At 72.8% G+C, this 56,202-nt stretch carries 55 protein-coding genes, 2 pseudogenes and 1 riboswitch (2 of these 58 only partly in view); of the genes and pseudogenes, 38 read left to right on the top strand and 19 right to left on the bottom strand.

All coding sequences use genetic code 11. From position 1 onward, the window contains the following. The 3 genes from ACX27O_RS10830 to ACX27O_RS10820 form a co-directional block, all read right to left on the bottom strand. On the bottom strand, positions 1–464 hold the 5' end (the start) of the coding sequence (locus tag ACX27O_RS10830) for a glycosyl hydrolase (protein ID WP_458939364.1). The gene continues 2,404 nt to the left of window position 1, outside the view; the window shows 464 of its 2,868 coding nt (coding positions 1–464); the start codon lies at positions 462–464; the stop codon falls past the left edge of the window. 157 nt (positions 465–621) lie between these two features. Beyond that, entirely contained in the window at positions 622–996 is a 375-nt protein-coding gene (locus tag ACX27O_RS10825; protein ID WP_030332951.1) for an MmcQ/YjbR family DNA-binding protein, read from the bottom strand. A 40-nt stretch (positions 997–1,036) separates the two neighbouring features. Beyond that, positions 1,037–1,732 carry a DUF1223 domain-containing protein gene (locus ACX27O_RS10820; RefSeq protein WP_210865943.1) on the bottom strand — a complete coding sequence of 232 codons (696 nt, stop codon included), beginning with the start codon at positions 1,730–1,732 and terminating at the stop codon, positions 1,037–1,039. A 167-nt stretch (positions 1,733–1,899) separates the two neighbouring features. Here ACX27O_RS10820 and ACX27O_RS10815 point away from each other — a divergent pair, with 167 nt between their 5' ends. The 3 genes from ACX27O_RS10815 to ACX27O_RS10805 are packed head-to-tail and all read left to right on the top strand — an operon-like array spanning position 1,900 to position 3,125. Continuing rightward, a complete protein-coding gene (locus tag ACX27O_RS10815) occupies positions 1,900–2,202 on the top strand; it encodes a GNAT family N-acetyltransferase (RefSeq protein ID WP_030332954.1) in 303 nt (100 codons plus the stop codon). Positions 2,203–2,234: 32 nt separating this feature from the next. Further along, on the top strand, positions 2,235–2,372 hold the full coding sequence (locus ACX27O_RS10810) for an SDR family oxidoreductase (protein WP_210862352.1): 138 nt from the start codon (positions 2,235–2,237) through the stop codon (positions 2,370–2,372). A gap of 36 nt (positions 2,373–2,408) precedes the next feature. Continuing rightward, positions 2,409–3,125: an isocitrate lyase/PEP mutase family protein gene (locus ACX27O_RS10805; RefSeq protein WP_210862351.1), complete on the top strand. Its 717-nt coding sequence runs from the start codon at positions 2,409–2,411 to the stop codon at positions 3,123–3,125. Positions 3,126–3,471: 346 nt separating this feature from the next. On the opposite strand, the gene ACX27O_RS10800 is transcribed toward ACX27O_RS10805, so the two are convergent. The 4 genes and pseudogenes from ACX27O_RS10800 to ACX27O_RS10785 form a co-directional block, all read right to left on the bottom strand. Beyond that, positions 3,472–4,725, bottom strand: coding sequence for a helix-hairpin-helix domain-containing protein (locus tag ACX27O_RS10800; protein ID WP_458939363.1), 1,254 nt, complete (start codon positions 4,723–4,725; stop codon positions 3,472–3,474). Between the two features lie 294 nt (positions 4,726–5,019). Continuing rightward, positions 5,020–6,369 (bottom strand): FAD-dependent oxidoreductase, encoded by a 1,350-nt coding sequence (locus tag ACX27O_RS10795; protein WP_210865947.1) that lies wholly within the window; start codon positions 6,367–6,369, stop codon positions 5,020–5,022. A 115-nt stretch (positions 6,370–6,484) separates the two neighbouring features. After that, positions 6,485–6,811: pseudogene (locus ACX27O_RS10790) on the bottom strand (TcmI family type II polyketide cyclase); the annotation flags it as partial. 92 nt (positions 6,812–6,903) lie between these two features. Beyond that, positions 6,904–7,701 carry an AfsR/SARP family transcriptional regulator gene (locus tag ACX27O_RS10785; RefSeq protein WP_030332963.1) on the bottom strand — a complete coding sequence of 266 codons (798 nt, stop codon included), beginning with the start codon at positions 7,699–7,701 and terminating at the stop codon, positions 6,904–6,906. Positions 7,702–8,123: 422 nt separating this feature from the next. Here ACX27O_RS10785 and ACX27O_RS10780 point away from each other — a divergent pair, with 422 nt between their 5' ends. The 11 genes from ACX27O_RS10780 (at position 8,124) to ACX27O_RS10730 (ending at position 18,867) form a co-directional block, all read left to right on the top strand. After that, positions 8,124–8,462 carry a TcmI family type II polyketide cyclase gene (locus ACX27O_RS10780; protein ID WP_279516156.1) on the top strand — a complete coding sequence of 113 codons (339 nt, stop codon included), beginning with the start codon at positions 8,124–8,126 and terminating at the stop codon, positions 8,460–8,462. Next, positions 8,459–10,213: an acetyl-CoA carboxylase carboxyltransferase subunit alpha gene (locus tag ACX27O_RS10775; RefSeq protein ID WP_210865949.1), complete on the top strand. Its 1,755-nt coding sequence runs from the start codon at positions 8,459–8,461 to the stop codon at positions 10,211–10,213. The genes ACX27O_RS10780 and ACX27O_RS10775 overlap by 4 nt, the downstream gene beginning before the upstream one ends. After that, complete coding sequence (gene accB, locus ACX27O_RS10770) at positions 10,210–10,743, top strand: acetyl-CoA carboxylase biotin carboxyl carrier protein (RefSeq protein ID WP_210865950.1); 534 nt, start codon at positions 10,210–10,212, stop codon at positions 10,741–10,743. The genes ACX27O_RS10775 and accB overlap by 4 nt, the downstream gene beginning before the upstream one ends. Before the next feature lie 19 nt (positions 10,744–10,762). After that, the gene (locus tag ACX27O_RS10765; protein WP_210865951.1) at positions 10,763–12,193 is read left to right on the top strand and encodes an acetyl-CoA carboxylase biotin carboxylase subunit; all 1,431 of its coding nucleotides are present in this window, start codon (positions 10,763–10,765) and stop codon (positions 12,191–12,193) included. Beyond that, the gene (locus ACX27O_RS10760; protein WP_210862849.1) at positions 12,190–12,942 is read left to right on the top strand and encodes an SRPBCC family protein; all 753 of its coding nucleotides are present in this window, start codon (positions 12,190–12,192) and stop codon (positions 12,940–12,942) included. Before ACX27O_RS10765 ends, ACX27O_RS10760 begins: the two co-directional genes overlap by 4 nt. Next, positions 12,935–13,339, top strand: coding sequence for a cupin domain-containing protein (locus ACX27O_RS10755; RefSeq protein WP_030332975.1), 405 nt, complete (start codon positions 12,935–12,937; stop codon positions 13,337–13,339). The genes ACX27O_RS10760 and ACX27O_RS10755 overlap by 8 nt, the downstream gene beginning before the upstream one ends. Next, a complete protein-coding gene (locus tag ACX27O_RS10750) occupies positions 13,336–14,610 on the top strand; it encodes a beta-ketoacyl-[acyl-carrier-protein] synthase family protein (protein WP_030332977.1) in 1,275 nt (424 codons plus the stop codon). The genes ACX27O_RS10755 and ACX27O_RS10750 overlap by 4 nt, the downstream gene beginning before the upstream one ends. Next, the gene (locus tag ACX27O_RS10745) at positions 14,607–15,854 is read left to right on the top strand and encodes a beta-ketoacyl synthase N-terminal-like domain-containing protein (RefSeq protein ID WP_458939362.1); all 1,248 of its coding nucleotides are present in this window, start codon (positions 14,607–14,609) and stop codon (positions 15,852–15,854) included. Before ACX27O_RS10750 ends, ACX27O_RS10745 begins: the two co-directional genes overlap by 4 nt. Next, positions 15,851–16,168, top strand: coding sequence for an antibiotic biosynthesis monooxygenase family protein (locus tag ACX27O_RS10740; protein ID WP_210865953.1), 318 nt, complete (start codon positions 15,851–15,853; stop codon positions 16,166–16,168). Before ACX27O_RS10745 ends, ACX27O_RS10740 begins: the two co-directional genes overlap by 4 nt. Positions 16,169–16,231: 63 nt before the next feature. Next, a complete protein-coding gene (locus ACX27O_RS10735) occupies positions 16,232–17,137 on the top strand; it encodes a M55 family metallopeptidase (protein ID WP_458939361.1) in 906 nt (301 codons plus the stop codon). Positions 17,138–17,517: 380 nt separating this feature from the next. Next, on the top strand, positions 17,518–18,867 hold the full coding sequence (locus ACX27O_RS10730) for a class I adenylate-forming enzyme family protein (RefSeq protein WP_458939360.1): 1,350 nt from the start codon (positions 17,518–17,520) through the stop codon (positions 18,865–18,867). Here the strand turns inward: ACX27O_RS10730 and ACX27O_RS10725 are convergent. Continuing rightward, the gene (locus ACX27O_RS10725; RefSeq protein WP_030332986.1) at positions 18,795–19,481 is read right to left on the bottom strand and encodes a 4'-phosphopantetheinyl transferase family protein; all 687 of its coding nucleotides are present in this window, start codon (positions 19,479–19,481) and stop codon (positions 18,795–18,797) included. The two genes, ACX27O_RS10730 and ACX27O_RS10725, sit on opposite strands and share 73 nt — an antisense overlap. A 15-nt stretch (positions 19,482–19,496) precedes the next feature. Between ACX27O_RS10725 and ACX27O_RS10720 the strand changes: the two genes are divergently transcribed. The 12 genes from ACX27O_RS10720 to ACX27O_RS10665 all read left to right on the top strand — a co-directional run bounded on the left by ACX27O_RS10720 (position 19,497) and on the right by ACX27O_RS10665 (position 30,745). After that, positions 19,497–19,763, top strand: coding sequence for an acyl carrier protein (locus ACX27O_RS10720; protein ID WP_030332988.1), 267 nt, complete (start codon positions 19,497–19,499; stop codon positions 19,761–19,763). After that, a complete protein-coding gene (locus tag ACX27O_RS10715) occupies positions 19,763–20,008 on the top strand; it encodes an acyl carrier protein (protein WP_210860253.1) in 246 nt (81 codons plus the stop codon). Before ACX27O_RS10720 ends, ACX27O_RS10715 begins: the two co-directional genes overlap by 1 nt. Continuing rightward, entirely contained in the window at positions 20,001–21,107 is a 1,107-nt protein-coding gene (locus ACX27O_RS10710) for a beta-ketoacyl-[acyl-carrier-protein] synthase family protein (protein WP_458939358.1), read from the top strand. Before ACX27O_RS10715 ends, ACX27O_RS10710 begins: the two co-directional genes overlap by 8 nt. Before the next feature lie 167 nt (positions 21,108–21,274). Continuing rightward, positions 21,275–21,721, top strand: coding sequence for a beta-ketoacyl synthase chain length factor (locus ACX27O_RS10705; RefSeq protein ID WP_051708548.1), 447 nt, complete (start codon positions 21,275–21,277; stop codon positions 21,719–21,721). Beyond that, on the top strand, positions 21,718–23,334 hold the full coding sequence (locus ACX27O_RS10700; protein WP_030332996.1) for a class I adenylate-forming enzyme family protein: 1,617 nt from the start codon (positions 21,718–21,720) through the stop codon (positions 23,332–23,334). The genes ACX27O_RS10705 and ACX27O_RS10700 overlap by 4 nt, the downstream gene beginning before the upstream one ends. After that, a complete protein-coding gene (locus ACX27O_RS10695; RefSeq protein WP_458939357.1) occupies positions 23,331–24,569 on the top strand; it encodes a beta-ketoacyl-[acyl-carrier-protein] synthase family protein in 1,239 nt (412 codons plus the stop codon). The genes ACX27O_RS10700 and ACX27O_RS10695 overlap by 4 nt, the downstream gene beginning before the upstream one ends. Positions 24,570–24,641: 72 nt before the next feature. Beyond that, positions 24,642–25,733 (top strand): 4-hydroxyphenylpyruvate dioxygenase, encoded by a 1,092-nt coding sequence (hppD, locus tag ACX27O_RS10690; RefSeq protein WP_036411597.1) that lies wholly within the window; start codon positions 24,642–24,644, stop codon positions 25,731–25,733. Then, on the top strand, positions 25,730–26,659 hold the full coding sequence (locus ACX27O_RS10685; RefSeq protein ID WP_030333001.1) for a phytanoyl-CoA dioxygenase family protein: 930 nt from the start codon (positions 25,730–25,732) through the stop codon (positions 26,657–26,659). Before hppD ends, ACX27O_RS10685 begins: the two co-directional genes overlap by 4 nt. A 1-nt stretch (position 26,660) precedes the next feature. Continuing rightward, positions 26,661–27,452: a DUF3050 domain-containing protein gene (locus ACX27O_RS10680; RefSeq protein WP_030333003.1), complete on the top strand. Its 792-nt coding sequence runs from the start codon at positions 26,661–26,663 to the stop codon at positions 27,450–27,452. Further along, complete coding sequence (locus ACX27O_RS10675) at positions 27,449–28,420, top strand: thiamine pyrophosphate-dependent dehydrogenase E1 component subunit alpha (RefSeq protein WP_030333005.1); 972 nt, start codon at positions 27,449–27,451, stop codon at positions 28,418–28,420. The genes ACX27O_RS10680 and ACX27O_RS10675 overlap by 4 nt, the downstream gene beginning before the upstream one ends. Position 28,421: 1 nt before the next feature. Next, a complete protein-coding gene (locus ACX27O_RS10670; RefSeq protein ID WP_358128657.1) occupies positions 28,422–29,390 on the top strand; it encodes an alpha-ketoacid dehydrogenase subunit beta in 969 nt (322 codons plus the stop codon). Then, positions 29,387–30,745 (top strand): ATP-grasp domain-containing protein, encoded by a 1,359-nt coding sequence (locus tag ACX27O_RS10665; RefSeq protein ID WP_030333009.1) that lies wholly within the window; start codon positions 29,387–29,389, stop codon positions 30,743–30,745. Before ACX27O_RS10670 ends, ACX27O_RS10665 begins: the two co-directional genes overlap by 4 nt. Before the next feature lie 140 nt (positions 30,746–30,885). Here the strand turns inward: ACX27O_RS10665 and ACX27O_RS10660 are convergent. From ACX27O_RS10660 to ACX27O_RS10640, 5 genes and pseudogenes are all read right to left on the bottom strand, one after another. Continuing rightward, positions 30,886–31,545 (bottom strand): annotated as a pseudogene (locus ACX27O_RS10660) (SGNH/GDSL hydrolase family protein); the annotation flags it as partial. 89 nt (positions 31,546–31,634) lie between these two features. Beyond that, a complete protein-coding gene (locus ACX27O_RS10655; RefSeq protein ID WP_458939356.1) occupies positions 31,635–32,042 on the bottom strand; it encodes an MmcQ/YjbR family DNA-binding protein in 408 nt (135 codons plus the stop codon). Between the two features lie 17 nt (positions 32,043–32,059). Then, complete coding sequence (locus ACX27O_RS10650) at positions 32,060–32,983, bottom strand: aminoglycoside phosphotransferase family protein (RefSeq protein ID WP_210863589.1); 924 nt, start codon at positions 32,981–32,983, stop codon at positions 32,060–32,062. Positions 32,984–33,024: 41 nt separating this feature from the next. Continuing rightward, complete coding sequence (locus tag ACX27O_RS10645) at positions 33,025–34,248, bottom strand: MFS transporter (protein WP_030333023.1); 1,224 nt, start codon at positions 34,246–34,248, stop codon at positions 33,025–33,027. Further along, a complete protein-coding gene (locus tag ACX27O_RS10640; RefSeq protein WP_210865967.1) occupies positions 34,245–35,804 on the bottom strand; it encodes an AMP-binding protein in 1,560 nt (519 codons plus the stop codon). The genes ACX27O_RS10645 and ACX27O_RS10640 overlap by 4 nt, the downstream gene beginning before the upstream one ends. A gap of 315 nt (positions 35,805–36,119) precedes the next feature. Here ACX27O_RS10640 and ACX27O_RS10635 point away from each other — a divergent pair, with 315 nt between their 5' ends. The 6 genes from ACX27O_RS10635 (at position 36,120) to ACX27O_RS10610 (ending at position 42,428) form a co-directional block, all read left to right on the top strand. Beyond that, entirely contained in the window at positions 36,120–37,397 is a 1,278-nt protein-coding gene (locus ACX27O_RS10635) for an SGNH/GDSL hydrolase family protein (RefSeq protein WP_458939473.1), read from the top strand. A gap of 66 nt (positions 37,398–37,463) precedes the next feature. Continuing rightward, positions 37,464–38,675, top strand: a complete 1,212-nt coding sequence (locus ACX27O_RS10630) for a cytochrome P450 (protein WP_030333030.1) — start codon at positions 37,464–37,466, stop codon at positions 38,673–38,675. Positions 38,676–38,682: 7 nt separating this feature from the next. Beyond that, positions 38,683–39,672: an alpha/beta hydrolase gene (locus tag ACX27O_RS10625; RefSeq protein WP_210865969.1), complete on the top strand. Its 990-nt coding sequence runs from the start codon at positions 38,683–38,685 to the stop codon at positions 39,670–39,672. Continuing rightward, positions 39,665–40,768 (top strand): alpha-hydroxy acid oxidase, encoded by a 1,104-nt coding sequence (locus ACX27O_RS10620; protein WP_458939355.1) that lies wholly within the window; start codon positions 39,665–39,667, stop codon positions 40,766–40,768. The genes ACX27O_RS10625 and ACX27O_RS10620 overlap by 8 nt, the downstream gene beginning before the upstream one ends. A 3-nt stretch (positions 40,769–40,771) precedes the next feature. Further along, a complete protein-coding gene (locus ACX27O_RS10615; protein WP_458939354.1) occupies positions 40,772–42,100 on the top strand; it encodes an aminotransferase-like domain-containing protein in 1,329 nt (442 codons plus the stop codon). A gap of 76 nt (positions 42,101–42,176) precedes the next feature. After that, positions 42,177–42,428: a hypothetical protein gene (locus ACX27O_RS10610; RefSeq protein WP_030333037.1), complete on the top strand. Its 252-nt coding sequence runs from the start codon at positions 42,177–42,179 to the stop codon at positions 42,426–42,428. 77 nt (positions 42,429–42,505) lie between these two features. Here ACX27O_RS10610 and ACX27O_RS10605 read toward each other — a convergent pair whose 3' ends face one another. Beyond that, positions 42,506–43,942, bottom strand: a complete 1,437-nt coding sequence (locus tag ACX27O_RS10605; RefSeq protein WP_030333038.1) for a glycine hydroxymethyltransferase — start codon at positions 43,940–43,942, stop codon at positions 42,506–42,508. 18 nt (positions 43,943–43,960) lie between these two features. Next, positions 43,961–44,050, bottom strand: a riboswitch (ZMP/ZTP riboswitch). 150 nt (positions 44,051–44,200) lie between these two features. Here ACX27O_RS10605 and ACX27O_RS10600 point away from each other — a divergent pair. Continuing rightward, complete coding sequence (locus ACX27O_RS10600; protein WP_357648463.1) at positions 44,201–45,007, top strand: SDR family NAD(P)-dependent oxidoreductase; 807 nt, start codon at positions 44,201–44,203, stop codon at positions 45,005–45,007. Positions 45,008–45,231: 224 nt separating this feature from the next. Here ACX27O_RS10600 and ACX27O_RS10595 read toward each other — a convergent pair whose 3' ends face one another. The 4 genes from ACX27O_RS10595 to ACX27O_RS10580 all read right to left on the bottom strand — a co-directional run bounded on the left by ACX27O_RS10595 (position 45,232) and on the right by ACX27O_RS10580 (position 50,083). Then, a complete protein-coding gene (locus ACX27O_RS10595; RefSeq protein WP_030337907.1) occupies positions 45,232–45,732 on the bottom strand; it encodes a hemerythrin domain-containing protein in 501 nt (166 codons plus the stop codon). 79 nt (positions 45,733–45,811) lie between these two features. Further along, entirely contained in the window at positions 45,812–46,657 is an 846-nt protein-coding gene (locus ACX27O_RS10590; protein ID WP_458939353.1) for an NAD(P)H-hydrate dehydratase, read from the bottom strand. Further along, on the bottom strand, positions 46,641–47,372 hold the full coding sequence (locus tag ACX27O_RS10585) for a histidine phosphatase family protein (RefSeq protein ID WP_210862553.1): 732 nt from the start codon (positions 47,370–47,372) through the stop codon (positions 46,641–46,643). Before ACX27O_RS10585 ends, ACX27O_RS10590 begins: the two co-directional genes overlap by 17 nt. A 98-nt stretch (positions 47,373–47,470) precedes the next feature. Continuing rightward, complete coding sequence (locus tag ACX27O_RS10580) at positions 47,471–50,083, bottom strand: hypothetical protein (protein ID WP_458939352.1); 2,613 nt, start codon at positions 50,081–50,083, stop codon at positions 47,471–47,473. Positions 50,084–50,251: 168 nt separating this feature from the next. Here ACX27O_RS10580 and ACX27O_RS10575 point away from each other — a divergent pair, with 168 nt between their 5' ends. Continuing rightward, on the top strand, positions 50,252–51,223 hold the full coding sequence (locus ACX27O_RS10575) for a DNA polymerase domain-containing protein (protein WP_458939351.1): 972 nt from the start codon (positions 50,252–50,254) through the stop codon (positions 51,221–51,223). Positions 51,224–51,233: 10 nt separating this feature from the next. Here ACX27O_RS10575 and ACX27O_RS10570 read toward each other — a convergent pair whose 3' ends face one another. After that, entirely contained in the window at positions 51,234–51,740 is a 507-nt protein-coding gene (locus ACX27O_RS10570) for an Lrp/AsnC family transcriptional regulator (RefSeq protein WP_030337902.1), read from the bottom strand. Between the two features lie 105 nt (positions 51,741–51,845). On the opposite strand from ACX27O_RS10570, the gene pdhA reads away from it, so the two are divergent. The 4 genes from pdhA to ACX27O_RS10550 form a co-directional block, all read left to right on the top strand. Next, positions 51,846–53,012 carry a pyruvate dehydrogenase (acetyl-transferring) E1 component subunit alpha gene (gene pdhA, locus ACX27O_RS10565; protein WP_374224306.1) on the top strand — a complete coding sequence of 389 codons (1,167 nt, stop codon included), beginning with the start codon at positions 51,846–51,848 and terminating at the stop codon, positions 53,010–53,012. Further along, complete coding sequence (locus tag ACX27O_RS10560; protein WP_210865900.1) at positions 53,009–54,013, top strand: alpha-ketoacid dehydrogenase subunit beta; 1,005 nt, start codon at positions 53,009–53,011, stop codon at positions 54,011–54,013. The genes pdhA and ACX27O_RS10560 overlap by 4 nt, the downstream gene beginning before the upstream one ends. Beyond that, positions 54,010–55,353, top strand: a complete 1,344-nt coding sequence (locus ACX27O_RS10555; RefSeq protein ID WP_458939350.1) for a dihydrolipoamide acetyltransferase family protein — start codon at positions 54,010–54,012, stop codon at positions 55,351–55,353. Before ACX27O_RS10560 ends, ACX27O_RS10555 begins: the two co-directional genes overlap by 4 nt. 134 nt (positions 55,354–55,487) lie before the next feature. After that, a protein-coding gene (locus tag ACX27O_RS10550) for a right-handed parallel beta-helix repeat-containing protein (RefSeq protein WP_458939472.1) crosses the window boundary here: on the top strand, positions 55,488–56,202 show its 5' end (the start). The gene runs 965 nt beyond the window's last position; 715 of the gene's 1,680 nt are visible here — the first part of the coding sequence; it begins with the start codon at positions 55,488–55,490; the stop codon falls past the right edge of the window.

Below are 56,202 nucleotides of genomic sequence, written 5' to 3'. Positions count from 1 at the left end.
CCGTCGACCTTGACCAGTGGCGCGGCGAGCCCGGCCACACCGACCCTGATGTCCTGCACGTACGGGTAGTGGAACTCGCCGACGCCGGTGGCGGTGCCGCTGATCGCGGGCGTGGAGTTGGCGGAGAAGCCGAGCCCGTCGCCGAAGGTGTCGTACGAGATCGGGTGGGCGTGCAGCGGCTCGCTGAAGGAACAGTCGGTGCGCTTCCACAGCAGCGAGGACCACCAGTCGTTGGTGGGTATCGGCCCGGACGGCGCGTTGGCGGTGGCGAACTGCCGGGGGTTGCTGGACATCGCCCCGCAGCCGCTGGGGAGCGGGCCGACCGGGGTGGTGGTGTAGCTGCCGGCGCCGACGGGGGCGGCTTCGGCCGCGTCGGTCACCGGGATGGCGAGGCCGCCGACGGCCAGGGCCAGCGCGGTGGCGGCGGCCAGGGCCCACCGGCGGTGGGGAACGGGAGGTTTCATCGTGCCTCCATCGCGCGCGCCGGTTGCGGCCCTCGCCGGGTCCAGCGCGTTGCGTCTGATTTGGGGGGAAGGTCGAGTGAGAGAGCGCTCTCTCGGTCACGGTAGTGGAGCATTGAGATCCACGTCAATGTGTCGAACGCGTTGCGTGCTGATGTCGCTATTTGCCGGCGCCCGCGGTGTCGCCCAGTAACGCGTCCGGCACGCGCATCCGCCACGCGTCCGTCACCAACTCGGTCAACCGGTCGACGTCGACCGCCGCCAGACGCAGCAACACCAGGGGTAGACCGTCGTAGCCGGGCGTGGTGAAGAAGACCTCGGGCTCCCCGAGCAGGAGCGCCTGCTTCTCGGCCTCGTCACCGACGAACAGCACCGCGATGTCGAGCCGGATCACCCGCGGCTTGCCCGGTCTGCGCTCCGGATAGGACCAGACGAAGCCCTTGTCGGCCACCCGGAAGTCGAAACCGTCGCTGGCGATCTCCACAGTGTGCGGCAGGGCCAGCGCCACCCGGCGTACGTCGTCAGCGTCAGCCACCGGACCCCCTCGCACCGCCCACCATCCGCACGTGCCGAGATTACTCGGTGGGCAGCGCGACGGCCGTCGCCCCGACGATGGCCCGTTCGCCGCTCTCCTGGACATAGCCGACCGCGCTGGCGTCGCGCGGATCGAGATCGGGCGGTGTCGCCAGCTCGACCTGCCCCCGCTCGGCGTCCAGGACCACCGACCTGAAGGCGCGGACGACGTTGTCCTGCCGCAGCGTCCGCCCGGCGTTCTCGCCCCGGGCGATGTCGCTGTCCAGGCCCCGCTGCACCACCGCCACGTTCAACACCGCGCCCGCCGGCGGCTGGTCGGTGCGGTAGTCCACCAGCACCCGGTCGCCGCCGAAGCCGGCGACGGAGAGCGTCAGCGCGGTGGTGGCCCTCGAGGACATGGCGGACATGATCGTGCTGGCCGCCCGGCGGCGGTCCGAACCGACGAACTCGACGCTGCCGTTGACGACCATCTGCGGGGTGTAGAGACCCCTGGTGCCGAACGCCCGGGCGTACGCCTCCTGACGCGCGGTGTACGCCGGGTCCGCGAACTGGTCGGGCCACCCCAGATTGTCCCAGTAGTCGACGTGGAACCCGAGGGCGAAGACGTTCTGTCCGTGCGCCCGGGCGTCGCGTTCGATCTCGCTCAGCAACTCCTCGGCCGGAGGGCAACTGTTGCAGCCCTGGGACGTGAACATCTCGACGACGGCGAAGCCGCCGTCCGTCGACGCGTTCGTCATGGTGGCGTGTCTCCTCCCACGGTGCTCCCGGCGGGCGTCGTGTCCCCGTTTCGGGGTGCTCCCGGCGGGCGTCGTGTTCCCGTTTCGGGCGCGACGATGCGCGTGACGTCGCCCTTCGCTGCCGGCCTCGCGGCGGGGGCCGTCGGCGCGGGTGGTTGGATGGCACTGTGCAGTTCACCGTGACAGACGCGCCGACGCGGGAGCGTTTCGAGGCGCGCGACGAGGCGGGCGCGGTCGCCGGGTTCGTCACCTACCAGCTGACCGGCTCGATCATCGCCTACACCCACACCGAGGTCGATCCGGCGTACGAGGGCAGGGGCGTCGGGTCGACGCTGGCGCGGGCGGTGCTGGACGACGCGCGGAGCAAGGGCCGGACCGTTGTGCCGATCTGTCCGTTCCTCGCCGACTGGCTGGTCAAGCACCCGGAGTACGAGGACATCGTGGTCCGCACCACCCGCAAGATCAAATAGAACGCGCGCAGCGCGTGCCGCCGGACCCGGAGATGCTCACGGGCCTGGTGTCCAGCCTCGCGATCCAACGGGTCAGCGGTCCCGCCGAGGCCATCGCGTTCCTGGCCAGCCCCGCGGCCTCGTACATCACCGGCGCCGTGCTTGACTCCAACGGCGGATACACCGCCTGAGCCCGCCCCTTCGCAGCCCCGCCGGGAGACCGAACGATGACCACCGCCACCTTCCGTGCCCTGCACCACGACCGTGCCGCCGGTGACCCGCTCGTCCTGCCAGGCCCCTGGGACGCGGCCAGTGCCCGGGTACTCGCCGACGCCGGTTACCCGGCGCTCGCGACCCCGAGCGCGGGTGTCGCCGCGTCGCTCGGCTACGAGGACGGCGCGACCCCGCCGGACGAGATGTTCGCGGCGGTCGCGCGCATCGTCCGCGCCGTCTCCGTCCCCGTGTCCGCCGACGTCGAGGGTGGTTACGGCCTGGCCCCTCGTGAGTTGGTCGGGCGACTGGTGGAGGCCGGTGCCGTCGGCTGCAACCTGGAGGACTCGGACGGGCACGGCACCCTGAAGGATCCGCGGCGGCACGCGGACTGGCTGGCCGAGGTGCGTGCGGAGGCGGGGGAGGAGCTCTTCATCAACGCGCGCGTCGACACGTTCCTGGTCGGGACGGGTGACCCCGTCGAGGCGATGGAACGCGCCCGCCTCTACGTGGCGGCCGGAGCCGACTGCGTCTACCCGATCCTGGCGCCGCCGCAGCTGCTCCCGCAGCTGCGGGACGGCATCTCCGGGCCGATCAACATGGTCGCCGGCCCGGACCGGGAGTCGGTGGCCGAGCTGGGCCGGCAGGGCGCGACCCGCATCACCTTCGGCCCGGCAATGCAGCGGTACGCGATGGCGTCGATCGGCGACCTCGCCGCCGAGCTGCGGGCCTGAGGCTCGACGCCACCCGCGCTCCGCCGGTCCGGCCCAGCCCGCCACCGCTCCGGCGCGGCTGCGCGACTCCTCACGCGCGGCCGTTCACGCGGCCGCTGCCGTTCGCAAGATCACGCAACATCCTGGATGTAGTCGCATCCGCCCGCGCCCGACACCCCTACATCCAGGATCGAGCACGATCTTGGGGTGGGCGACGTCGGTTGCCGGGGTCGGGCGGTTGGCGCGGTTTCCGCAATGCCGAGTCGATCACCGGTGCGGCCGGCGTCGGAGGGTGGTTCGGCAGCTACGGCCGAGCCCCCGGCGCGCCGTCCTGGTGGACGGCTGCCGGGGGCTCGAATGCAGACGATCAGGCCTGGTTGCCGTTCGGCAGCACGGCGGCCATCTCGTCGACGGCTCCGGCGAGCACCCGGGCCTGCTGCGGCCAGGTGGCCAGACCAGGTGCGGCGCGCAGGCCGGCGGCCCGGATCAGGTCGCGCAGCGCCGGCTCGTCCAACTCGCCGAGCTGGCCGTACGTGCGCACACCAGCGTCCTGCAACGCTGCCGCCATCTTCGGCCCGATCCCCTGGATCCGGCGGAAGTCGTCGGCCGGGCCCGTCGGGTCGGCGTCGACGCTGCTGACCGCCGTGTCGGAGGACGGCCGGACCGGCGGGGCCGCCGCGGTGGTCGGCCGGACCGGAGGCGTCGCCACCGCCGACCGCTCGGTCTCCTCACTGGCATCCGCCGGCCCGGCCACGGAGCCCGCGCTCACCGACTCGGCGTGCGTCGGCTCGGCGTGCAGGGAGTCGGCGTGCGTCGGCTCAGCAACCGAAGGGTCGGCCGGCACCGCTGCGGACGTCGGGTCGACCGCCGTGGCCTTGGTCGCCTCGTCGTCGGCCGGGTCGGCCGCAACCGGTGTGTCGTCGGCCGGGGTGGCCGCAACCGGTGTGTCGTCGGCCGGGGTGGCCGCAACCGGTGCGTCGTCGGCCGGGGTGGCCGCAACCGGTGCGTCGTCGGCCGGCGTCACATCGTTCGGCGTCGAGTCGATCGGCGCGTCGTCGGCTGGCGCGACTGCCGGCGCATCATCGGTCCGGGTCGCGTCGAGCGGCGTGTCGGCGGACGGGAGGTCGTCCGCGGGCTGGCGCGGAGCGACCACTGCCGCCGGGGCCGGCTGCTCGTCGGCGCTGACCGGCTCGGCGGCCGCTTGCACGGCCGGCTCCGGTCGCGGCTCAGCGGCGTCGGGCTGCTCGGCGGCAGGTACGGACGGCGGGTCCTCGGTCAGCGCCATGTCCGCCGGGTCGACGCCGCTCGGGGCGTCCGCTGGCACGGGCACCGGGGTGGGACCGTCCGGTTCGGTCGTCGCTGCCGGCGCGCTGACCGTGTCGACCGGTACCGGCTCGTCGGCGACGGCGGTGGGTGCCGGGTCGACGGCGGCCGCCGGCGCCGCCTCGTCGGTGGTGGCAGCCGGCGTGGGCGTGGAGATCACGGCCAGGCCGGCGACGGGGTCACCATCCACAATCGAATTGCCCGGTACGCCCCGCCGGCCGCGCAGCAGCCAACCGGCGGCCAGGCCCAGCAACAGTGCCAGTACCACTATCAGCGAGTGTCCGAAAGACCACGCCACGGCGAACCTCCCTCTCAGCTCGTTGGAAAAGTCACGAGAAAAACTCGCCGCAGCTTCGCACACGCGTATTGCCGACGACAGACAGGATCGGTCGTCAGCGTCGCGGGTGGGCCAGCCACCTCAGCCGGTGCCTGCCGGGTGACACAGAGTCGCCCGATCGCACCGGAACCGGGGCCGATGAGACCGGGGCGGGCGTGCGGCGGGCCACCCATCGGTCGGTCGGGTGGTGCGCGCCGGACACGACGAGACCCGGGCCCGGCGGGGAGGCCGAGCCCGGGTCGGGCAGAACCGGGTTCAGTCCCGGTCGCCCTCGTAGGTGTGGAAGTCGTCGACGAACCGGCGCCGCAGCCGTGGCACCCGGCTGGTCACTCCGAAGTAGCCACGCGCGCCGAGCAGCGCGAGCCGGCCCACCACCGGCCGGTACATCCGGTCGTCGCCGTTGGTGCCGCTGCGGTTCAACGATTCGGCGACCCGCGCGAAGCCGTACGGCGCCATCACCGCCTCGTAGTCGGCGACCGCCTGGACCAGGGTCTTGTCGCCGGCGGTGGCGCGGCTGAGCTGCTCGCAGAGCAGCCGGGCGTCGCGCAGCGCGGTGTTCGCGCCCACACCGCGACCAGGGGTCATGGTGTGGATGGCGTCACCGAGCATGGTGACGGTGCTGCTCTTCCAGGGCGGCACCGGCTCGGACGTGGACACTTTGATGGGCAGGGCGCTGGCCGGGTCCGCGTGGGTGAGCAGTTCCCGCAGGTGCGGGTGCCAGTTCGCGGTGAGGTCCAGGGCGACCTGCACCAACTCCTGGCCGCGGCGTTGCATGACGTCGGCCGGGAACCGGTTGGCCGCGCTCCAGATGATCAGATTGATGTTGTCGGTGGTGGTGTCGTGGGCCAGGCCGGGCCAGGTGCGCAGCAGGGCGGCGTCGGCCTCGCTGACGCCGGGCTTGATCGCCCGTTCGGCGTCCCACTTGAACTCCATGACGTGCAGCACGCCCATCATCCCGCCGACTCCGAAGATCAGCGAGATGCCCTGCTGGACCCGCTCCGGAATGAGACTGCGGGTGTGCGGGGTCAGCGGAACCCGGGTGGCGATGTTGATCGTCCCGGCGTCGCGGGTGACGGCGTGCGGCAGGTACTGGCGGCGTACGGCGGAATGGGTGCCGTCGGCCGCCACCAGCAGGTCGCCGGTGGCGGTGCTGCCGTCGGCGAAGTGCGCGGTGACAGTGCCGTCGTCGCGCTGCTCGTACCGGGTGAAGGTCTTGTCGAAGTGCACCACGTCCTCCAGGCCGGTCAGCAGCACCTGGCGCAGCACCATCCGGGCCACCGAGTGTTCGGTGCGCACCGGGTCGTCGCTCGGCCGCAGCGCGAACGACGCGGTCTGGCGCAGCCCCTGGGTGACCACGTTGAAGTAGTGCGGCGGACGGGCGCAGGTGGCCAGGAAGGTGGCGAACAGCTCCGGGGGCAGACACTCCCGCAGCGCCCGGCTACCGGTGGGGCCGATGCCGACCCGGTAGCCGAGCAGCCCCTCGGCGCGGTCGCGGTGTCGTTCGTAGACGGCGACAGTGATCCCGGCGCGGCGCAGGCCGTGCGCCAGGCACAACCCGCCCGTGCCCGCGCCGATGATCAGGACATGCGGCGGCGCGGCGGACATGTCAGCCGGCCGGGTGCGCGGCGGGTGTCTCGGTGCTGGCTGGGCGCGCCGTTGGCGCGTCGGTGCTGGCTGGGCGCGCCGTTGGCGCGGCGGTGCTGGCTGGGCGCGCCGTTGGCGCGGCGGTGGCGTCCCAGCGGTAGAAGCAGCCCGCGATCGCGTCCCGGGGCGAGCGCCAGGTCGGCAGGTACGGCGACGTGTGCGCGGAGAGTCGTTCGTTGACCTGCTGGAAGAGCGGGTGGTTGCGGGCCGCCGCGAGCGCGTCCGGGTCGACGTCGTCCGAGGTCTCCAGCAGGTGTACGCACAGGTCGTGCAGGCAGTACAGGGATCGGTGCGTGACACCGGTCAGGCTGGGGAGTTCGGTGGCGTCGGATTCGGCGAAGATCTGCGCGACCCGCCCCTCCGCTCCCGGGATGATCCGACTGACGATCAGTAGACGACTCATGGGACCCCTTCCGCCGGTGGCCTGCCCGACCCTCCGGGTCGGTGCCACGTGCTCTGTGCGCCCACCGTGCCGCAGCGCCTGTCACGTCACCGTCACGTCCGCCGACCGGCTGGTGACGGACGGTCGGTGACGGCGGCGCGGCTGGCCTGGCGGATCGGGGCGAGGGTGTCGTCGAGCAGGGCGCTCATGGCCGGGCTCGGTTCCAGCCGCAGTTCCCGGCGCAGCAGGTCCCGGTAGACGTAGAAGGCGTGCACGGCTTCGAACGCGTTGCCCTCGGCCAGGTGGATGCGCACCACCAGCCGGTGGGGCGTCTCCCGTAGCGGCTCGGCGGCCATCGCCTCCAGCGCGGCTTCGAGGGCCTCACCATGGCGTCCCGCGGCCAGGTGGTGCCCGGCCACCTGTTCCAGCATGTGCAGGCGGAGTTGGCGCAGGCGCTCCCGGTCCAGCAGCACCCAGTCGTCGTACCAGCCGGGGAGCAGGTCGTGCCGCCCGGCGGCGAGCGCCCCGGCCGCGGTGCGGGGGTCGTCGCCGTCGCGGACCCGGGCCGCGGTGCCGACCAGGTCGTCCACGTCGAGCCGGACCGCCGGGCCGAGGCGGACGGTGTCGCCGGCCACTGTCATCGGGCAGCACGGGTCCTGTCGGAGCCGCCACAGGGCGGTGCGCAGCGAGGACAGCGCCCGTTCCTCCGACGCGTCCGGCCAGAGCAGGCCGGCGAGCTGACTGCGGGTGGCACCGGGGCGGAGCCCGATCAGCGCTATCACCCGTTGCAGCCCGCGCGGCACCACGACCGGCACCGCCTCGCGGAGGAGTCGGAAGCCTCCGAGCAGGTGCAGGGACACGCCCTCCTCGGGCGGGTCTCCGGCGGTCGGCACGGACGGATCAGCGGCCACGGCGGCACCCCCTGCGGAACGCTCGTCCCGACTGTCTGCTGTGTCCCGGATCGGTTGCCCGCGACGCCACTGTCGACCCGCCGATCACGGCGCGGCCGGGCGCGGCCCCGCCCGCCGAGTCGCCGGGCTGACCAAGCTGAAGATTATCAATGATGGTCACGGTGGGTCAACGTCGCAGTGGTCGTTCTATTCGCGACAGTCAACCCGAGATCGGTTCTGAACTGCACAAACATTGGCGGGCTACGCGTGGCGGACACATAGCTGATGCACAGGTTGCGTCAACGCAGCGTCACCGTCATGCGTCGATGGCCGGCCCGGCGCGGTGACGCCGCCGTGACGAGGATCGGCGCATCGTGTCGGCAGTCGTCCAGCGCGTCCGGGGCCACCCGTCGCCGGCCGGACGCTGTGGGGGGAGGCCCAGCATGGACCGATCGCTGATCATCGCGAAGGTCGATCCGACCGCCGAGGAGCGGGTCGCCGAGATCTTCGCCGAGTCGGACAGTACGGAACTGCCGCGCCTGGTCGGCGTCCGGCACCGTTCGCTGTACCGACTGCACGACCTCTATGTGCACCTGCTCGAGACCGCGCAGCCGACGGAGGGTGCGGTGGAGGCCGCCCGTGGCCACCCCGAGTTCATCAGGGTCAGTGACCGGTTGCGTCCGTACGTGTCGCCGTACCTGCCGACGTGGCGCTCACCGCGCGACGCGATGGCCCGGTGCTTCTACCGGTTCGACGCCCCGGACACCGGGCGGCGGTCGTGACGGCCACCGCGCCGCGCGACGAGCAGCTCTGGTCCCGATGCGCCGGCTGCGCCAGCCTGCTCTACCGCAAACGGCTGCGGCGCAACCTCGACGTCTGCCCCGAGTGCGGGGAGCACGCCCGACTCGGCGCGCCGGAACGCCTGCGCCAACTGGTCGACCCGGGCTCGCTGCGCCCGCTGCCCGACCAGCTGCCGGAGGCCGACCCCATCGACTTCGTCGACGTGCTGCCGTACCGGCACCGGCTCACCGGCGCCCGGGCCAGCACCGGCCTGGCCGAGGGGGTCGTCTGTGCCACGGCCACCATCGGTGGGCACCCGGTGGCCCTGGCGGTGATGGACTTCCGCTTCCTCGGCGGCAGCCTGGGGTGCGCGGTGGGCGAGCTGATCACCCGGGCGGCCGAACGGGCGCTGGACGATCGCATCCCACTCGTCCTGGTCACCGCCTCCGGTGGGGCGCGGATGCAGGAGGGTGCGCTGTCGTTGATGCAGATGGCCTCCGTCAGCCAGGCCATCGCCGCGCTGCGCGAGGCGGGGCTGCTCACCGTGAGCGTCCTCACCGACCCGACCTACGGCGGGGTGGCCGCCTCGTTCGCCACCAACACCGATCTGGTGCTCGCCGAGAGCGGCGCGCGGATGGGCTTCGCCGGCCCCCGGGTGATCCGCCAGACCACCGGGCGGGCCCTGCCGGAGGGCTTCCAGACGGCCGACTTCCTGCTGCGACACGGCCAGGTCGACATGGTGGTGCAGCGCCGGTCGCTGCGCGGACGGCTGGTGGCGCTGCTCGCCGCGACCCGCGCCGGGCGTCCGGCGCGCACGCCCGTACCCCGGCAGGAGCTGGCGTCGCGCCACGAGCGCCTCGCCGACGACGGCGCGGCCCACCCGCGGCCGGCGGGCCCGCCCGTCGCCACCCCGACCCCCGCCGACCCCCCGGCGGTACGCGACGCGTGGGACACCGTCCGGATGGCCCGGCACCCCGGACGACCCACCACACTCGATTACCTGGACTCCGTCTTCGACGGGTTCGTGGAGCTGCACGGCGATCGGCTCGGCGCGGACTGCCCGGCCATCGTGGGTGGGGTGGCGCGGCTGGCCGGTCGGCACGTGATGGTCATCGGCCACCAGAAGGGGCACACCACCGCCGAGCTGGTCGCCCGCAACTTCGGCATGGCCAGCCCGGCCGGGCACCGCAAGGCGCTGCGGCTGATGCGCCTCGCGGCCCGGCTCGGTCTGCCGGTGGTCACCCTGGTGGACACCCCCGGGGCCGACCCCGGGGTGAGCGCCGAGGAGCAGGGCCAGGCCGCCGCCATCGCCGAGAACATCCTCACCCTCACCGTGCTGCCCACCCCCGTGCTCGCGGTGATCACCGGGGAGGGCGGCAGTGGCGGCGCGCTGGCACTGGCGGTGGCCGACCGGGTCCTGATGCTGGAGAACGCCGTCTACTCGGTGATCAGCCCCGAGGGGTGTGCGGCGATCCTCTGGCCGGACCGGTCCGCGGCGCCGCAGGCCGCCCGCGCGTTGCGACTGACCGCACCCGACCTGTGCCGGCTCGGGGTGGTCGACGAGGTCGTGTCGGAGCCGCCGACCGCCGCTCACGACGACCCGGCGGAGACCGCCCACCGGTTGCGCGCCGCCCTGCTGGCCAACCTCCTGCCGTTGCTGGACGTGCCCCCCGCCATGCTGGTCCGCCTGCGCCGGCAACGCTTCCGGCGGTTCGGCGCGTACCGCACCGGTGCCCGGGCGGTTCGGCGATGAGCGCCAGGGAGCCGGCGGTGTCGACTGTCGAGGCGTCCGACGACGTCGGGGCGGACGGCGAGGAGGCGCTGGCCGGGCTGCGCCGGCAGGCGCAGCACCTGATCGCCGAGCTGGCCGGGCCGGTGCGCCGGATCCGGCTGCGCAGCGGGCCGGCGGTGCTGGAGGTCGAGTGGCATCCCGAAGACGTGCCCCGTGCGCAGGTGCCCGCGGTACCGGCCCAGGCGGCGGCACCGACGCCCGTGCCGGGGCCCGGCGCCCCGCCCGCGGTGATCCGGCCGCCGGTGCCGGGACGCGCCGCGGTGCGGGCCCCGATCGTCGGCACCTTCTACCGGTCGCCGGAGCCCGGCGCGCGGCCGTTCGTCGCGGTCGGCGATCTGGTCCGGCCCGGTCAGCCGGTCGCCATCGTCGAGGCGATGAAGTTGATGAACGAGGTGACCGCCGACCGGGCCGGCCGGGTGGCAGCGATCCTCGTCGAGGACGGCCAGCCGGTCGAGTACGACCAGCCGCTCGTCGAACTGGACCCGGCATGACGACGCGGGGTGGTTGACCATGTTCGAGACCGTGCTGATCGCCAACCGGGGCGAGATCGCGCTGCGGGTGCTGCGCGCCTGCAAGGAACTCGGCGTGCGAACGGCGGTGGTCTACTCCGCGGCCGACGTCGACTCGCCGGCGGTCCGCCTCGCCGACCAGGCCGTCCGCATCGGACCCGCGTCGAGTCGGCGCAGCTACCTCAACGCCGCCGCCATCGTGGAGGCGGCCCGGCAGGTGGGCGCGCAGGCGGTGCACCCCGGCTACGGGTTCCTCTCCGAGGACGCCGACTTCGCCGAGATCTGCGCCGACAACGGGCTGACGTTCATCGGACCGCCGCCGGCGGTGATGACCGCGCTGGCCGACAAGTCCTCGGCCCGGGCCCTGATGAGCCGCGCCGGCCTGCCGCTGTCGCCGGGCAGCGTCGCGCCGGTGCCGACCGCCGCCGCGGCGGCCGAGGTGGCCGAGGCCGTCGGCTACCCGGTGATCGTGAAGGCCGCCGCCGGTGGCGGGGGCCGTGGGATGACAGTGGTGCGCACCCCGGGTGAGCTGCGCCGGGCGTACGCCCGCACGAGGGCCGCCGCGCAGGCCGCCTTCGGCGACGACCGGGTGTACGTCGAGCGGTACCTCACCGAGGCGCGCCACGTCGAGGTGCAGGTGCTCTGCGACGCCCACGGCAATGGCGTGCACCTGGGCACCCGGGACTGCTCGGTGCAACGGCGTCACCAGAAACTGGTCGAGGAGGCGCCCGCCCCGGCGCTGCCCGCCGCCGTCCTCGACACCATCGCCGAGACCGCACTGCGGGGTGCGCTCCAGGTCGGCTTCGTCGGCGCCGGCACGCTGGAGTTCCTGGTCGACACCGAGGAGAAGTTCCACTTCCTGGAGATCAACTGCCGGATCCAGGTGGAACATCCGGTCACCGAGATGGTCACCGGAATCGACCTGGTGCACGAGCAACTGCACATCGCCGCCGGGGTGCCGCTGCGCTGGCGTCAGGAGGAGATCCGCCTGCACGGCGTCGCGGTGGAGTGCCGGGTCAACACCGAGGACCCCGGACGCGACTTCGCCCCCACCCCCGGGCGGTTGGAGCGGTTCACGCCACCCGGCGGCCCGTTCACCAGGGTGGACACCCACGCCAGCGCCGGCTACCTGGTCGGCCCCTGGTACGACTCCCTGCTCGCCAAGGTGATCGTCTGGGCGCCCGACCGGGAGTTGGCCCTCAACCGGCTGGAACGTGCCCTGGACGAGTTCGATGTCGCCGGCCCGGGCGTGCACACCACCATCCCGTTCGTCCGGCGGGTGCTCGACGACGCCGCATTCCGCAAGGGCCGCTACACCACCGGCCTGGTCGACCGTCTGCTCGCCAAGCCGACAGGCCAGCCGACGGCCACCCCCGCACCGCGCACCGCGCCCGCCGCAGATCCCGACGCAACACACAGGAGGACCCGATGACCGTCACCCATGGTCGCCCGATGACCGCCGAGATCACCGACATCCTGGTGGCGCACTGCGGGCTGGACGCCGACGCCGCGGCCCGGGCGCCCGCGGCGTCCCTGGAGGAGCTGGGCATGGACTCACTCGCCCTGCTGGAGCTGTCCGCCGTGGTCGCCGACCGCTGGCAGGTGAGCATCCCCGAGCAGGCCGGGCAGTTGAGCATCCCGGCGGTCGCCGACCTGGTCGCCCGCCGCACCGACCCGCCCGGGCACACCGAGAACAGCGTGGTCATCGACGCGCCCCTCGGGCTGGTCTGGGAGGTCACCAACGACGTGGCGAACTGGACCGAGCTGTTCACCGAGTACGCCGTGGTGGACATCCTGCACCGTGAGGGTCACACGGTGCGGTTCCGGCTCACCATGTACCCCGACGAGAACGGGACGACCTGGAGCTGGGTCAGTGAACGCACCGCCGACCCGGTGAGCAGGCAGGTCCGGGCGCACCGGGTGGAGACCGGGCCGTTCGAGTACATGCGCATCCACTGGCGCTACACCGAGGAGGCCGGTGGCACCCGGATGACCTGGACGCAGGACTTCGCGATGAAGCCCACCGCGCCGGTCGACAACGCCGCGATGACCGAACGGATCAACACCAACAGCGTGATCCAACTCGCGGTGATCAAGGACCGGGTGGAGCGGATCGCCCGGCAGCGCGCCGACCAGGGCGTTTCGGTGGGCGACGGGTCGACGGAGGCCGACGATGAGTGACCTGAGCACCCGCCCGATCGCCGCCCGGGACGTCCCCGCCGACCGTCGGCGCGGCGGTGAGCTGCGGGTGCTGCTCGGCCCCCGCACCGTCGGCAGCACCTCGGGCTTCCTCGGGGTGGCCACCCTCGCGCCGGGGGAGCGGATCGCCGAGCACTACCACCCGTACAGCGAGGAGTTCCTCTACCTGGTGCGCGGCGCGATCACGGTGGACCTGGACGACCAACCGACGTTGCTGGCCGCCGGTGAAGGGCTGTTCGTTCCGGTCAATGTGCGGCACCGGCTGCGCAACACCGGCGTCGAACCGGCCGAGGTGGTCTTCCACCTGGGCCCGCTCGCCCCCCGCCCAGAGCTGGGCCACGTCGACACCGAACTGGTCGAACAGCGGGGCGGATCATGACTGGGCGCCGCACGGTGGTGACCGGGATCGGGGTGGTCGCCCCGGGCGGCGCCAGCCGGGACCGCTTCTGGAAGACCATCACCGAGGGGCGGACCGCCACCCGGCGGATCAGTTTCTTCGACCCGTCGGCGTTCCGGTCGCAGATCGCGGCGGAGTGCGACTTCGACCCGGTAGCGGCGGGGCTCAGCGAGACCGAGCGACGCCGGGCCGACCGGTACGTGCAGTTCGCGCTGGCCTGCTCCGCCGAGGCGGTGGCCGACGCCCAACTGGTGCTCACCGACGCGGAACGCGACCGGGCCGGGGTGGTGCTGGGCACCGCGGTGGGCGGCACGATGGCGTTGGAGCAGGAGTACGTCACAGTGAGCGAGCACGGCCGGCGCTGGCTGGTGGACGGGGCGCGCGGTGGCCCGTACCTCTATCAGGCGTTGGTGCCCAGCAGCCTCGCGGCGGACGTGGCCTGCCGGCACGGGTGGCACGGCCCGGCGCAGGTGGTGTCCACCGGTTGCACCTCCGGCATCGACGCCATCGGGTACGCCCATCAGATGATCGTGGACGGTGAGGCGGACGTGATGCTGGCCGGCGCGTCCGACTCGCCGATCTCGCCGGTCACCGTCGCCTCGTTCGACGCGATCAAGGCGACCAGCCCGGACAACGACGACCCGGCGCACGCCTCGCGCCCGTTCGACGCCGACCGGCACGGGTTCGTGCTGGCCGAGGGTGGGGCGGTGCTGGTGCTGGAGGAGGCCGGGCACGCCCGGCGGCGGGGGGCGCACATCTACTGCGAGGTGGCCGGCTACGCGAGCCGCAGCAACGGCTTCCACATGACCGGGCTGCGCCCGGACGGGTTGGAGATGGGCCTCGCCGTCACCGACGCGCTGCGGCAGGGTCGGATCCTGCCCGAGCAGGTCTCCTACATCAGCGCGCACGGCTCGGGCACCCGGCAGAACGACCGGCACGAGACGGCCGCGTTCAAGCGGGCGCTGGGCCAGGCCGCGTACCGGGTGCCGATCAGCTCGATCAAGTCGATGGTCGGGCACTCGCTCGGCGCGATCGGGTCGATCGAGATGGCCGCGTGCGCCCTCGCCATCGAGTTCGGTGTGGTGCCCCCGACGGCGAACTGGAGCACCCGGGACCCGGAGTGCGACCTGGACTACGTACCCAACGAGGCCCGGGAGGTCCCGGTGGACGTGGCCCTCTCGGTAGGCAGCGGGTTCGGCGGTTTCCAGTCGGCGATGGTGTTCCGTCGGATGGTCGGCGCGGTGGCGGCGTGACGTCCCGGGCGGTGGTGACCGGCATCGGGGTGGTCGCGCCCAGCGGCATCGGCGCGGACTCGCACTGGCGTACGGTGCTCGCCGGAACCCGCCGGACCGGGCCGATCACCCTGTTCGACCCGTCCGGCTACCCGACCCGCTTCGGTGGGGAGGTGCCCGGGTTCACCGCCGACTCGTACGCCGACAGCCGGCAGCTGGTGCAGACCGACAGGTGGACCCACCTCGGGTTCGCCGCCACCCGGCTGGCGTTGGCCGACGCGGGCCTGCCCGACCGGGCCCCGGACCCGTACGGCTACGCGGTGACCCTGGCCAGCTCGTCCGGCGGCAACCTGTTCGGTCAGCGGGAGCTGCAGCGCCTGTGGGGCGGCACGTCACGCACGGTCGGGGCGTACCAGTCGATCGCCTGGTTCTACGCGGCCAGCGTCGGGCAGCTCTCCATCCACCACCAGTTCAAGGGCCCGAGCGGGGTGCTGGTCGCCGAGTCGGCCGGTGGGCTGGACAGCCTGGCGCACGCCGCCCGTGCGGTACGCCGGGGCACCCCGGTGGTGATCGCCGGGGCCACCGAATGCCCGTTGAGCCCGTACGCGCTGGCCTGCCAGCTGCGCTCGGGGCTGCTCAGCGACGTCGCGGACCCGGAGCGGGCGTACCGGCCGTTCGACGCCACGGCCAGCGGCTATTTGCCGGCCGAGGGCGGAGCGGTGTTCGTGGTGGAGGAGCTGGGGCACGCCCTGGCCCGGGGTGCCCGGGTCTACGGCGAGGTGAGCGGGTGGGGGTCCACCCACGACGCCGCGCACACCACCGCCGACAGTGCCGGCAACCCGGCCCAGTACGCGCGCGCCATGCGCCTGGCCCTCGACCGGGCGGGTGTCGCCGCGGCCGGCATCGACGTGGTGCTGCCCGACGCGCTCGGGGTGCCCCGCTACGACCGCAGCGAGGCCGAGGCCCTGCGGGCCGTGTTCGCCGACCGGCCGCCGCCGGTGACCACCCATAAACCGCTGACCGGTCGGGCGTACCAGGGCGGTTCGGCGTTGGACGTGGCCACCGCGCTGCTCGCCTTCGCCCACGACACGCTGCCCGCGTCGGCCGGCCCGGACGAGGTGGCCGAGGGCTGCGAGCTGGACTTCCTCCGGGAGCACCGCCGGCCGCGCAGCCGGCTCGCGCTGGTGTGTGCGCGGGGCTTCGACGGATTCAACAGCGCGCTGGTCCTGCGCGGGGCCGCGCCGATGAGGGGAGAGCCGTCATGACCGAGCAGCGGGCCCGGGTGGTCTTCCTGGTACGGGTGCCGGTGCCGCGCACCGAGGCGTTCCTCGCCGCGTACGAACAGGTGCGGCACCTGGTCGCCGGTGGCGTGCCGGGGCACCTGGTCGACCAGGTGTGCCGTTCGTCGACCGACCCGGAGCAGTGGTTGATCACCAGTGAGTGGGCGACCCTGGCCGACTTCGAGAACTGGGAACGCAGCCCCGAACACCGGGACCTCGTCCGCCCGATGCGGGAGTGCTTCACCGACGCCCGTTCCCTGCGCTTCCACATCCACGCCCAAACCCCAGCCCTAACCTGACCGTCCGCGCCCCCACGGCTCGCCTCTCCGCGATCTTGCACTTGGTGTCGCGGCATAGGGGACATGCCACTCGTTTCGACAACCGAAAGTGCAAGATCGGCGCGGTGGGGCGGGGCGCGCGGGGGCGTAGGTTCGGGGTTTATGAAGGTGCTGGTCTCTGTGGACATGGAAGGCCTCTCGGGGGTTGTGCATCCCAGTGAGACGAACCCGGATCGGTACGACTATGAGCGCGGCCGGGCGTTGATGACGGCCGAGGCGAACGCGGCGATCGCCGGCGTTCTCGACGCTGAACCCGGCGCGGTGGTGTGGGTCGCCGACGCGCACGGAACGTTCCGGAACCTCCTGCCGGAGGACCTCGACCGGCGTGCCCACCTGGTGCGGGGCAGACCCCGCCCGCTGGGCATGCTCGCCGGGCTGGACGAGGGCACGGATGCCGTGCTGCTCATCGGCTATCACGCCCGGGCCGGTGCCGGGCCCGCCGTGCTGGCGCACACGATGAGCGACGCCATCCTCGACGTGCGAGTGGCCGGACGATCGCTGGGCGAGATCGGCCTCAACGTCGCCATGGCGGGGCACCTGGACGTGCCGGTGGTTCTGCTCAGCGGGGACGACACCGCCTGCGCGGAATTCAGTGAGCTGGTGCCCTCGGCGGTCACCGTCGCCGTCAAGCAGACAGTGGGCCAGGCCGCCGCGGTGGCGCTGCATCCGCAGGAGGCACGGGAGCGGCTGCGTCACGCCGCCGCCGACGCGATCGCCCGGCGCGCCTCGATTCCCCCGGTGGCGATGGCCGGGCCGTTGCACGTCGAGGTCGACCTCTACGGCCCGTACATGGTCGACCTCGCGGTGCTGGTGCCGGGTGTGGCCCGCGTCGGCGGCGGGCGGACGGTCGCCTTCCGCGCCGTTGACGTCGCCGAGGCCTACCGGCTCGTTCAGTTGCTGGTCCAACTCGCCAGCATCAAACCGGACTAGCGCGCGTACCCGCATCGCCGAGCGCGCCCACGGCGGCCGGGCAGCAGCCGGCGGGGCGCGACCCACCCTCGTCGGGCCAGCCGGCGACCGACGCCATCGGCCGTCCGGTTGAGGGCGCGCGACGGTTGTACGAGGCGTCATGCCTCGGTGACGCTGTGCCGGGTCACCCGCCCGATTCTGTCCGCCGAACGGGCTGTCGGCAATCCGGCTGGCCGCTGCTTTTGATCCATCCATTTGCATCTAGCAATGGCAATGGTGGCGTCGTATGGTTCCCCGCAGCACCCCGACAAGCGTACCTGATGGGCGGATTCGCCCTCTTTCATGCTGGGCGGTGAACGGCAGTGACGGCAGAAGATCCTACGGCGACAGACCCCGGCTGGGTGGACGAAGTCCTGTTCGCGGGCCGCCCGACCGACGTTTGTCTCCGACTGCCCGAGCCGATCGATCGGGCCACCCTGCACCGCCTGGTCACCGCCGCGCAGGACCGGCTCACCGCCGCCGGACTGCGCCCCGGTGGCGCCGCCGCGCTGCGTCTGCCCCCGTCCCTGGCGTACGTGGTCAACCTGTTGGCCACCTGGCGGGCCGGGGGTCAGGCGATCCTGCTCGACCACCGGCTCACCGACCACGAGGTGGACCGCGCGCTGCTCCGGTTGACCCCGCAGGTGGTGATCGCCCCGGTGCGCACCGGTGGCGGCGCGCTGAAGATCTTCGTCGACGTCACCGAGGGCGTCACCCGCTATGCCGACCGTCCGGCGGTCAGCGGTCACGCCGTGATCCAGCTCAGCTCCGGCTCCACCGGACCGTCCAAGGTGATCGGCCGCACCGCCGCCGACCTGGTCGCCGAGGTGCACCGCTACACCCGGATCGACGGGGTGGCGCTGCCCGGCGAGCGGATCATCCTGCTGCCCTCGATGGTGCACGTGCTCGGCCTGGTCGGTGGCCTGCTCTACGGGCTGCACGCCGGGGTCGAGCTGGTCCCGCCCCAACGCCTCAGCGGCGACGCCGTGCTGGCCGCCATCAGTGCCGGCACCACACCGGCCACCGTGCTGGGCGTGCCGTTCCACATCGGACTGCTCGCCTCCACCCGACCGGCCGGGCCCCTGCCGCAGCTGCGGCGGATGACCACCGGGGGTGAACTGGTGCCGGCCGCCGTCGCCCGGGCGTTCACCGACCGGTACGGGGTGCCCCTGGGCAACATGTACGGGATGACCGAGGTCGGGGTGATCGGCACCGACCTGCACGGCGCACACCGACCGTCGATCGCCCCCGCGCCCGGCATCGAGGTCCGGGAGCGCGGCGGTGAGCTGTGGGTGTCCTGCCCGGCGTCGCCGTACGTCGGGCTGAGCGACCCGACCCGCTGGGCCGACGGCTGGCTGCACACCCGCGACGCCGGCACCGTCGACGAGCACACCGGCCTGGTCACCGTGCGCGGTCGACTCGACTCGCAGGTCTCCGTGGGCGGGATGAAGGTCGACCTGACCGAGGTGGAGGCCACCGTCACCGAGCTGACCGGGGTGGCCGCCGCGGTGGTGGTCTGGGATGACGGCATCACCGCGTACGTCCAACCCGACGGCCCGCTGTCGGAGGAGACGCTGGACAAGCTCCTCGCCGAACGGTTGGCCGGCTACAAACGGCCCCGGACGCTGCACCTGCTCGATCAGTTGCCCCGCACCACCACCGGCAAGCTGGTCCGCTCGACCGACGCGCTGCGCTCGGCGGTCAGCCCGTGACCGGGCCCCTGCACCACCTCGACGTCGACCCGCGTGGCCGCGTACCCGGCGACCGCCAGGACCAGGCCCTCGCCCAGCGGCGGGTGACCGACCCGTACGGGCTCGACGCCGGGCACCAGCCGCAACGACAGCCCCGGCGTCGGCATCAACCGGCGCAGCCCGCCGTCGCGCAACCCCCGCCCGAGCGCCTTACCGACCGCTTCCTTCGCGGTCCACAACCGCAGGAAGTCCACCGTCCGGCCAGCCTCGGGCCGATCGCCCAACCAGGCCAGCTCGGCGGGCGGGAACCAGCGGTGGGCCAGCGCGAGCGCCGGCAGCGGGCGGATCCGTTCCACGTCCACCCCGACCGCGCCGCCCCGACGGGCGGCGACCACCACCAGCCCGGCGGTGCGGCTGACGCTGACCGCCAGCTCGACCGGTCCGGTCACCTCGTCGACCCGGACCACCGGCCGTCCCGCGCTGTCGTGCGTCAGCACCACGGCGGTCTCCGCGCGGCCGAGCAGCAGAGCACCCGCCCGCCGCAACAGCACAGCGGCCGGATCCGGCTGACCGCCGGTGTCCCGGCCGACCCACACGTAGGCGGTGTCCCGACCGGACACCGTCAGCTGGCCCACGCAGAGAGGGTATCCATGAGAGCCGAGGTCCGCGCCTTCGTCGTCGAGCAGCTCGCCGACATGAACTACGACGTCGAGGGGCTCGACGACGACACCACACTCGGCCCGTCCGGCGTCGACCTGGAATCTCTCGCCCTGGCCGACCTGTCCGTCCGAGTCGAGGACCGCTACGGCGTGACGTTCGCCGACGACGAGTCCGAGCAGCTGGCCCTGATGACTGTCGGCGAGTTCACCACAATGGTCGCCAAGCGTGTCGCCGAGGCCACGAGCGACCCGGTCTGATGAGCGGTCAGCCCGATCTGGGGCGAGCTGACCTGCTGAGCATGCTCGCCGAACTCACCGCGAAACCAGCCGCCGAGGTGTCCGACCGGATCGGCTCGATGGAGCTCGCCTGGCTGGTGCACCTCGTCGAGCAGCGCTACGAACGCCGACTCGACCTGGCCGACGACGAGCTGGCCGGCATCCGTACCGTCGACGACGCCCTGGCGGTGTTCCGGGCGTCGCTGACCGCCCCCACAGATGGTTGAGGCGCGCGTCGCCCAGCTCACCGGTGTGTACGCCGTCAGCGCCCTCGGTCGGGGCGCCGACGCGCAGCTTGCCGGCGTGCTGGCCGGTGTGCCGGCCTTCGGCCCGGTACGCCGGTTCGACACCGCCGCCCGTCGGGTCACCGTGGCGGCCACAGTGCCCGAGGTCGGCACGCTGCCCGACGAGCTGGCCGCCGCGATCGACGAGGCCTGCCGGGCGGCCGGCCTGGACCGCGAGGGCCGCACCGGGTGCGCCCTGCTGCTCGCCGTCCACGGCGGACCGGCCACCGGCCCGGCCCCGGCCGTGCTCGCCGGTCAGCTCGCCGCCCGATGTGGCCTTTCCGGGCGCACCCGGGTCTACACCAGCGCCTGCGTGTCGGCGAGCACGGCGGTGGCCGACGCCGCCGCTCAGATCACCCGCGGTGACGTCGAACGGGTGGTCGTCGCCGCCGGCTACCTGGTGGAGCCGGACCAGTTCGCGCTCTTCGACGCCGGTCGCGCCCTCGCGGTCGACGGGGCGGTCCGCCCGTTCAGCGCCGGCCGGCGGGGGCTGTTGCTCGGCGACGGCGTGGCCGCGGTCGTGCTGGAGTCGAGCAGCGGCCGACGACGCGGTGGCGCCGATCCGGTGGCCACCGTGGCCGGTTGGGGACGGGCCGGTGACGCGTTCCACCCCTGCCAGCCGGAGCCCGGCGGCACCGGGCTGGCCCGCGCGGTCGGCGGCGCGCTGCGCCGGGCCGGGCTGGCACCGCAGGCCGTCGGTTACGTCAACGCCAACGCCACCGGCACCGCGCAGAGCGACGCCGCCGAGGCGGCCGCACTGCGCCGGGCCCTCGGCGGGCGCGCCACCGAGGTCCCGGTCAGCTCCACGAAGTCGGTGCACGGGCACGCGTTGGAGGCGTCCGGGCTGCTCGAACTGGTGGTCACCGCCCTCGCGCTGCGCCACGGTGAGCTGCCGGTCAACGCCGGCTGGCGGGGCCCCGACGAGGCGTGCCCACTCAACGTCATCACCACCGCTCCACGCCGCACGACGGCAACCCACGCCCTCACCCTCAACGCCGCCTTCGGTGGCGCCAACACCGCGCTCCTGGTCGGCGTCGGATGACCGCCGCCAACTCCCCGCGATCGTGCACTTTCTGTCCCGACGAATCCGACCAAGCGCCCGAAACGACGACCGAAACTTCAAGATCGCCGGGGGAGAGGGAGAGGGCGAGGGCGGGGGCGGGGGAGCGGGCGAGGGCCTGGTGGCCGGAGGTCGGGGACGAGGGCGGCGTGGCGGGGGTGCCGGGGTTCGTGCACTCGGACTTCGCGCCGGTGGTGGTGGCCGTCGCCGAGCGGTGCCTACGGCGGGGGTACGGCACCCAGCAGGTGCCACCCGAGGTGCGCACGGGGATCGTGCTGGTCAGCGCCAGCGGCGACCTGGCCAGCGCCCGACACGTACGGGCGACCGTCGAGGCCGGCGGGCGGGTCGGCCCGCTGTTCTTCTTCCAGTCCGTGCCCAACAGCGTCGCCGGGCACATCGCCGCCCGGTGGGGCCTGCGCGGTCCGGTGGTCTGTCTCAGCCCGACCGGCGACCCGTACACCGACGGTGTCGCCGAGGCCGACCTGCTACGCGACGACGGTGACGCCGACGAGGTGTTGCTGATCCTGATCGAACAGGCACCCGACGGGCCGACCGAGGCGGTCGCGGTGCTGCTGGGGGGAGGAGCACGACCATGAGGAAACGGGGACTGCGCGGCGCACTGGCCGCCGACACCGAACTGGGGGCGGGCAACGTCCTGGCCCGGGTGCTGGCGCACGGCGCCGACCCGGACGGGCCCGGCCTGACCTTCGACACCGCCGTCGACGGGCACCCCGCCGAGACGCCACTGACGCTGGGGCAGCTCGACGAACGGGTCGCCGCCCGCGCCGCCTGGCTGCACGAACACGGGGTACGCCCCCGCGACCCGGTCGCCGTCTGGGCCACCGCCGCCGCCGACATGGTGCTCAGCTTCCTGGCGCTGGCCCGCCTCGGCGCGATCCCGGCGCTGATGAACGGCAAGCTCCGCCCGGAGATCGCCGCCGAGTACATCCGCCGCCTGCGCGGCGTCGGGGTGTTGGCCGACGACGCGCACACCGCGCTGCTGGCCGGGCACGACCTGGGCGTGCCGCTGCTCGGCACCCCCGCGCAGGCCGGCACGGGCGACCCGGCCGCCGCGCCGGCGCACTACCGGCACCACCCGGACGACCCGATCGTCATCACCCACACCTCCGGGACGACCGGGGTGCCCAAGGCGGTGCTGCACTCACACGCCAGCCTCTTCGCGGCCACCCGGCACCTGCTCACCATGCCGCAGGCGCAGGGCACCACCCGGATCCTCAACGCGTTGCCCGCACCGCACACCGCGACGGTGCTGATGGTCAACCAGGCGCTGGGCAACCGCGCGCAGATGTTCCTGCTGTCCGAGCAGGGCGGCGAGCAGGTGCTGGACGCGATCCAACGCTGGCGCCCCGACGGGGTGTTCGGCTTCTCGGTCACCTGGGCGGAACTGGCCCGCTTCGACCTGTCCGGGTACGACCTGGACTCGGTGCGGCTGTGGTTCAACACCGGCGACGCCTCGCACGAGCCGCACATCCGCCGCCTCGTGGCGGTCGGTTGGCACGACACCGTCACCCGTGACGGGGTGGCGAAGGTGCCCGGGTCGGTCTTCATCGACGGGCTGGGTTCCAGCGAGATGGGGCACTCGATGTTCCACATCACCCACCGCGCCGACACCGACCGGTACGGCCGGTGCATCGGCCGCCCGTACCAGTTCGCCACAGTCGCGGTGCTCGACGCCGACGGTGAGCCGGTGCCGGTCGGCGAGGTGGGTTTCCTGGGCATCGACTCGCCGTCGCTGTTCCGGGGCTACTGGAACGACTCGGTCACCACCTACCGCTTCCGCCAGCGCGGCTGGTACCTCACCGGTGACCTGGTCCGCGCCGACGCCGACGGCCGCTACTACCACCTGGACCGGGCGGTGGACTCGGTCGACGCGGGTGACGGGCGGCGCTTCTACACGGCGCTGTCCGAGGAGCGGATCCTCGCCGCCTGCCCGGACGTCACCGACTGCACAGTGGTGATCGTCGCCGAGGCCGGGGTGGTGGTCACCGACGTGCTGCTGGAGTTGGCCGCCGGTGCGGACGAGGCGCAGGACCGCACCGAGCGGGTCCGCGCCGCCCTCGGTGCCGACGTCGGCGCCACCCTGCGCCGGGTCGTGCCGGTGCGCTCCGCCGACATCCCGGTAACCGTGACCGGCAAGGTCCGCAAGGTGGTCCTGCGGGAGCGCTACCTCACCGAGGCGCGTTCGTGACCGCGCTGATCACCGGGATGGGACTGTTCACCCCGGTCGGGCGGGGGGTCGAGGAGACCTTCGACGCCCTGACCACCGGCCGGTCCGGGCTGACCTGTCCGGCCGAGGGGCACCCGGCGCGGGAGTCGCTGGATGTCGCCGGCGTGCTGCCCGACATCGACCCGCGTACCGTCGCGTCCGGGCCGGAGGCCCGGGTCCTGGACCGGATCGTCGTGCTCGCCCTGATCGCCGCCGCCGACGCCCTCGCCGACGCCCGCATCGAGGTGGGTCGCGACGTCGATCCCGACCGGATCGGTGTGATCGTCGGCGGGGTCGGCGGGATGGCCACCCTGGAGTCGCAGGTGCTGGCACGCGCGGCCCGGGGTCGGGCGGCGGTCAGCCCGTACCTGCTCACCGGGATCCTGCCGAACATGCCGGCGGCGCGGATCGCCATCGCCCACGGCATCCGGGGTTACAGCTCGTCGGTCGGCACCGCCTGCGCCTCCGGCGCCCAGGCGATCGCCGACGGGGTCCGGCTCATCGCGACCGGGGAAGCCGACGTGGTGCTGTGCGGGGCCAGCGAGGCACCGCTGTTCCCGACCTTCGCCGACACCTTCGGCAACGCGCGGGCGTTGGCGCGCGCCGGCACCGACCCGGGCCGGGCGAGCCGACCGTTCGACACCTCCCGCAGCGGTTTCGTCCTGTCCGAGGGCGCTGCGCTGCTGGTGCTGGAGCGCGCCGAGCACGCCGCGGCGCGCGGCGTCACCGGGTACGCCGAGGTGGCCGGGCACGGCGCGACGACTGACGCGTACCACCCGACCGCCCCCCGACCGGACGGTGCCGGCGCGGCGGCGTGCATCCGCCGGGCCCTGCGCAGCGCCGGTGTGCCGGCGGCGGTGGTCGGTTACGTCAACGCGCACGGCACCGGCACGAAGCTCGGTGACATCGCGGAGACCACCGCACTGGCGGACGTCTTCGGCGTCGGGGGCGTGCCGGTCAGCTCCACCAAGGCGCTCACCGGTCACCTGCTCGGCGCCTCCGGGGTGGTGGAGGCGGCGGCCACCGCTGTGGCGCTCGGTCGGGGGCTGCTGCCGCCGACGTACCACCTCGACGACCCGGACCCGGCCTGCCCGGCGGACCACATCCGTGGCGCGCCCCGCAAGGCCGACCCGGAGTACGCGGTCACCAACTCGTTCGGGTTCGGCGGCCAGAACGTGAGCCTGGTGCTGGCGCGCGTCGCCGAGCCGAGGGGGTGATCGAGGCGGCATCCCGGGCGGGCGCGCCCGGACGGCAACGCGGGGGGAACTGTGTGGGAGGGGTTTCAGGGCATGGACATCAGTGGTATCGACCACATCGAACTCTACGTGGGGGACGCCCGGCAGGCGGCCTTCTACTTCAGCACCGCCGTCGGCTTCGAGATCTGTGGCCAGGGTGGCCCGGAGACCGGGCTGGAAGGGCAGCGTTCACTGCTGCTCTGCCACGGCGACATCCGACTGCTGCTCACCTCCGGTCTGAGCGCAGAGCATCCGGCGGCCCGGTACGTGCAGCGCCACGGTGACGGCATCGCTGTCGTCGCGGTCGGGGTCGACGACGTGTCGGCCGCGTACGCCGAGCTGGTGGGTCGGGGCGCGACCGGCGTGACGCCGCCGACCACCCGCACCGGCGCGGACGCCGAGGTGGTGATCGCCGAGGTGGACGGCTTCGCCGACGTGCGGCACCGGCTGGTGCAGCGCCGGGGCGACAAGGCTGAGTTCCTGCCCGGCGCCATCACCCCGGCGGCCTCGGCGAACGACAACCACCCGCCGGTGCTCGCCGAGATCGACCACCTGGCGGTCTGCGTGCCGCCCGGTCAGCTCGACGAGACGGTCCGACACTTCGAGGCGCTGTTCGACTTCGCGCAGATCTTCGAGGAGCACATCGAGGTCGACGGGCAGGGGATGAACTCCAAGGTGGTGCAGAGCCCGTCCGGGCGGGTCACCGTGGTCCTGCTCGAACCGGACCGCACCCGGCGGCCGGGGCAGATCGACGCGTTCCTCGACCAGCACGCCGGTGGGGGAGTGCAGCACCTGGGGTTGCGCACCGAGGACATCGTCGCCGCCGTGGAGGCGCTGGGCCGGCGCGGGGTGCGCTTCGCCGGCACCCCGGCCAGCTACTACGACGCCCTGGAGGCGCGGGTCGGCCGGGTGGACGCCCCGCTGGACCGACTGCGCGAGCTGGGTGTGCTTGTCGACTCCGACCACGACGGCCAGCTGTTGCAGATCTTCGCCGAGTCGATGCACGTGCGCCGCACGCTCTTCCTGGAGCTGATCGAGCGGCGCGGCGCGCGGGGCTTCGGCAGCGGCAACATCAAGGCGCTCTACGAGGCCAAGGAGCGGGAACTGGCCGCCGTGGCGGCCACCCCACAGGGGGTGGGGGCATGACCGCTACGGAGTACGAGCCCACGCTGACCGCCGAGGAGCGGGAGCTGCTGCCGTCCGACGATGACGTGCGGCACTACGCCGAGCACGGCTGGTACCTGTCGAAGAAGATCTTCACCGACGACGAGGTGGACGCCCTCGCCGCCGCGGCGGCGCGCTACTACGACGGTGAGCGGGACCGCCGGCTTCCGGTACGCCCACCGAAGCTCGCCTACTGGGACCCGTCCAGGGGGCCGGTGCAGCGGCACAACGACTACGTCCACCACGAGCACGACGGGCTCGGCGCGATCCTGCGCAAACCGTTGATCGGCGCGGTCGCCGCCCGGCTGGCCCAGGCCGACGAGATCCGGGTCTTCCAGTCCACCCTGATCTACAAGCCGCCGATCGACGGGGAGCCCAGCAACATCGTGCCCTGGCACTTCGACAAGCACTACTGGGCGTCCTCGTCGTCGGAGAAGATGCTCACCGCGTTCATCCCCTTCCACGACTGCGGGGAGGAGATGGGCACCATCACCATGGTCGACGGCTCGCACCGGTGGAAGGAGATCGGCGCGGACGACACGGTGGTGCGACACTTCGCCGACCGGGACCGCAGCCAGCTGGAGGAGATGCTGGCCGAGAACGCCGCGTACAACGGCGCGGAGATCCGCAAGATCCCGATGGTGATCCCCAAGGGACACGTGAGTTTCCACCACTGCCGCACCTACCACGGCAGCGGCCCCAATGTCAGCGGTCGCCCCCGACAGGCGATCTCGCTGCACCTGCAGGACGGCGACAACGCCTGGCGGGAGTACCCGCTCTCCGACGGCACGCTCGCCGCGTACAACCACGACGTGCTGGTCCGCCGCACCCACGACGGGCGGCCGGACTACGCGGACCCCGACTACTGCCCGGTCATCTGGCGCCACCGCGCCCAGCAGGGAGGCTGACATGTCACGATACGACTGGGGTAGGACGCACCCGGGCATCGAGCGGTTGGAGCGGGCGGTGACCGACCGCCGCGACGCCGTGGTCAAGCACCCGCTCTACACCAACCTCGACACCCACCAGGCGCTCGTCACCTTCATGGAGCACCACGTCTTCGCGGTCTGGGACTTCATGTCCCTGCTGAAGTCCTTGCAGCGGCAGCTGACCTGCGTCAGCGTGCCGTGGATCCCCACCGGCCCGACCGGCAGTCGTCGCCTCATCAACGACATCGTCATGGTCGAGGAGAGCGACGAGCTGGGCGGCGGCTACATCAGCCACTTCGAGCTGTACGTGCGGGGCATGGCCGAGGCGGGCGCGGACACCACGGCGGTGAACGCCCTCATCGAGCTGCTGCGCGCCGGTCGTCCGGTCACCGAGGCGCTCACCGAGGCGGGGGTGCCCGCCGCGTCGGCGAGGTTCGCGGCGACCACCTGGCAGATCATCGAGTCGACCCCGGTGCACTGTCAGGCGGCGGCCTTCGCGTTCGGCCGGGAGGACCTGATCCCGGACATGTTCACCCAGGTCGTCTCGGTCAACGAGGTCAGCAACCGGCTGCACACGTTCGTCGACTACCTGGAACGCCACATCGAGGTCGACGGCGAACAGCACACCCCGATGGCCATGCAGATGCTCGCCGACCTGTGCGGCGACGACGACAGCAAGTGGCAGGAGTGCGCCGACACCGTCAACACCGCGCTGGCCGCTCGGGCCCGGCTCTGGGACGACATCCTCGCCGCCATCAAGGGGCCGGCGTGACCGACGCCGACAGGGTCCGGCTCTACCGCACGGTCCGGCTGATCCGCCGGTTCGAGGAACGGGCGGTGGAGCTGGTCCACGGCGGGCAGATCGTCGGCGGCATCCACCCGTACCTCGGCCAGGAGGGGGTCGCCGCCGGCGTCTGCGCGGCGCTGGGTGCCGACGACGTGCTCGCCGGCACCCACCGGGGGCACGGGCACGTGCTGGCGCGCGGCGCCGACCCGGCCCGGATGCTCGCCGAGCTGTGCGGCCGGGTCACCGGCCTCAACGCCGGCCGGGGCGGTTCGATGCACGCCGCCGACCTGAGCATCGGCGTGCTCGGCGCCAACGCGATCGTCGGCGCCTCCGGGGCGATCATCACCGGCGCGGTCTGGGCCCGGCGACGGCAGGGCCACGACACCGTCGGGGTGAGCTTCTTCGGCGACGGCGCGGTCAACGAGGGGATGCTGCTGGAGGCGTTCAACCTGGCGGCGCTCTGGCGGGTGCCGGTGCTGTTCGTCTGCGAGAACAACGGCTACGCCACCACCATGCCGGTCGCCGGCGCGGTGGCCGGCAGCATCGCCGGCCGGGCCGCCGCGTTCGACATCCCGGCCGTCGAGGTCGACGGCCAGGACCCCGAGACGGTACGCGCCGCCGCGGCCGCCGCCGTCGACCGGATGCGCGCCGGCGGTGGCCCCGAGCTGATCGAGGCCCGGACCTACCGTTTCGACGCCCACCACACCTTCGAACACGCGGTACGCCTCGACTACCGGCCGCCGGACGAGGTGACCCGGGGCCGGGCCCGGGACCCGGTGGACATTCAGGGCTCACGGCTTGCCGACGCCGACCGGGCAGCAGTGAACGCCGAGGTCGAGGCGACAGTCGACGCGGCGGTGCGGTTCGCCCTGGACAGCCCCGAACCCGACCCGGCCGACGCGTTGGCCTACCTGTACGCCAGTGGCCTGACCGTACGCACCGGAGGTGGGTGAGGTGCCGCGACTGTCGTACCGGCGGGCGTTGACCCGGGCGCTCGCCGACGAGTTGGCCCACGACGAGGCGGTGTTCCTGCTCGGCGAGGACATCCAGGTCGGCGCGTCGCTGGTGACCACCGGGCTGGCCAAGCGGTTCGGGACCGAACGGGTCCGCGACACCCCGCTGTCCGAGCAGGCGTTCACCAGCTTCGCCACCGGGGCGGCGCTGGCCGGGCTGCGGCCGGTGATCGAGTTTCAGATCCCGTCGCTGCTGTTCCTCGTCTTCGAGCAGATCGTCAACCACGCGCACAAGTTCCCGCTGATGACCGGTGGGCAGTGCCGTGTCCCCGTCACCTACCTGGTGCCCGGCTCCGGCTCGCGGACCGGGTGGGCCGGGCAGCACTCCGACCACCCGTACAGCCTCTTCGCGCACGTCGGCGTGGTCACCGTCGTGCCGGCCACCCCGGCCGACGCGTACGGGTTGCTGGTCACCGCGATCCGTCACGACGACCCGGTGGTGGTGTTCGCGCCGGCCCCCGCGATGGACGTGCGCGACGACGTCGACGACCTGGCGCCGGTGCCGTTGGGCCGGGGCCGGATCCACCGCAACGGCTGCGACGTCACAGTGGTCGCGATCGGGCACCTGGTGCACGACGCGCTCGCGGTCGCCGAGGAGATGGCCGATCAGGTCTCGGTGGAGGTGTTCGACCCGCGCACCCTGTACCCGTTCGACATCGACGGTCTCATCGAGTCGGTCACCCGCACCGGGCGACTCGTGGTGTTCGACGACGGCAACCGTTCCTGCGGCATGGCCGCCGAGATCATCGCCTCGGTGGTGGAGCGGGTCCGGCTGCTCGCCCCGCCGCGCCGGGTCACCCGACCGGACGGGGCGGTGCTGCCGTTCGCCCCGGCGCTGGACCGCGCCGTGCAACCCGGCCGGGACCACCTCGTCACCGCCATCCACCTGACCGTGAAGGACTCATCATGATCGACCCGAACTATCAGTGGCCGGCGGTCGGCCGGGCCTGGGCCGAGCTGCCGGAGCCGGCCCGTCGGGCCATGGTGGCCAGTGGGGCGGCGGCCTGGGAGCAGGTCTTCCACGGCCGGGCCACCTACAACAAGCAGTGGCGGTTGGCCCGGCCCCCGGTGCTCACCGCGGACGCCTGGCGGGAGCTCAACGAGGTCTGCGACCGGTTGGCGCAGCTCATCCTCGACGCCTGCCGTCGTCGCGCCGGTACCGCCGGGGAGCTGCGCCGGCTGCTCGGCGTACCGGCCGGGGAGACCCGGTTGCTGGACGAGGCCGAGCCGCTGACCGAGGCACTGCTGGCCGCGTACCGACCGGATGTGATCTTCTCCGGCGGGGTGCCGAAGTTCGTCGAGTACAACATCGACAGCAGCCTCGGCGGCGGGTTCGACGCCGACACCGTCATCCAGCGGTACGCGCGCCTCTACCAGGACCAGGGCATCCTCGACGAGCTGCCGGTGCGGGCCGCCCCGTCCCTGCTGGACCAGCGGTTCGTGGCGATCCGCGACGAGCTGCGGCTGCCCGAGGGCGCCCGGGTGGCGCTGCTGATGGACTTCGACGCCGACTACCCCGGCCTGGACGACCCGCAGACGTTCATCCGGATCCTCGACCCCCTCGCCGTACGGGCCCGGGACTTCGGCATCGACCTGGTCATCGCCCCGGTCTCCACCGCCACGGTGGACGCCGATCACCGCCTGGTCGTCGACGGCGCGCCGGTCGACGCGCTGTTCCGGCTCTTCGTGCCCAACCGGGTCACTCCGACCGCCGGCCTGGACGCGGTGGCCCGGGCCCTCGCCGCCGGCACGCTACCGATGTTCGTGTCGGCGGCGGCCTGGCTGCTCGGCAACAAGGTCACCTTCGCCTGGCTGTGGGAGGACGTGGCCGGGCTGCCCGCCGACGACCAGGCGCTGATCCGCCGGCACGTGCCGTACACGGTGCCGTTGACCGCCGCGGTGCTCGACCGGGCCATCGCCGAGCAGGCCACCTTGGTGGCGAAGCCGGCCGACGGTTCGGCCGGGCACGGGGTGCTGCTCGGTCCGGAGCTGAGCGCGACGGACTGGGCCGACGGTGTGCGGGCCGCCGTCGGCCAGGGCGGCGCGATCCTTCAGGAGTACCTGCCGACCGACCGGGTGTCGATGGACTTCGTCCAGATCGAGACCGGTGAGACGGTCACCGCCGACGTCCCGTACTCCCTGGCCCCGTACCTGTTCGGCCGCAAGGCCTCCGGCGGCCTGGCGCGGGTCGGCTACCCCGGCTGCGACGGAGTCCTCAACCTCGCCCACGGCGTCCTCCTGACCGGAGTCCTCCTGAAAACCTGACCCCCCTCCTCCCGGTGATCAAGAGGTTTCGGTCACGACACGCCGGGCTCGGTGACCGAAACCTCTTGATCACCGGTGACGGGCGCGGGTCCGGGGCGGTGGGGGGAGTGGGAGCGGGAATGGGAGAGGGAGAGGGAGAGGGAGAGGGCGCGGAGGGTTTCGGTTGTTGCTATGGCGTCGCTGCGGGCGCTGCCGTGGCGGCCGTCGGTGCTGTAGAGGGTGGGGTCGGCCGTCAGGGGATGGTCGGTCAGGTGGACGTGGACCGTGCCGAGGCGCTCGGCCAGGGTGGCCGTGTGGGCGGAGAGGCGGCGCATTCGTTCCCTGAGGCCGGCCCGCAGGTGCTCGGGCACCGCCGGGCTGTGCGAGACGTCGAACATGCCCACCGTGATCACGTCGGCGCCCACGTCGCGCAACGCGGTGATCATCGCGGTCAGCTCGACGTCCACCGCCGCCGCGTCGTACGCCGGGTGGAAGGCGTCGTTGCCCCCGCAGACGACCAGGGCCAGATCCGGTGCGAAGGCCAACGCCGGGGCGAGCTGGGTGGCCCGCACCTGGTGCGCGCGCAGCCCCCGTCGACCCAGATTCCGGTACGCCAACTCGGGGCGCACGGTGGTCAGCTCGGCGGCGACCCGGTCGACCCACTGCACGTCCGGGTAACCCGGGGTCGGCTCACACATGCCCTCCACGACGCTGTCGCCGAGCGCCACGAACCGCCGCCACGGGTGCCCGTGCAGCAGTTGGGCGGCCTCCCCGGGGCGCAGACAGTACGGGTCCGTCGATTCGGTGAGCGTCGATGGCATGCCGGCACGCTAACCGACCATTGGGCGGCCCGGCCAGCCTGACCTCGATCCGGTGACGCGGGCCCGCCAGTGGTGGGCGCAGCGGCAGCTCACCCGGGCCTGGTCGGCTCCTGGTCGGCGCGGTGGGCGGCGGCCAGCCGTTTCGGGACCCGCGCGTACCAGGCGTCGGTGATGACCTCGACCAGCTCGGACGGGCTGATTCGGTCGAGTCTGACCAGCACCGCCGGGTAGCCGTCGAAGTGCGGGATGGTCAGGTAGACCGACGGGTCGTCGGCGAGCAGGGCCTCCTTGACGCCGAGGTCGGCCACTCGGACGCCGAGCAGCGGGCCGTCGGGTGCGGCGGCCCCGAGCGCGTCGAGATCGGTCCGCCGCAGCGGTCGCTCCCAGACGAGCGGTTTGTCGCGCACCCGCCAGGCCGGCAGCCCATCGTACGAGGCCCGCTCGGTGGCCTCGGGCAGCGCGAGCGCGATCCGACGGACGTCGTCCCAACTGGCCATGGCCACACCGTACGGGTTCAGCGGGCCACCGTGTGTTCGGCGAGGAGTTCGCCGAGTACGTGCCCGGCCCGCTCGGCCTTGGCCGGGTCGTGATCGTCCAGGGTGATCAGCGCCTTCCACAGCGCCCAGCCCCGTCCGCGCGCCCAGGTGCCGTCGTCCAGACCGAGCGCCGCCCGGAAGGCCGCCCGGCTGGGGCCGCGCAGCAGGGTCCAGGCGATCACGGTGTCGCAGGCCGGGTCGCCCACACCGCAGCAGCCGAAGTCGATGACCGCGGCGAGCCGACCGTCGCGGACCAGCAGGTTGCCCTCCGCGACGTCGCCGTGGAACCAGAGCGCCGGGCCGGTCCAGGTGGCGTCGAGGGCGGCCTGCCAGATGCCGGTGACGACGTCGGCGGGCAGCCGGTCGCGGTGCGCCTCGATCGCCGCCCGGGTCTCGGTGTCGTAGGTGGACAGCGGGCCGCCCCGCCAGGCGCTGTGCGGGCCGGGCTGCGGGCCGTCGGTGGCGTCGATGCCACGCAGGGCGCGCAGGAAGGCGGCGAGGTCGGTGGCGAACCGGGTCAGGTCGTCGATCCGCTCAGCTGCGGCGGTCTGCCCGTCGATCCACCGGTAGACCGACCACGGGTACGGGTAACCGGCCCCGGGTCGGCCCTGAGCCAGCGGAACGGGGATCCGCACCGGTAGCTGTGGCCCGAGCACCGGCAGCCAGCGCTGTTCCTTGTCGACCTGCAGGGCGTACCCCGCGCCGCTGGGCAGCCGCACGGTCATCTCCGCGCCCAGGTGGAAGGTGCGGTTGTCCCAACCGTCGACAGCGACAGGGCGGACCGGAAGCGACGCCCACCGCGGGAACTGCTCGGCCACCAGTCGGCGGACCAGTGCCACGTCGATCCGGTCGGCCACGGCGACGTCGGTCACCGGGACGCCGGGTGTCGGTTGCGTGTTCATCAGCCCGAGCCTGCGGCAGCCGGCCAGCCCCCGCAACGCGTTTACCGGGTGGCGACGGGGGCGGGCCGCGCCGGGGTTTCCGGGCCGGACGCCCTGTTCACCAGCGGGTACGCGGTGATCACCAGGCACGCCGCCGCCATGGTCAGCAGGGCCGGGGTGAGCCCCAGAGCGTCCACCGACCAGCCGCCGAGCAGCGCGCCGACCGGCAGCCCGACGAACGCCAACGAGCCGGCGATGCCGATCACCCGGGTCTGCAACTCCGGCGGCACCCGCTCGTAGAGGGCCACCCCGAGCAGCGGGTTGACCGCCGCGATGCCGATCCCGGACAGGAACGTCACCACGAGCACGACCGGCAGTTCGTCGCTGATCGCGAGCGCCACCAGCCGGGGTGTGCCGGCGACCAGCGCACCGATCAGGAACGTCAGCCGCCGCGGCAGCCGGGGCCCGAGCGCGGTGAACACCAGGTTGCCCAGCAGCGCGCCCGCCGAGAACGCCGCCAGCACCAGGCCGAGACCGCTCGGCCCGGGTAGCTCGCGGGCGACCCAGACCGGGATGTAGACGGCCACGCTGGCGTTGGCCACCATGTTCAGCGCCGAGATGACGGCGAGCATGCCGAGCAGCGGCCGGTCCCGACCCAGGTAGCTGAACCCACCCCGTAGCGCGCTCAGGTAGCTCTCCGGCTGGGCCGGTGGGGTCGGGGCGGCCGGTGGGCGGACCAGGACACCGATGAGCAGCGCGCAGACGCCGAAGCTTGCCGCGTCGATGAGGATCGCCTCGGTCACCCCGAACACGGCGATCAGCAGACCGCCCACCGCGGCACCGAAGAGGGTCACCACCCGACTGAGCCCGTCGTAGGCGGAGGTCAGCCGGATCAGCGGCACCCCGGCGGCCTCCGCGACCGGCCGAAACATCACGTGTTTCACCCGGTCCCCGATGCCCCGCAGCGCGCCGGCCACCGCGACGAGCGCCACCAGCGGGACGAAACCCAACCACGGGGTCAACGCGACGACGACCATCGCCACCGCGCTGCCCGCGTCGCAGAGGATCGAGGTACGACGCAGGCCGATCCGGTCCGCCCAGGGCGTGCCCAACGCGCTGGACAGCAGGTACGGCAGGGTCTCGGCGAACGCGACGAGGCCCATCTTGGTGGGGCTGCCGGTGGTGACCAGCACCAGCCACGGGATGGTCACCACCGAGATGCGGGTGCCCAGGTTCGAGATCAGGTCGGCGCTGACCAGGACGACCAGTTGCCGGCGGGGGGTCACGCCCCGACCGCCGCCGCCCGACCGGCCGCGTGGCGGGCGCGCAACGCCCGCTTGTCCACCTTCATCGACCGGTTCACCGGCAACCGGTCGACGAACTCCACGGCGGCCGGTGCCCACATCTTGTTGAGTTCGGTGGTCACCAGGTCGATCAGCTCCGCCCCGGTGACCGTCGCGTCCGGCCCGAGCACCACGTACGCGTACGGCACCTCGCCGACCGTCTCGTCCGGTACGCCGATCACGGCGGCGGCGCGGACCTGCGGGTGCCCGACCAGCGCATCCTCGATGGGACGGCAGAAGATCGCCCAGTTCCGCCGATGCGTGACGATCATGTCGTGCGCCCGGTCGACCAGGTAGAGGTAGCCGTCGTCGTCGAGGTGGCCGATGTCGCGGGTCCGCACCCACCCGTCGACGAGCGTCTGTGCGGTCAGCTCCGGCTGGCCGTGGTAACCGGCGAAGCTCAGTCGGGTCCGCACCCACACCTCGCCGTCGCGGCCCGTCGGCAGCACCACCCCGTCGTCGTCGCGGATCTCGATGCGCACGTCGCCGTAGGGCCGCCCGCAGGAGCGCAGCCGCTCCGGGTGGTCCGGGTCGTCGGTCAGCCCGGGCAGCGCGGTGATCACGACCGCCTCGCTGAGGCCGTACACGATGCGCAGCACCGGGCCGAAGCGCGCGATGGCCTGGCGCAGCCGGGCGGGCGCGGCGGGCCCGGCGCCCACGTTGAACATGAACATGGCGGAGAAGTCCGCGCCGACCAGCGCCGGGTGGTCCAGCACCTCGTAGAGCATCGGCGGGGTGACGAAGGTCGAGTTGATCCGCTCCCGCTGCACGGTGTCCACGAAGGCCACCGGGTCCCAGTCGTCACGCAGGAACAGCACCCCGCCGGTGAACAGGTTGAACAGGGTGGTGATCTGGCCGCTGGCCAGCCACATCGGCGAGTGCGACAGGTGCCGCAGCAGCGGGAACCCGGCGGCGCGGAAGTCGGCGGCCAGGGTGAGGATCTGGGCGTAGAAGCTCTCCCGGTGGTGCACGAGCTTGGGACTTCCGGTGGTGCCACTGGTCTGCAGGAACGACTCGGGTGCCGGCACTGACGCCGGCAGCTCCGTCGCGTCGGCGTCGGCGGTGAGGTCGGGTCCGGCGCCGCCCGCGCCCAGGCAGCACACCGGCGTGCTGGGCAGCGCGGCGGCCAGTTCCGGGCCCAGGCTGGCCCGGTCCCGGGCGTCGTAGACCAGGGCGTCGGGGCGGGCCAACCTGATGAACTCGTCGACCTCCCGGCGCGCGGTCACCGGGGCGACCCACATCGTCCGGCAGCCGAGCAGGTGCAGGGCGAGTTGGAGCAGCGGACCCTCCACCGCGTTCGCGACGGTCACCAGCACCGCCGACCCGGGCCGTACGCCGTGCCGGGTCAACGTCGCGGCCATCGCCCGGACCCGGGCGGCGGCTTCGGTGTAGGTGAGTCGCCGATCGGCGCCGACCAGCGCCTCCCGATCGCCGAATCCGGCGAAGAGGTCCAACACAGTGTGCACGTACGTCGTGGTGTGCTCGGGTCCGTCAGTCATCCGGCAGCCCCCATCCGAGAAAAGCGGCGGTCCCCGGGCAGCTCCCGGTGACGACGCGACGGTGGCGCGCTTGGGCGACCGCACCGCCGCCGCCTGGAAGCCTAGGCCGGAAACGACTGGTCGGAACCGTGCCGAGTGGGCGATCCGGGCGGCCCGCCGGACATTTGATCGCGTCGATCAGGTTGATTGACGCCCGTCAACGGCGGCGGCTAGGTTTCTGGACCATCGTCCAGGCGGGCGCCGTCAGCGGACGGCCCTGGGCTGCCACACGATGGAGGTTCCATGGCAACGGCAACCCCGAAGAGATGGCCTGTCATCGCCGCCGCGGCCGTGCTGTTGGTCGCCGGCGCACCCGCCGTCGTCGCCAGCGCCGGCCCGTCCGGCACCACCGCCAGCCGATCCGACCGCGCCGAGTGGGCGGGCAGTTGGGCCACCGCTGTCACCCGGGGCAACTCGGTCGGTTTGACCAACACCGGCCTCAACAACCAGAGCGTCCGGATGATCGTGCACGTGTCGGTGGGCGGCCCGGCGCTGCGGGTCCGGTTGAGCAACCTCTACGGCGAGCAGGCGGTCCAGGTCGGCCGTGCCACCGTCGCCCGGCCCAACACCACGACCCCCGACGACCTCTCCGACATCGACGCGGCGTCGGTGCGCCCGCTGACCTTCACCGGCGCCACCACGGCGACCATGAACCGCGGCGCGGAACTGCTCAGCGACCCGTTGCCCTTCCCGGTCGCCGACGACAGCGACCTGGTGCTCACCGTGCACTTCCCGACGCCGACCGGCCCGACCACCTTCCACGGGCAGTCCCAGCAGGCCAACTTCATCGGCGCCGGCGACCTGACCGGGGCGGCCGAGGGCACCGGGTTCACCACCCGTCCCACCTGCTGCTGGTTCTTCCTCTCCGGCGTCGACGTGCAACGCAAGGGCAGCCCCGGCGCGCTCGTCGTGCTCAGCGACTCCATCGGTGACGGCAACGGCAGCACCGTCAACGCCAACCGGCGCTGGCCCGACCTGCTCGCCGACCGGCTGCTGGCGGACCGGCCGGACAAGCACACCCCGGGCGTGCTCAACCTGAGCCTGGCCGGCAACCGGCTCAACCACGAGGGCACCGAGCCGGGCGACGGCGACTACCCCGGCTACTACCAGCTCGGCCCGAACGCGGCGGCCAGGCTCAACGAGGACGTCTTCGGCCAGACCGGGGTGCGGACCGTCGTCACCCACCTGGGCATCAACGACATCTGGATGTCGAACGACACACCCGAGGCGATCATTGCCACCCTGCGTCAGATCAACCAGCAACTCCAGCAGCGCGGGCTGACCAGCCTGGTGGCCACGCTGACGCCGTACGAGGGGCACGGCGCGCCGGGCGTGTGGACGCCGCAGAAGGAGGCCACCCGGCAGGCGGTGAACGCGTACCTGCGCGGCAGCCGGGAGTTCGACGGGCTGCTCGACTTCGACCGGGTGCTGCGTGACCCGGCCCGGCCCAGCCAGTTGCTGGCCGCGTACGACTCGGGGGACCACATCCACCCGAACGACGCCGGCAACCAGGCACTGGCCAACGCGGTGCCGCTGCGGCTGCTCGACCTGTGACACCGGCCGGGGGCGGCGGGTGATCCCCGCCGCCCCGGCCATCGACATCCTGGGGAGGAGTTGGCCGTGGACGTGGCGGAGATACTGACCGGCCTGTACAGCGAACAGGGCAGACAGGACCCGTACCCGTGGTACGCGCAGCTGCACCAGCTCGGCCCAATCAGCGCGGTGCCGCCGCGCGCCGAGCACCGCACGGTGGCCGCGGTCGCCGTCGGCTACGACCTCGTCGACGAGTTGCTGCGCGATCCGCAGTGGACGAAACAGCCGCCGCCGGGCTGGGAGGAACAGGAGATCCTGCGCACCTTCCAGACCTCGATGATGTTCGTCAACCCGCCCGATCACACCCGGATGCGGCACGTCTTCTCCCGCACCTTCACGCCGCGCCGGCTCGGCGCGCTGGAACCGGTGATCCTGCGGGTGGTCGACGAGCTGCTGGACCGGATGGCGGACGCCGGCCCGGGCGTCGTCGACTTCGTGGCCGACTTCGCGTACCCGATCCCGGCCCTGGTGATGGCCGAGTTCATCGGCATCCCGGCCGCCGAGTTGCCGTGGTACCGCGAGCGGGTGGAGTGGATCGACGAGTTCCTGGACGTGGCGGGCAAGACCCCGCAGCGGCTGGCCGCGGCCAACACCGCCGCGCGGGAGTTGCGGGCCTTCTACCGGGAGTTGCTCGCACACCGCCGCCGGGCGCCCGGGGACGACCTGCTCAGCGGGTTGGTCGAGGCGCTCGACTCCGGGGAGGTGGAGCTGACCGAGGAGGAATTGATCAGCAACCTGATCGTGCTGTTCAACGCCAGCTTCGTCACCACCGTCTACATGTTCAGCAACGGGCTGCCGTTGCTGCTGGCGCAGCCGGAGACGGTCGCGGCGCTGCCCAGCGACGCCACACTGGCGCAGGGCTGCGTCGACGAGGTGTTGCGGTTGGCGAGCCCGGTGCACTTCCTGGCCCGCGCCGCGCCGGCCGACACCGTGCTGCACGGCGTGCCGGTCGCCACCGACGACAACGTGCTGATCATGATCGGGGCGGCCAACCGGGACCCGGCCCGCTTCCCGGCCCCGGACGCCTTCGACCCGACCCGTGCCGGCCCCCCGTCGCTGGCCTTCGGTGTCGGTCTGCACTTCTGCCTGGGCGCGGCGGTGTCGCGGTTGGAGGGTCGCCTCGCGCTGCCCCGGCTGTTCGCCCGGTTCCCCGCGCTGACCGTCACCGAGACGCCGACGTACAGCGGCAGCCTGTTCCTGCGCGGTATCGACAAGCTGCTGGTCAGCACCGGTGGATAGGAGCGACATGACGCTGCATCCGGAGGTGGCGGCGTACCGGGCGGCCCGCGCCGCAGCCGGCACCCCGCCGCTGTACACGCAGACCCTCGCCGAGGCGCGCGCCGCGGATCTGGCCGCGATCCGCGCCGGCGGCGGCCCGGTCGAGCCGGTGACCGAGGTACGCGACGAACGCATCCCCGGCCCCGCCGGGGAGCTGCCGCTGCGGGTGTACCGGCCGAGCGGTCCGGGTCCGCTGCCCACGGTGCTGTACTTCTTCGGCGGCGGCTGGACGCTCGGCAGCATCGACACCGCCGACGGCATCTGCCGGCGCCTGGCCAACGCCGTGCCCTGTCAGGTGATCACCGTCGGCTACCGCCTCGCCCCGGAGCACCCCTTTCCGGCGGCGGTGCACGACTGCCACGCCGCCACCTCGTGGATCGCCCGGCACGCCGACCGGCTGGGTGTGGACCCGACCCGGCTGGCGGTGGGTGGGGACAGCGCCGGCGGGAACCTGGCCGCGGCGGTCACCCTGCTCAGCCGGACGGACGGGCCCCCGCTCGCCGCGCAACTGCTGATCTACCCGAACACCGACCAGAGCGGCGACCCGGTCGGCGACGACGACCCGGCGCTGTTCAACAGGCATTCGGTTGCCTGGTACCGGAGGCACTACCTCTCCGACCCGGGGCACGCCCGGGATCCGCTGGCCTCGCCACTGCTCGCCGACGACCTGTCCGGGTTGCCGCCGGCGTTGGTGATCACCGCCGAACTGGACCCCCTGCGCGCCGAGGGGCAGCGGTACGCCGAGCGGCTGCGAGACGCCGGTGTGCCCACCCGACTGGCGCACTACCCGGGCATGATCCACGGGTTCTTCGCCATGCCGGGAACCTTCACCGACGGGCGGCGGGCGCAGGAAGACGCGGCCGCCTTTCTCCGGGAACGCTTCGGGCTGTCGGCCGGGCCGGAAGCCGCCCAGGTGGACGAGCCGGCCGTGACGGGCCCGGCGGTGGCCGATGGCTGAGCGGGTGCTGACCGACCTGCCGGCCGTCTCGCTCGCCGACTACGCCGAGCGGGCCCGGGCCGTGCTGGCGCCGGACGTGTGGGACTACCTGGCCGGCGGCAGCGCGGCCGAGGTGACCCTCGCCGCGAACCGGCACGCGCTGGACCGGGTCGCGGTGCTGCCCCGGGTGCTGCGTGGCGTGGACACCGTCGACCTCGGCGCCGGCCTGCTCGGCAGCCGGTACGCCATGCCGGTCGCCGTGGCGCCGATGGCGTACCAGCGGCTGGTGCACCCGGACGGGGAGCTGGGGCTCGCGGCGGCGGCCGGCGCGGCCGGAATCCCGTACCTGGCGAGCACGCTGGGCAGCACGCCGATCGAGCAGGTGGCCGGCGTGGGCGCGGACGTCTGGTTCCAGCTCTACTGGCTGCGCGACCGGGCTCTCGTCCGCGACCTGCTGGACCGGGTGGTCGCGGCCGGGTGCCGGGCACTGGTGGTCACCGTGGACGTCCCGGTGCTCGGCCGACGTCCCCGGGACCTGCGCAACGCGTTCCGGCTGCCGACCGAGGTGGTGGCCGCGAACCTCCCCGAGGGCCGGGACGCGCTGGCGCACTCCGGTGCCCCCGGGGTGTCCGCGATCGCCGCGCACACCGCCGCGTCGTTCGCGCCGGCGTTGCGGTGGGCGGACCTGGCGTGGCTGCGCGAGCAGATCGACCTGCCGCTGGTGGTCAAAGGGCTGCTGGATCCGCGGGACGCGACCGAGGCGGTACGGGTCGGCGCGAACGCGGTGGTCGTCTCCAACCACGGTGGGCGGCAACTGGACGGTGCACCGCCGAGCGTCACCATGCTGCCGGAGGTCGTCGACGCGGTCGGGGGCGGCTGCCAGGTGCTGCTGGACAGCGGCATCCGCAGCGGCACCGACGTGCTGCGGGCGCTGGCGTTGGGTGCGTCCGGGGTGCTGGTCGGCCGGCCGCTGCTCTGGGCGCTGGCCGTCGGCGGCGAACCGGCGGCCCGGGACGCGTTGGCGCTGCTCGCCGCCGAGCTGACCGACGCGCTGACCCTGGCCGGCTGCGCCGACCCGGTGGCGGCCGGCGAGCTGCGTACCCTCCGGGTGGGTTGAGCGGTGACCGCCACCGAACCTGTCGACCTGGCCGTCGCCGACCTGCACCCCGCGCTGGGCGATCCGGCGTTGACGTCGATGAACTTCCTCAACGAGGTGTCCGAGCGGTACCCGGCGGCGGTGTCCCTCGCGGCCGGCCGGCCGTACGAGGAGTTCTTCGACCTCGCGGCGGTGCACCGGCACCTGGACACCTTCCACCGGCACCTCGTCGACGACCTGGGGCACCGACCCGAGCAGGCCCGGCGGCTGCTGCTGCAGTACGGCCGGACCAAGGGCATCGTGCACCACCTGATCGCCCGTAACCTCGCCGTCGACGAGGGGATCACCGTCGACGGCGAGGACATCGTGGTGACCGTCGGCTGCCAGGAGGCCATGTTCCTGGTGCTGCGGGCGTTGCGGGCCGGGCCGACGGACGTGCTGCTGGCGGTCGCACCGACCTACGTCGGGCTGACCGGCGCGGCCCGGCTGGTGGACCTGCCGGTCTGGCCGGTGGCCGGTGGGCCGTCCGGGATCGACCTGGCCGACCTGGCCGCCCAGGTGCGCCGGGCCCGGGCGGCGGGGCTGCGGCCACGCGCCTGTTACCTGATGCCGGACTTCGCCAACCCGTCCGGGGTCAGCATCGACACCGCCCACCGGCGGCGGTTGCTGGACCTGGCCGGGCAGGAGGATCTGCTGCTGCTGGAGGACAACCCCTACGGCCTGTTCCCCGTCGACGACGGACCGCGCCCGCCCACCCTCAAGGCGTTGGACACCGGGCGGCGGGTCGTCTACCTCGGCTCGTTCGCCAAGACCGTGCTCCCCGGGGCGCGGGTCGGGTACGTGGTCGCCGACCAGCGGGTGGCCGGCCCGGACGGGCGGGTCGGTCCGTTCGCCGATCAACTCGCCATGATCAAGAGCATGGTCACTGTGAACACGTCGCCGATCGCGCAGGCGGTGATCGGTGGCCGGCTGCTGGAGCACGGTTGCAGTCTGGTGGCCGCGAACACCCGGGAGCGGTCCGCGTACACCAGGAACCTGCGCCACCTGGTGGCCGGCCTGGCCCGGCGGTTCCCGCCCGGGGCGGACGGCGCGGCGGCCGTGCGGTGGACAGTGCCGGCCGGCGGGTTCTTCGTGGTGGTGACAGTGCCGTTCCCGGTCGACGACGCGTTGCTGGACCGCTCGGCGCGCGACCACGGGGTGCTGTGGACGCCGATGGCGCACTTCTACGACGACACCGCGCCGGTCCACGCGTTGCGGTTGTCGGTCAGCGCGGTCACGCCGGAGCAGATCGACGTCGGGTTGGACCGGCTGGCGGCACTGATCACCGACGAGCGGGCCCGGCGGGCGGGTTGACGCACCGCGTTCACCTGATGGCAATGCGCGACGACCCGTGTGCCGCCGTCCTGGTTGGACGGACATAATAAGGCCCATGGTTGCCTGGGAGTACGCCCTGCTCGTCCGTCGCTATCAGGGACAGGGCCGCAATTTTCACGTCTCGTTCGTCTGGTACGCGCCGGACGGCTCACGCAAGGACATCACCGCGTACGGCGACACGGCCATCGCGCACCTCAACCGCGCCGGCCGGGAGGGGTGGGAGCTGGTCTCCGCCGCCGAGGACGTCAACAACGTCCAGGGCAGCACCGAAGTCCACCGCTACCACCTGAAGCGCCCCATCGTCTGAGGGTGTCGGCCCGCCGCCGGTGCCGCTCACCGTGAGTGAGCGGCACCGGCGGCGGTGCCGTCGGCGGGTGCCGCCGCTCAGGCCAGGTCGATGCCGGGGTAGAGCGGGTGGGTGGCCAGCAGGTCGGTGGCCTGACGGGCGACCTTGTCGGCCAGGCCCGGGTCCAGGGTGTACTTCGCCTTCGACGGGGTGCCGTCGGCGTTGGCGCCGGCGGTGGTCTGGGTCAGCACGGTGTGGATCAACTCGGCGGTCTGGTCCATCTCGGCGGTGCCGAGGCCCCGGGTGGTCAGCGCCGGGGTGCCGATCCGGATGCCGGACGTGTACCAGGCTCCGTTCGGGTCCTGCGGGACCGAGTTGCGGTTGGTGACGATGCCCGAGTCGAGCAGGGCCTGCTCGGCCTGCCGGCCGGTGAGCCCGTAACCGGACACGTCGATCAGCACCAGGTGGTTGTCGGTGCCACCGGTGACCAGCTTCGCGCCCCGGCGCAGCAGGCCCTCGGCGAGCGCCTGCGCGTTGTCCACGATCCGCCGGGCGTAGTCGGCGAAGTCGGGCCGGCGGGCCTCGGCGAGCGCGACCGCCTTGGCGGCCATCACGTGCGGAAGCGGGCCGCCGAGCACCATCGGGCAGCCCCGGTCCACCTGGTCGGCGAGCTCCGGCTGGCAGAGCACCATGCCGCCGCGCGGGCCACGCAACGACTTGTGCGTGGTGGTCGTGACGATGTGCGCGTGCGGCACCGGATCGAAGTCACCGGTGAAGACCTTGCCGGCCACCAGGCCCGCGAAGTGCGCCATGTCGACCATGAAGGTGGCGCCGACCGAGTCGGCGATCTCGCGCAGGATCCGGAAGTTCACCTTCCGGGGGTACGCCGAGTAGCCGCCCACCAGGATCAACGGCTTGAACTCCCGGGCGGCCTCGGCCACCCGGTCGTAGTCGATCAGGCCGGTCGCCGGGTCGGTGCCGTAGCTGCGCTGGTCGAACATCTTGCCGGAGATGTTCGGCCGGAAGCCGTGGGTGAGGTGGCCACCGGCGTCCAGCGACATGCCGAGCATCCGCTGGTTGCCCAGCTCGCGGCGCAGCGCGAACCAGTCGGCCTCGGTGAGGTCGTTGACCTGGCGGACCTGGGCCTTCTTCAGGGCGGGGGACTCCACCCGGTCGGCCAGCACCGCCCAGAAGGCGACCAGGTTGGCGTCGATGCCCGAGTGCGGCTGCACGTACGCGTGCGCGGCGCCGAACAGCTCCCGGGCGTGCTCGGCGGCGAGCGCCTCGACGGTGTCGACGTTCTGGCAGCCGGCGTAGAAACGGCGGCCGACGGTGCCCTCGGCGTACTTGTCGCTGAACCAGTTGCCCATCGCCAGCAGGGTCGCCGGGGAGGCGTAGTTCTCGCTGGCGATCAGCTTGAGTGACTCCCGCTGGTCGGTCAGCTCGGCGCCGATGGCGTCGGCGACCCGCGGCTCGACAGCCCGGATCACCTCAAGGGCGCTGCGGAATGCGGTGGACTCGGCGTTGCGGGACATGCGACCTCCTACAGACGTGCGGAAGGCCCAGGCGCTCGGCAGACGTCCTCATGACGGGGCCGCTCCCCGATGGTTATCCATCCCCACGCGCCAGTAACGGCCCGCGACGATCGTACCGGGCCGGGCCCGGTCGTTCGGGCCGCCCTCCGGGAGGCGACCCCCGCCGATGTGGTTGGGCGCTGCGTCGCGGGGCACACGGTAGGGGACCACCGCACCGTCACGGGTGCGGCCAGGGTTCGCACAGAAGGAGTCGAGAACATGACCACACCCACCTCCGACCGGCCGCTCGCCCTGGTGACCGGGGCCTCCAGCGGGATCGGGTACGAACTGGCGGCGCAGTTCGGTGAGCACGGCTTCGACCTGGTCATCGCCGCCGAGGACGAGGGCATCGAGTTGGCGGCGCAGAAGCTGCGCCGGGACGGCGGACCGCAGATCTGGTCGGTCCGCGTCGACCTGGCCCGCGAGCAGGGCGTGACGGAGTTGGTGGCCGCCGTCACCGCGACCGGACGACCGCTGGACGCGCTGGCGCTCAACGCCGGCCGGGGTGCCGGCGGCGCCTTCGTGGGCGGCACCGATCTCGCCGACGAGCTGGAGATCGTCGACCTCAACGTGCGCTCGACGGTGCACCTGGCGAAGCGACTGCTGCCGGGGATGGTCGAGCGGGGTGCGGGCCGGGTGCTCTTCACCTCGTCGATCGCCTCGACCATGCCGGGGCCGTTCCAGGCGGTCTACAACGCGTCGAAGTCGTTCGTGCAGTCCTTCGCCGAGGCGCTGCGCAACGAGTTGAAGGACACCGGCGTCACGGTGACCTCGCTGATGCCCGGACCAACCGACACGGAGTTCTTCGACCGCGCCGAGATGGAGGACACCCGGGTCGGCTCGGGTAAGAAGGACGACCCGGCGAAGGTCGCCGCCCAGGGCTTCGAGGCGATGATGAGGGGCGATCAGACGGTCACCGCCGGGTCGCTGCTGAACAAGGTGCAGACCGCCGCCGGCAAGATCATCCCGGACAAGCTCAAGTCCGAGCAGCACCGCCGGATGGCCGAGCCAGGATCAGGAAACTGACCCACCCCGCCCGCCCTGACCCGCCCGCCCCCCCGCCTCCGCGATCTTGCACTTTCTGTCGCGACAAAACCCACCAAACATCGCTAACCAGAAACAGAAACTGCAAGATCGCGTGGGCGTGGGCGTGGGCGTGGGCGTGGGGGTGGGCTTGTGCGGGCGGTGCACGACGAAGGGCCCGGCGTGAGCCGGGCCCTTCGTCGTGAGCTTCGTGGTGAGTGGCGGCCTCAGGCGGTCACCGCGTCCATCGCCTTCTTGATCGCCTTCGGCGCGGTGGGGGTACGCGGCGCGTCCGCCCGCAACGCGATCATCTTCTCGCCGATCTCCTGCAACTGCTTGCGGCCCAGCGCGTCGCGGACCTTGGGGAACCACTCCTGCTCTTCCTCCTCGACGTGGTGGGTGACGTTCTCGATCAGCACTGTCGTCTTGGCGGTGAACCGCTCGTCGTCGGCGTCCATGGCGGCCAGTTCGGCGCAGAGCACGTCGGCGACGTGGTGTTCCTCGTACGACTCGAGAATGTCGTCCTCCAGGTCGGGCAGCAGCCGGCGGACCTCCGGATACATCACCTCGTTCTCCAGATAGGTGTGCACCGTCAGCGCCTCCAGGATCTGGTCCACCAGCTTCTGCCGCTGGCTCGCCGGCCCCTCCTCGGCGTCCTGGAAGGCCTTGAACAGGCGGCGCATTTCCTTGTGGTCCTCTTTGAGCAGGACGATGGCATCGGTCGACACCGGTATGACCTCCCTGAAAAGTCTCCGCTGGTGGGTTTTCGGTACCCCCACGCCGACTGCGGAAACAGATGAAACCGTCTCAGACCATCGCCAGGGTGCGGGGGATCTCGTCGAGCAACTCCCGAGCCAGAAAGCCGATCCGGCCGTAGCGGGGAATCAGCCGCTGGCCGCTCACCGAGTGCGCGAACGAGCCCCAGCAGGCCGCCTGCGCAGGGTCGGCACCCCGGGACAGCAGCCCCGCCAGCAACCCGGCGAGCACGTCCCCGCTGCCGGAGGTGCCCAGCCCGGCGTCGCCGCTCTCCTCCCGCCAACCCCGCCCGTCCGGGGCGGCCACGTGCCCGTACAGCGACACGACCGCCTCGTACCGGTCCAGGTCGTCGCCCGGGTCCCGCCCGAGCAGGTGCCCCGCCTCGGTGACGTTGGGGGTGAGCACCACCGGTCGACCGGAGCCGACCAGCAGGTCCGGTGCGTGGCTGAGCGCGCCGAGGGCGTACGCGTCGAGCACCAGCGACGTGTCCGGGCGGGCCGCCTCCAGGACCAGGCCCAGCAGGCGGTTGGTCTCTTCGATGGCCTTCAGACCCGGGCCGAGCGTCACCACATCGGCCTGCGCGACCAGGTCGCCGAGTTGTCCGTCCCGGTCGGCGGCCACCGCGCCGTCGGCGGTCTCCGGCAGCCCGACCACCAGCGCCTCAGGCACCTGGATGCTCAGCGCGGCGGCGCTGGACTCGGCGGCGGCCAGCTGGAGCACCCCGGCGCCGGCGCGCAACGCGGCCACCCCGGCGAGCAGCACCGCGCCCGGCGTGAAGCGGGAACCGCCGACCACCAGCACGGTGCCCCGGCTCTCCTTCCCACCGACCGGCACCGGCAGCGCCCAGTCCCGCAGCAACGCCGGGGTGATCACCTTCACCTCAGACCGGCTCGGCATGGATCTCGTCCTCCCTGGTGGGCTGGGCGCCCTGCTGACGCAGGTGCGCGACATCGTTGAAGGCGGTGAGCGCCAGGCGGTCGTCGCCGTCCGCCGACCACTCGGTGATCGAACAGTTGGCGATGACGTCCTGCCGCGTGAGCGCCATCAGTTCGTCCTCGGTCAACCCCTCCACCAGATAACGAAGCAGGAAGACCAGCGCGTCGTGGCCGAAGAGCAGCACCCGGCAACCCTCGTGATCACGGCGCAGGTCGCCCAGCAGCGTCCGCAGCCGCAACGCCACGTCGGTCCAGGACTCCCCACCCGGCGGCCGGTAGTAGAACTTGCCCAACCGCTCCCGACGCTCGGCCTCGTCCGGGTAGCGCCGGCGCACCCCGTGCCCGGTCAACCCGTCGAGGATGCCCAGCTCCCGGTCGCGCAGCCGCTCGTCGCGGTGCACGGGAATGTCGGTGCCGTCCAGCGCCAGCCGCGAGGTCTGCACCGCGCGCAGGTAGGGCGACACCACCGCCACGTCCGGGCGCTTCGCGTCCGGCAGCTCGGCCAGCCATCGGCCGGTCGCCCGAGCCTGGTCCTCGCCGGTCGCGGAGAGCGGCACGTCCGCGTCGCGGTGGGTGAGGTCGATCAGCTCCGCGCCCGACGCCTCGGCCTGCGTCGCCGCGACGTTCGCGGTGCTCTCGCCGTGCCGGACGATCCAGAGGGTTGCCAGTTCCGCCATGCGGCCCCCCTACCCGGGCGCCGCCGACGGTAACCGTGTCCGGCTCGCCGACCCTCAGTCGAGGGCCGGTGGGGTAGGAGGGCCGGTGGGGCGGAGCCTCACGGCTGATATGCGATCTTCGGCACCCAGTTGGTCGTGTCGTAGGCGCTCGTGCCGTTCTGGTGTTGGTGGAAGCGCAGGGTGTCACCCGCGGCCACGCTCAGCTCGATCATCGGGAACGGGACCCGGTCCACCGGACCGACCTTCTGCCTACCGGTGGATGGCCAGACGTTCGTCCCGTTCCGGGTCAACCGGACCAGCACGCCGTCGGCCCCCGAGCCGTTGTCGGTGTAGAGGTCGCCCAGCGCCGAGGTGATCCGAACCCTGCCGGCACGCGGAGCGACCCAGGCCCGCACCGACTCACGGTTGCCGTCGGCGTGCTGCGAGACCGGCCCGATCTGTAGGTACGGCGCTGTGCCGTGCCACAGCTGTTGGGCGGCGTCCCACGTCATCGGGGTGCCGCCGGCACCCTCGTCGTACTCCTCGTACGACCACTGGGCCGCGCCCTGAACGCCGCCGAAGTCGCCGTTACCGGACCAGCTGACCCGGCTACCCCCGGTGTAGGTCAGGGTCGGGAGCCAGAGGGTGGTGTCATAGGCGGAGGTGACGTTCTGGTTGACGTGGAAGGCGATCCGGTCGCCGGCGGCCACCGTCATGTCCACGGGTTCGAAGGGCAGGGTGCTGGCTGGCTCGACCGCCGCGTAGCCGGTGGCCGGCCAGACGGGCAGCCCATTCTTGACGATCTTCACACGGACGCCGTCGGCGCCGGAGCCGCCGCCGGCACGAATGCCGTCGAGGTCGGCGCCGACGCGCACCGTGCCGGCTCGTGGCGCCGTCCAGACCCGCACCGAGTCGCGGTTGCCATCCGGATGCCAGCCGATGGAGTCCAGCAGTGAGAACGCCGAGGTGCCGTGCCAGCGCTGGTCGCTGTCCGACCACGTCATGTCGGTGTACGCGGTGCCGTCGTACTCCTGGTAGCGCACTCCGTTCTCACCCTGCTTCTTGCTGGCATCGGTGCTCAGGCTGACGGTGTTGCGGTCGAATCCGGCGGCGTTCAGGGTCACCTTCTGCCGGTACAACCAGCGCATGTGCTTCGGGAGGTCGACTCCGTCGTGCGGCCAGCGGAAGAAGTAGCCGTAGTAGACGTAGAACTGCTGGCCCACGACGCCATTGGTGGAACCGTCGACCCCGACGATGGTCTCGTAGGGCTGAAGGGTGGCCTTGCTGTTCGCGTTGCTGCTCAGGAGCCACGACGGGGTGTCGAAGCGTGCCGGGTCGTCGCCGAACGCAAGGAAGATGCCCTGGCCCTGGCCGCCGCTGCCACCGGTGAGCAGGTACTTGCCGAGGTAGGTGCTGTAGGCGGCGCCGGCGTGGGAGTCGTAGGAGTTCGTCGGGCTGGCAGCGACGACCTCGGTGGCCTGTCCGTGCATGCCGGGCTCGTTCCAGGCGCCTCCGTGGTATTTGGTCCACGGGCTGACCGTGCCGCGTTTGGCGGCGTCGATCACCTCGGCGACCGGGGCGCGGGCGACGACCGGCATGCCGAACTCGGTGAAGTACACGTGGAGGAAGCCGTCCTTGAGCACGAATGGCATTCCGCCGATGTTGTCGGTCGAACCGTCGGGTGCCTTTTTACGGGCGGCGAGTGTCTTGCCCAGCAGGGTGAAGTGCTCCCCGTTGTCGGTGGAGTACGCCAACCCGCCGGCCCACCACCCCGACGTCTGCGGGTCGGCGTTCTCGATGTGGCAGAACGCGAGTAGGTGACCCTCCTCGGTGCGGTACACGCTCGCGATCCACCACTGCCCGTCGAGGCCGTGCGGATTGCGGAACCGGTTGGCCGTCGTGTCGGCGTACACCCTTACCTGCGCGGGACGGGCGAGGTCCCCGCGGAACTTCTGCACCTGCCGGCCAAAATCCGAGGAGTGGTAGAAGTCGAACTGGCTGCCGTTGGGGACGACCGACAGGCTGGCATCCAGGGCGGTGCGCTCACCGATCCGGTCGAAGTCGGCGGGATTCATGACCAGTTCGGCCTGGTCGAGAGTGAACTTCGGCTCGTAGTCGTAACTGATCCGCGGATTCCACGAGAGCCCGTCGTGCAGCCCCGTCCCTGCCCGGTTCGCGTGGAACAGGAGCGTGTCGCCGGCGTTGACGGCGGTGGTGAAGACGTGTTGGGCCATGAAGGCGGGTCGCAGGTGCTGGAAGTCGGCCGACGGCCACACCTTGCTCGTCGTGCCGCCGCTACGCTTGCGGACGAAGGTCCGGACACCGTCGACGTTCGTGATGTCGGGGTCGATGTAGGTCTGGTGGTCCATGGTGCCGCGCACCGTGACCGCGCCACCCCGTGGCGCCGTCCAGGCGATGACCGCGTCATTGGTGTCCGGGTGAAGCCCGCTGCGGCTGATGACGCAGAACTCGCAGTTGCCCCGCCACCGGTCCCGCGTCGGCTCCCACACCATCGGTGTGTAGGCGACACCGTCCCACTGCAGATAGGACCACTGGTTCGCGCCCTGCGTGTTGGAAAATCCCAGAGCGAACTGGTAGTCGTCCGGCACGACGGTCGGCGCGGCCTCGGCGGGTGTCGGGCGCAGCGCAGGTGTGCCGACGAGGCTCGCGGCGGCGAGCACCAGCGCCAGCGCCAAGACCCCGTGACGCAGTGGGTTCCGAAGCATGATCACGTGGTCTCCAGCGGCTCGTGGACAGTCCGGCACACGCTAGAGGATCACCCCGCTCCGCGGTGGCCCATGCCCGGAGCGAGGGGGCGCACGCGGCGACAGGGTGTCGCCGCGAACCCGCGGGCCGTCAAGTGCGGCACCGACACCCCACCTCGTCGTACGGTGTGTGGCGTGGCCACGGCGGCGGAGGAGATCCAGGTTGGCGAGCGGCTGGTCCGCGTCTCCAGCCCCGACAAGCCCTACTTCCCGGAGCGTGGGCTGACCAAGCTGGACGTGGTCCGCTACTTCCTGGCGGTGGGTGACGGCATCCTGCGCGCGCTGCGGGATCGGCCGACCATGCTCGAACGCTGGCCCCGTGGGGTCTTCGAGGGCGCGACGATCGCCACCCGGCAGACCAACCGGGGCGACGCGTTCTACCAGAAGCGGCTGCCGGCGGGCGCTCCCGAGTGGGTGCGGACCGCGCACATCACCTTCCCCAGTGGCCGTACCGCCGACGAGGTGGCGCCGAGCGAGCTGGCGGTGGTCATCTGGGCCGCCAACCTGGGCACCCTGCGGTTCCACCCGTGGCCGGTCACCGCCGCCGACGTGGAACGCCCCGACCAGCTGCGCATCGACCTGGACCCGATGCCCGGCGTCGGCTTCGAGCAGGTGGTACCGGTGGCGCACGAGGTGCGGGCGTTCCTCGCCGAGCTGGGCATGACCGGCTACCCGAAGACGACCGGCGGCCGGGGCCTGCACGTCTACCTGTCGATCGAGCCGCGGTGGAGCTTCGGTGACTGCCGTCGGGCGGTGCTCGCGTTGGGCCGGGAGATGCAGCGCCGGCTGCCGGACCTGGTCACCACGACCTGGTGGCGCGAGCAGCGGGACCGGCCGGTCTTCGTCGACTACAACCAGATGGCCCGGGACCACACGGTGACCTCGGCGTACTCGATCCGGCCCACGCCGGCCGCGCTGGTCTCCGCGCCGCTGGACTGGTCGGAGCTGGACCGGGCCCGCCCGGAGGACTTCGACGTGCTCAGCATGCCGGCCCGGTTCGCCGAGCGCGGCGACCCGCACGCCGGCCTGGACGGTGACCGGCACTCGCTGGAGCCGTTGCTGGAGTTGGCCGACCGCGACGGGCTGGAGGCCCCGCCGGAGCGGTGAGCCCAGCCGGTCACGCCCAGGGACTGCCGGCCCCGTCGAACTCCTCGAAGACCAGCCAGGTGCGGGTGGACAGCACCCCGGGAATGCTCTGCACCCGGCCCAGCACCACGTCGCGCAGCGCGGCGTTGTCCGGTGCGCGCACCAGCGCGAGCACGTCGTGGTCACCGCCGAGCAGTGCGGCGTGCTCGATGTAGCGCACCCGGGCCAGCTCGGCCGACACCTCCCGCCAGGTGTTCTGCTCGATGGTCAGGGCGATGTACGCCGACGTGCCCAACCCGGCCGCCTCGGGCGCCACCTGGGCCCGGAACCCGGTGATCACCCCGTCGCGCAGCAACCGCTCCACCCGCGCGTACGCGTTGGTGCGGGAGATGTGGATGCGTTCGGCGAGGGTGCGCACCGACGTTCTACCGTCGCGGACCAGCTCGTCGAGGATCCGCCGGTCGACCTCGTCCAACGCGCGGGCCGATCGTCCCGATCCCGCGCCCCCGCTCGCTTCGTCGGCGGTCTCCTGGCTCACTGCTGGGCCCTCCGCATGCCAACCGTCCCGCCTTCTGTGTCGATCTTGAGTCAATCATCCACAAGCGGAAGCATAGGCTCACCACACGTCCCAGGAGGTTCCGCCGTGACGACCACTCCCCAGGCGGTCCGCAGGGCATCCCCGCGCGCCCGTCGAACGGTCACCCCGCCCGACCCGGCCCGCTCGTTGCTGCCGGACGCCGAGCCGGTCCGCCTGCTCGCCCAGGACGGCACGCCGCTGCCCGCCCGCGCCGACTACCCCGAACCAGCCGCCGAGGTGCTGCACGAGCTGTACCGCCGGATGGTGCTCGGCCGGCGCTTCGACACCCAGGCGACCGCCCTGACCAAGCAGGGCCGGCTCGCCGTCTACCCGTCCTCGCGAGGCCAGGAGGCGTGCCAGGTCGGCGCGGTCCTCGCGGTCCGCGACACCGACTGGGTCTTCCCCACGTACCGCGAGTCGATGGCGCTGGTTGCCCGGGGCATCGACCCGGTCGAGGTGCTCACCCTGCTGCGCGGCGACTGGCACTGCGGCTACGACCCGACCGAGGTACGCACCGCACCGCAGTGCACCCCGCTCGCCACCCAGTGCGTGCACGCCGCCGGGCTGGCCCACGGTGAGGCGTACCAGGGTCGCGACACCGTGGCGCTGGCCTTCATCGGCGACGGCGCCACCAGCGAGGGCGACTTCCACGAGGGGGTCAACTTCGCCGCCGTGTTCAAGGCGCCGGTGGTCTACTTCGTGCAGAACAACAAGTACGCGATCAGCGTGCCGCTGTCCCGGCAGACCGCCGCGCCGTCGCTGGCCTACAAGGGCGTCGGCTACGGCGTACCCAGCGAGCAGGTCGACGGCAACGACCCGGTAGCGGTGCTCGCCGTGCTCACCCGCGCGGTCGCCCACGCCCGGGCCGGCAAGGGACCGTTCCTGGTCGAGGCGCACACCTACCGGATGGAACCGCACACGAACGCCGACGACGCCAGCCGCTACCGCGACGGCGCCGAGGTCGACGCCTGGCGGGACCGGGACCCGATCGCCCGGCTGGAGACCTACCTGCGCGCCCGCGGCGTGCTCGACGACGCGGCGGTCGCCGAGATCGCCGAGCAGGCCGAGGCGTACGCGGCGGACCTGCGGACCCGGATGAACGCGCAGCCCGCTGTCGACCCGCTGAGCCTCTTCGACCACGTCTACGCCGAACCCACCCCGCAGCTGATCGAACAGCGTGAGCAGGTCCGCGCCGAACTGGCCGCCGCCCGCGCCGAGGAGGGTGACGCCTGATGGCCACCACCATGGCGAAGGCGCTCAACACCGCGCTCGCCGACGCGCTCGCCGCCGACGACCGGGTCGTCGTCTTCGGCGAGGACGTCGGCGCGCTCGGCGGCGTCTTCCGGATCACCGACGGCCTGCAGGCCCGCTTCGGCGACAAGCGCTGCTTCGACACCCCCCTCGCCGAGGCCGGCATCGTCGGCTTCGCCGTCGGCCTGGCCATGTCCGGCCTGCGCCCGGTGGTCGAGATGCAGTTCGACGCGTTCGCGTACCCGGCGTTCGAGCAGATCGCCTCGCACGTGGCGAAGCTGCGCAACCGCACCCGGGGCGCGCTGAGCGTGCCGATCGTCATCCGGGTGCCGTACGCGGGCGGGATCGGCGGGGTCGAGCACCACTGCGACTCGTCCGAGGCGTACTACGCGCACACCCCAGGGCTGAAGGTGGTCACGCCGGCCACCGTCGACGACGCGTACTCGCTGCTGCGCGAGGCGATCGACGACCCCGACCCGGTGGTCTTCATGGAGCCCAAGAAGCTCTACTTCGCCAGCGCCGACGCGTCGCTCCCGGCCCGCACCGAGCCGTTCGGCCGGGCCGTCGTGCGCCGCCCCGGTCGGGACGCCACGCTGGTGGCGTACGGGCCGGCGGTGCCGGTCGCGCTGGAGGCCGCCGAGGCCGCCCGCGAGGAGGGGTGGGACCTGGAGGTCGTCGACGTGCGCACGATCGTGCCGTTCGACGACGCCACCATCACCGCCTCGGTCCGGCGGACCGGCCGGTGCGTGGTGATCCAGGAGGCGCCCGGCTTCGCGGGCGTCGGCGCGGAGATCGCCGCCCGGGTGCAGGAGCGCTGCTTCCACGCGCTGCACGCCCCGGTGCTGCGGGTCGCCGGGCTGGACATCCCGTACCCGGCGCCGATGCTGGAGCACACCCACCTGCCCGGCGTGGACCGGGTGCTCGACGCGGTGGCCCGCCTGCAGTGGGACGACCAGCCGGACGCGCGTTGGGCGGCGGCATGACCACCGTCGAACGGACGCAGGTCTTCCTCCTGCCCGACCTGGGCGAAGGGCTGAGCGAGGCCGAGATCGTCGAGTGGCGGGTCGCCGTGGGAGACATCGTCACCGTCGACCAGAGCGTGGTCGAGGTGGAGACCGCCAAGGCCGTCGTCGACGTGCCCTGCCCGTACGCCGGGCGGGTGGTCACCCTGCACGGCGCGGCCGGTGAGGTACGCCCGGTCGGCCAGCCGCTGATCACCATCGCGCCGTTGGACGGGGGCGACGAGCCCGCCGGGCACGCCACCTACCGCGAGGAGGAGCGGGCCGGGTCTGGCAACGTGCTGATCGGGTACGGCACGGGCCACGGCACCACCACCCGCCGTCGGCGTCGGCCCCGCCTGACGGTCGCCCCCGAACCGGCCGACACCGCACCGACCGGCGCGGTTGCCGGTGGCCCGACCGGCGACCCGGCACCATCGCCCTCCGCTCTGGTCATCTCGCCGATCGTGCGGCGGCTGGCCCGCGAGCACGGCGTCGACCTCGGCACCGTGCGGGGCACCGGGCCCGGCGGGGTGATCCGCCGCGCCGACGTGGAGGCCGCGCTGGCCGCCCCCGCCGCCCGGCTCGCCGCCGTGCCCGACCCGCACGTCGCCCTCGCGCCGACCGGGGACGGCGACGTGATCGTGCCGCTCACCGGCGTGCGCAAGGTGATCGCCGACAAGCTCTCCCGCAGCCGGCGGGAGATCCCCGAGGTGACCATCTGGGTCGACGTGGACGCCACCGGGCTGCTGGAGACCCGCGCGGCGATCAACGCGGCGACGCCCGACGCGCCGGTCAGCATCCTGGCCCTGCTGGCCCGGATCTGCCTCAGCGGGCTGCGCCGGTTCCCGCAGCTCAACGCCCGGGTCGACACCGAGGGGCAGCGGATCGTCCAGTCCGCCGGGGTGCACCTCGGCATCGCCGCGCAGACCGACCGGGGGCTGCTGGTGCCGGTGCTGCGCGACGCCCAGCGGCTCACCACCGCCGAACTGGCCGCCGAACTGGCGGCGACCACCGCCGCCGCGCGGGCCGGCAGCCTGCCCCCGGCCCGGCTGACCGGTGGCACCTTCACGCTGAACAACTACGGGGTGTTCGGCGTCGACGGCTCCACGCCGATCATCAACCACCCCGAGGCGGCCCTGCTCGGGGTCGGGCGGATCGTGGACAAGCCGTGGGTGGTCGACGGGCAGCTCGCCGTCCGCAAGGTGACCCAGCTCAGCCTCACCTTCGATCACCGGGTCTGCGACGGCGGGGTGGCCGGTGGCTTCCTGCGCCACGTCGCCGACTGTGTGGAGCGCCCGGCGCTGCTGATCGCCGCCGTCTGACGCGTACCCCTGGCCCCGGTGTCGCCCGTGCGGCGCCGGGGCCGGCGCACGCCCGGGGGTTTCCCGGCGGTGTCAGGGGGAAGTCGGCCCCGCCGGAGCGCACCGAACGCGTCGAAGGGAGCCGGCCTGTGGCCGTGGCGAACGAGCTGCTACTGAACTCGGTCCGGGTGCGACGGCCCGCCGCGGCCGGCGCGCCGCTCTACTGCGACGCCCTGGAGTACGGGCTGACCGGCGACGGCTCCACCAACGACCAGCCGGCGCTGGCCGCCCTGGTGGACCGGCTCGGCGCCGGGTACGCCTCCGACGGGCGGGCCCGGGTGATCTACTGCCCGCCGGGCATCTACTCGATCCGCGACGCCGGCACGGTGTGGCGCAGCGGGGTGTCGCTGATCGGGGCCGGCCCGGCGGCGACCCGGTTCATGCTCAGCAACGAGGGCAACCGGGCCGACCCGACCCCGTTGGCCTTCTGGACCACGGTGCAGCACGGCGCCGACCGGGACCGGCACATCGCGGACTGCACCTTCGCCGACTTCCAGATCGACGGCTCCGCCGTCGCCATGGCCGAGTACAACTACCTGGCCAAGGGCCTCGGCCTGCAGTACGTGGTGCGCGGCGTCTTCCGCAACCTCTACATCCACCACACCGCGGCCAGCGGCCTGGGCTGCGACTTCCTCCAGGACTCCCTGATCGACGGGGTGGTGGTGGTCGGCTGTGGCCGACTGGACAACGGCGAGCAGATGGGCGGCGCCGGCATCGGGATCGGCATCGGTGGCTGGGGACCGGTGGAGCGGTTGACCATCGCCAACTGCACCGCCCTGGCCAACGGCACCAACGGCATCTTCCTGGAGC

This window comes from Micromonospora sp. SD19, assembly GCF_054462275.1.
Note: the sequence above shows the minus strand (reverse complement) of the source record. Positions and strands in the feature narration are given on the sequence as shown.

Bases quoted from the DNA above. Each gene is read 5' to 3' on its own strand.
- ACX27O_RS10820 (WP_210865943.1), bottom strand. From the start codon at position 1,732: ATGACGAACGCGTCGACGGACGGCGGCTTCGCCGTCGTCGAGATGTTC.
- ACX27O_RS10810 (WP_210862352.1), top strand. From the start codon at position 2,235: ATGCTCACGGGCCTGGTGTCCAGCCTCGCGATCCAACGGGTCAGCGGT.
- ACX27O_RS10805 (WP_210862351.1), top strand. From the start codon at position 2,409: ATGACCACCGCCACCTTCCGTGCCCTGCACCACGACCGTGCCGCCGGT.
- ACX27O_RS10795 (WP_210865947.1), bottom strand. From the start codon at position 6,369: ATGTCCGCCGCGCCGCCGCATGTCCTGATCATCGGCGCGGGCACGGGC.
- ACX27O_RS10780 (WP_279516156.1), top strand. From the start codon at position 8,124: ATGGACCGATCGCTGATCATCGCGAAGGTCGATCCGACCGCCGAGGAG.
- accB (WP_210865950.1), top strand. From the start codon at position 10,210: ATGAGCGCCAGGGAGCCGGCGGTGTCGACTGTCGAGGCGTCCGACGAC.
- ACX27O_RS10765 (WP_210865951.1), top strand. From the start codon at position 10,763: ATGTTCGAGACCGTGCTGATCGCCAACCGGGGCGAGATCGCGCTGCGG.
- ACX27O_RS10760 (WP_210862849.1), top strand. From the start codon at position 12,190: ATGACCGTCACCCATGGTCGCCCGATGACCGCCGAGATCACCGACATC.
- ACX27O_RS10755 (WP_030332975.1), top strand. From the start codon at position 12,935: ATGAGTGACCTGAGCACCCGCCCGATCGCCGCCCGGGACGTCCCCGCC.
- ACX27O_RS10750 (WP_030332977.1), top strand. From the start codon at position 13,336: ATGACTGGGCGCCGCACGGTGGTGACCGGGATCGGGGTGGTCGCCCCG.
- ACX27O_RS10740 (WP_210865953.1), top strand. From the start codon at position 15,851: ATGACCGAGCAGCGGGCCCGGGTGGTCTTCCTGGTACGGGTGCCGGTG.
- ACX27O_RS10735 (WP_458939361.1), top strand. From the start codon at position 16,232: ATGCCACTCGTTTCGACAACCGAAAGTGCAAGATCGGCGCGGTGGGGC.
- ACX27O_RS10720 (WP_030332988.1), top strand. From the start codon at position 19,497: ATGAGAGCCGAGGTCCGCGCCTTCGTCGTCGAGCAGCTCGCCGACATG.
- ACX27O_RS10715 (WP_210860253.1), top strand. From the start codon at position 19,763: ATGAGCGGTCAGCCCGATCTGGGGCGAGCTGACCTGCTGAGCATGCTC.
- ACX27O_RS10710 (WP_458939358.1), top strand. From the start codon at position 20,001: ATGGTTGAGGCGCGCGTCGCCCAGCTCACCGGTGTGTACGCCGTCAGC.
- ACX27O_RS10700 (WP_030332996.1), top strand. From the start codon at position 21,718: ATGAGGAAACGGGGACTGCGCGGCGCACTGGCCGCCGACACCGAACTG.
- hppD (WP_036411597.1), top strand. From the start codon at position 24,642: ATGGACATCAGTGGTATCGACCACATCGAACTCTACGTGGGGGACGCC.
- ACX27O_RS10685 (WP_030333001.1), top strand. From the start codon at position 25,730: ATGACCGCTACGGAGTACGAGCCCACGCTGACCGCCGAGGAGCGGGAG.
- ACX27O_RS10680 (WP_030333003.1), top strand. From the start codon at position 26,661: ATGTCACGATACGACTGGGGTAGGACGCACCCGGGCATCGAGCGGTTG.
- ACX27O_RS10665 (WP_030333009.1), top strand. From the start codon at position 29,387: ATGATCGACCCGAACTATCAGTGGCCGGCGGTCGGCCGGGCCTGGGCC.
- ACX27O_RS10655 (WP_458939356.1), bottom strand. From the start codon at position 32,042: ATGGCCAGTTGGGACGACGTCCGTCGGATCGCGCTCGCGCTGCCCGAG.
- ACX27O_RS10650 (WP_210863589.1), bottom strand. From the start codon at position 32,983: ATGAACACGCAACCGACACCCGGCGTCCCGGTGACCGACGTCGCCGTG.
- ACX27O_RS10640 (WP_210865967.1), bottom strand. From the start codon at position 35,804: ATGACTGACGGACCCGAGCACACCACGACGTACGTGCACACTGTGTTG.
- ACX27O_RS10625 (WP_210865969.1), top strand. From the start codon at position 38,683: ATGACGCTGCATCCGGAGGTGGCGGCGTACCGGGCGGCCCGCGCCGCA.
- ACX27O_RS10620 (WP_458939355.1), top strand. From the start codon at position 39,665: ATGGCTGAGCGGGTGCTGACCGACCTGCCGGCCGTCTCGCTCGCCGAC.
- ACX27O_RS10610 (WP_030333037.1), top strand. From the start codon at position 42,177: ATGGTTGCCTGGGAGTACGCCCTGCTCGTCCGTCGCTATCAGGGACAG.
- ACX27O_RS10605 (WP_030333038.1), bottom strand. From the start codon at position 43,942: ATGTCCCGCAACGCCGAGTCCACCGCATTCCGCAGCGCCCTTGAGGTG.
- ACX27O_RS10600 (WP_357648463.1), top strand. From the start codon at position 44,201: ATGACCACACCCACCTCCGACCGGCCGCTCGCCCTGGTGACCGGGGCC.
- ACX27O_RS10590 (WP_458939353.1), bottom strand. From the start codon at position 46,657: ATGCCGAGCCGGTCTGAGGTGAAGGTGATCACCCCGGCGTTGCTGCGG.
- ACX27O_RS10585 (WP_210862553.1), bottom strand. From the start codon at position 47,372: ATGGCGGAACTGGCAACCCTCTGGATCGTCCGGCACGGCGAGAGCACC.
- ACX27O_RS10555 (WP_458939350.1), top strand. From the start codon at position 54,010: ATGACCACCGTCGAACGGACGCAGGTCTTCCTCCTGCCCGACCTGGGC.